General features: G+C 30.1%; 61 protein-coding genes and 2 pseudogenes (1 of these 63 cut by a window edge). 36 read left to right on the top strand and 27 right to left on the bottom strand.

What is annotated here, in order from left to right; all coding sequences use genetic code 11:
- Together L8X50_RS06095 and L8X50_RS06100 are read right to left on the bottom strand one after the other, a co-directional pair.
- Positions 1–2,095, bottom strand: a 2,095-nt coding sequence (locus L8X50_RS06095) for a S8 family serine peptidase (protein WP_263660677.1), incomplete at its 3' end; no start/stop codon positions are given.
- A 91-nt stretch (positions 2,096–2,186) separates the two neighbouring features.
- Positions 2,187–3,407 carry a metal-dependent hydrolase gene (locus tag L8X50_RS06100; RefSeq protein WP_263660678.1) on the bottom strand — a complete coding sequence of 407 codons (1,221 nt, stop codon included), beginning with the start codon at positions 3,405–3,407 and terminating at the stop codon, positions 2,187–2,189.
- 88 nt (positions 3,408–3,495) lie between these two features.
- Between L8X50_RS06100 and aroQ the strand changes: the two genes are divergently transcribed.
- Genes aroQ through fliY form a run of 9 tightly spaced genes read left to right on the top strand, consistent with a single transcriptional unit; the run spans position 3,496 to position 10,686 of the window.
- A complete protein-coding gene (gene aroQ / locus L8X50_RS06105) occupies positions 3,496–3,978 on the top strand; it encodes a type II 3-dehydroquinate dehydratase (protein ID WP_133319632.1) in 483 nt (160 codons plus the stop codon).
- A complete protein-coding gene (locus tag L8X50_RS06110; protein ID WP_263660679.1) occupies positions 3,975–5,000 on the top strand; it encodes a M24 family metallopeptidase in 1,026 nt (341 codons plus the stop codon). The genes aroQ and L8X50_RS06110 overlap by 4 nt, the downstream gene beginning before the upstream one ends.
- Before the next feature lies 1 nt (position 5,001).
- The gene (gene folK, locus L8X50_RS06115) at positions 5,002–5,475 is read left to right on the top strand and encodes a 2-amino-4-hydroxy-6-hydroxymethyldihydropteridine diphosphokinase (RefSeq protein WP_220566782.1); all 474 of its coding nucleotides are present in this window, start codon (positions 5,002–5,004) and stop codon (positions 5,473–5,475) included.
- Positions 5,476–5,483: 8 nt separating this feature from the next.
- Positions 5,484–6,866 (top strand): flagellar biosynthesis protein FlhF, encoded by a 1,383-nt coding sequence (gene flhF, locus L8X50_RS06120; protein WP_039667960.1) that lies wholly within the window; start codon positions 5,484–5,486, stop codon positions 6,864–6,866.
- On the top strand, positions 6,859–7,722 hold the full coding sequence (flhG, locus tag L8X50_RS06125; protein ID WP_133319628.1) for a flagella biosynthesis ATPase FlhG: 864 nt from the start codon (positions 6,859–6,861) through the stop codon (positions 7,720–7,722). The genes flhF and flhG overlap by 8 nt, the downstream gene beginning before the upstream one ends.
- Before the next feature lie 14 nt (positions 7,723–7,736).
- Positions 7,737–8,093: a hypothetical protein gene (locus L8X50_RS06130; RefSeq protein WP_133319627.1), complete on the top strand. Its 357-nt coding sequence runs from the start codon at positions 7,737–7,739 to the stop codon at positions 8,091–8,093.
- Positions 8,080–8,766 carry an RNA polymerase sigma factor FliA gene (locus tag L8X50_RS06135; RefSeq protein ID WP_133319626.1) on the top strand — a complete coding sequence of 229 codons (687 nt, stop codon included), beginning with the start codon at positions 8,080–8,082 and terminating at the stop codon, positions 8,764–8,766. The genes L8X50_RS06130 and L8X50_RS06135 overlap by 14 nt, the downstream gene beginning before the upstream one ends.
- Positions 8,766–9,857 carry a flagellar motor switch protein FliM gene (gene fliM / locus L8X50_RS06140; RefSeq protein ID WP_133319625.1) on the top strand — a complete coding sequence of 364 codons (1,092 nt, stop codon included), beginning with the start codon at positions 8,766–8,768 and terminating at the stop codon, positions 9,855–9,857. The genes L8X50_RS06135 and fliM overlap by 1 nt, the downstream gene beginning before the upstream one ends.
- Positions 9,847–10,686: a flagellar motor switch protein FliY gene (fliY, locus tag L8X50_RS06145; protein ID WP_133319624.1), complete on the top strand. Its 840-nt coding sequence runs from the start codon at positions 9,847–9,849 to the stop codon at positions 10,684–10,686. The genes fliM and fliY overlap by 11 nt, the downstream gene beginning before the upstream one ends.
- Positions 10,687–10,719: 33 nt before the next feature.
- Here fliY and L8X50_RS06150 read toward each other — a convergent pair whose 3' ends face one another.
- Together L8X50_RS06150 and L8X50_RS06155 are read right to left on the bottom strand one after the other, a co-directional pair.
- The gene (locus L8X50_RS06150; RefSeq protein ID WP_263660680.1) at positions 10,720–11,316 is read right to left on the bottom strand and encodes a C39 family peptidase; all 597 of its coding nucleotides are present in this window, start codon (positions 11,314–11,316) and stop codon (positions 10,720–10,722) included.
- Positions 11,301–12,154, bottom strand: a pseudogene (locus L8X50_RS06155) (hypothetical protein). The gene L8X50_RS06150 and the pseudogene L8X50_RS06155 overlap by 16 nt, the downstream one beginning before the upstream one ends.
- Before the next feature lie 128 nt (positions 12,155–12,282).
- Here L8X50_RS06155 and L8X50_RS06160 point away from each other — a divergent pair.
- From L8X50_RS06160 to mnmA, 5 genes and pseudogenes are all read left to right on the top strand, one after another.
- A pseudogene (locus L8X50_RS06160) lies at positions 12,283–12,919 on the top strand (hypothetical protein).
- Positions 12,920–12,932: 13 nt separating this feature from the next.
- On the top strand, positions 12,933–13,115 hold the full coding sequence (locus L8X50_RS06165) for a hypothetical protein (protein WP_052823866.1): 183 nt from the start codon (positions 12,933–12,935) through the stop codon (positions 13,113–13,115).
- Positions 13,112–13,639, top strand: a complete 528-nt coding sequence (locus tag L8X50_RS06170; protein WP_263660682.1) for a hypothetical protein — start codon at positions 13,112–13,114, stop codon at positions 13,637–13,639. Before L8X50_RS06165 ends, L8X50_RS06170 begins: the two co-directional genes overlap by 4 nt.
- A gap of 192 nt (positions 13,640–13,831) precedes the next feature.
- Positions 13,832–14,467, top strand: coding sequence for a TIGR00730 family Rossman fold protein (locus L8X50_RS06175; RefSeq protein ID WP_263659444.1), 636 nt, complete (start codon positions 13,832–13,834; stop codon positions 14,465–14,467).
- On the top strand, positions 14,430–15,446 hold the full coding sequence (mnmA, locus tag L8X50_RS06180; RefSeq protein WP_263660683.1) for a tRNA 2-thiouridine(34) synthase MnmA: 1,017 nt from the start codon (positions 14,430–14,432) through the stop codon (positions 15,444–15,446). The genes L8X50_RS06175 and mnmA overlap by 38 nt, the downstream gene beginning before the upstream one ends.
- Positions 15,447–15,481: 35 nt before the next feature.
- On the opposite strand, the gene L8X50_RS06185 is transcribed toward mnmA, so the two are convergent.
- A complete protein-coding gene (locus tag L8X50_RS06185) occupies positions 15,482–15,733 on the bottom strand; it encodes a helix-turn-helix domain-containing protein (RefSeq protein ID WP_039640720.1) in 252 nt (83 codons plus the stop codon).
- A 92-nt stretch (positions 15,734–15,825) separates the two neighbouring features.
- Between L8X50_RS06185 and L8X50_RS06190 the strand changes: the two genes are divergently transcribed.
- Both L8X50_RS06190 and L8X50_RS06195 read left to right on the top strand, forming a co-directional pair.
- The gene (locus L8X50_RS06190) at positions 15,826–16,107 is read left to right on the top strand and encodes a hypothetical protein (RefSeq protein ID WP_043019362.1); all 282 of its coding nucleotides are present in this window, start codon (positions 15,826–15,828) and stop codon (positions 16,105–16,107) included.
- The gene (locus L8X50_RS06195) at positions 16,104–16,352 is read left to right on the top strand and encodes a hypothetical protein (RefSeq protein WP_263659442.1); all 249 of its coding nucleotides are present in this window, start codon (positions 16,104–16,106) and stop codon (positions 16,350–16,352) included. The genes L8X50_RS06190 and L8X50_RS06195 overlap by 4 nt, the downstream gene beginning before the upstream one ends.
- Before the next feature lie 49 nt (positions 16,353–16,401).
- Here L8X50_RS06195 and L8X50_RS06200 read toward each other — a convergent pair whose 3' ends face one another.
- From L8X50_RS06200 to L8X50_RS06215, 4 genes are read right to left on the bottom strand one after another with little or no spacing between them, the layout of a single operon-like run.
- A complete protein-coding gene (locus L8X50_RS06200) occupies positions 16,402–16,893 on the bottom strand; it encodes a phosphatidylglycerophosphatase A (RefSeq protein WP_263660684.1) in 492 nt (163 codons plus the stop codon).
- A 2-nt stretch (positions 16,894–16,895) separates the two neighbouring features.
- On the bottom strand, positions 16,896–18,062 hold the full coding sequence (locus L8X50_RS06205; RefSeq protein WP_133319619.1) for a sulfate adenylyltransferase: 1,167 nt from the start codon (positions 18,060–18,062) through the stop codon (positions 16,896–16,898).
- On the bottom strand, positions 18,040–18,915 hold the full coding sequence (locus L8X50_RS06210; protein WP_220566787.1) for a hypothetical protein: 876 nt from the start codon (positions 18,913–18,915) through the stop codon (positions 18,040–18,042). The genes L8X50_RS06205 and L8X50_RS06210 overlap by 23 nt, the downstream gene beginning before the upstream one ends.
- Positions 18,912–20,027: a bifunctional 2-C-methyl-D-erythritol 4-phosphate cytidylyltransferase/2-C-methyl-D-erythritol 2,4-cyclodiphosphate synthase gene (locus tag L8X50_RS06215; RefSeq protein WP_263660685.1), complete on the bottom strand. Its 1,116-nt coding sequence runs from the start codon at positions 20,025–20,027 to the stop codon at positions 18,912–18,914. The genes L8X50_RS06210 and L8X50_RS06215 overlap by 4 nt, the downstream gene beginning before the upstream one ends.
- Positions 20,028–20,134: 107 nt before the next feature.
- On the opposite strand from L8X50_RS06215, the gene L8X50_RS06220 reads away from it, so the two are divergent.
- Entirely contained in the window at positions 20,135–21,238 is a 1,104-nt protein-coding gene (locus L8X50_RS06220) for an Mrp/NBP35 family ATP-binding protein (RefSeq protein WP_133319616.1), read from the top strand.
- Positions 21,239–21,248: 10 nt separating this feature from the next.
- Positions 21,249–22,412 (top strand): tetrahydrodipicolinate N-succinyltransferase N-terminal domain-containing protein, encoded by a 1,164-nt coding sequence (locus tag L8X50_RS06225; protein ID WP_133319615.1) that lies wholly within the window; start codon positions 21,249–21,251, stop codon positions 22,410–22,412.
- Positions 22,413–22,749: 337 nt separating this feature from the next.
- On the opposite strand, the gene L8X50_RS06230 is transcribed toward L8X50_RS06225, so the two are convergent.
- The 3 genes from L8X50_RS06230 to galU form a co-directional block, all read right to left on the bottom strand.
- The gene (locus tag L8X50_RS06230; RefSeq protein WP_133319614.1) at positions 22,750–23,205 is read right to left on the bottom strand and encodes a Dps family protein; all 456 of its coding nucleotides are present in this window, start codon (positions 23,203–23,205) and stop codon (positions 22,750–22,752) included.
- A gap of 129 nt (positions 23,206–23,334) precedes the next feature.
- On the bottom strand, positions 23,335–24,558 hold the full coding sequence (locus tag L8X50_RS06235; RefSeq protein WP_047208746.1) for a glucose-6-phosphate isomerase: 1,224 nt from the start codon (positions 24,556–24,558) through the stop codon (positions 23,335–23,337).
- Positions 24,548–25,378, bottom strand: a complete 831-nt coding sequence (gene galU, locus L8X50_RS06240; protein ID WP_039667975.1) for a UTP--glucose-1-phosphate uridylyltransferase GalU — start codon at positions 25,376–25,378, stop codon at positions 24,548–24,550. The genes L8X50_RS06235 and galU overlap by 11 nt, the downstream gene beginning before the upstream one ends.
- 74 nt (positions 25,379–25,452) lie before the next feature.
- Between galU and L8X50_RS06245 the strand changes: the two genes are divergently transcribed.
- A complete protein-coding gene (locus tag L8X50_RS06245) occupies positions 25,453–26,034 on the top strand; it encodes an IMPACT family protein (protein ID WP_133319612.1) in 582 nt (193 codons plus the stop codon).
- 19 nt (positions 26,035–26,053) lie between these two features.
- On the opposite strand, the gene L8X50_RS06250 is transcribed toward L8X50_RS06245, so the two are convergent.
- The 6 genes from L8X50_RS06250 to L8X50_RS06275 all read right to left on the bottom strand — a co-directional run bounded on the left by L8X50_RS06250 (position 26,054) and on the right by L8X50_RS06275 (position 29,798).
- Positions 26,054–26,386, bottom strand: coding sequence for a hypothetical protein (locus L8X50_RS06250; RefSeq protein WP_133319611.1), 333 nt, complete (start codon positions 26,384–26,386; stop codon positions 26,054–26,056).
- Between the two features lie 50 nt (positions 26,387–26,436).
- The gene (locus L8X50_RS06255) at positions 26,437–26,769 is read right to left on the bottom strand and encodes a hypothetical protein (RefSeq protein ID WP_039617462.1); all 333 of its coding nucleotides are present in this window, start codon (positions 26,767–26,769) and stop codon (positions 26,437–26,439) included.
- Positions 26,766–28,340: an ABC-F family ATP-binding cassette domain-containing protein gene (locus tag L8X50_RS06260; protein ID WP_133319610.1), complete on the bottom strand. Its 1,575-nt coding sequence runs from the start codon at positions 28,338–28,340 to the stop codon at positions 26,766–26,768. The genes L8X50_RS06255 and L8X50_RS06260 overlap by 4 nt, the downstream gene beginning before the upstream one ends.
- A gap of 120 nt (positions 28,341–28,460) precedes the next feature.
- Entirely contained in the window at positions 28,461–28,967 is a 507-nt protein-coding gene (locus L8X50_RS06265) for a hypothetical protein (RefSeq protein ID WP_263660686.1), read from the bottom strand.
- A 30-nt stretch (positions 28,968–28,997) separates the two neighbouring features.
- Positions 28,998–29,255: a hypothetical protein gene (locus tag L8X50_RS06270; RefSeq protein WP_263660687.1), complete on the bottom strand. Its 258-nt coding sequence runs from the start codon at positions 29,253–29,255 to the stop codon at positions 28,998–29,000.
- 51 nt (positions 29,256–29,306) lie between these two features.
- Entirely contained in the window at positions 29,307–29,798 is a 492-nt protein-coding gene (locus tag L8X50_RS06275) for an NINE protein (RefSeq protein WP_220566796.1), read from the bottom strand.
- Between the two features lie 168 nt (positions 29,799–29,966).
- On the opposite strand from L8X50_RS06275, the gene L8X50_RS06280 reads away from it, so the two are divergent.
- The 3 genes from L8X50_RS06280 (at position 29,967) to L8X50_RS06290 (ending at position 32,797) form a co-directional block, all read left to right on the top strand.
- Entirely contained in the window at positions 29,967–30,176 is a 210-nt protein-coding gene (locus tag L8X50_RS06280) for a hypothetical protein (protein ID WP_039662706.1), read from the top strand.
- A gap of 253 nt (positions 30,177–30,429) precedes the next feature.
- Positions 30,430–31,428, top strand: a complete 999-nt coding sequence (locus tag L8X50_RS06285; protein ID WP_263660688.1) for a GGDEF domain-containing protein — start codon at positions 30,430–30,432, stop codon at positions 31,426–31,428.
- Position 31,429: 1 nt separating this feature from the next.
- Positions 31,430–32,797, top strand: a complete 1,368-nt coding sequence (locus L8X50_RS06290) for a phosphomannomutase/phosphoglucomutase (protein WP_263660689.1) — start codon at positions 31,430–31,432, stop codon at positions 32,795–32,797.
- Here the strand turns inward: L8X50_RS06290 and tilS are convergent.
- Both tilS and rimO read right to left on the bottom strand, forming a co-directional pair.
- Positions 32,778–33,740: a tRNA lysidine(34) synthetase TilS gene (tilS, locus tag L8X50_RS06295; RefSeq protein ID WP_263660690.1), complete on the bottom strand. Its 963-nt coding sequence runs from the start codon at positions 33,738–33,740 to the stop codon at positions 32,778–32,780. The genes L8X50_RS06290 and tilS overlap by 20 nt on opposite strands.
- Positions 33,730–35,046, bottom strand: coding sequence for a 30S ribosomal protein S12 methylthiotransferase RimO (rimO, locus tag L8X50_RS06300; protein WP_263660691.1), 1,317 nt, complete (start codon positions 35,044–35,046; stop codon positions 33,730–33,732). The genes tilS and rimO overlap by 11 nt, the downstream gene beginning before the upstream one ends.
- Positions 35,047–35,122: 76 nt before the next feature.
- On the opposite strand from rimO, the gene prfB reads away from it, so the two are divergent.
- Together prfB and L8X50_RS06310 are read left to right on the top strand one after the other, a co-directional pair.
- Positions 35,123–36,223, top strand: a complete 1,101-nt coding sequence (gene prfB, locus L8X50_RS06305; protein ID WP_133319603.1) for a peptide chain release factor 2 — start codon at positions 35,123–35,125, stop codon at positions 36,221–36,223.
- A gap of 19 nt (positions 36,224–36,242) precedes the next feature.
- Positions 36,243–37,079, top strand: coding sequence for a universal stress protein (locus L8X50_RS06310; protein ID WP_133319602.1), 837 nt, complete (start codon positions 36,243–36,245; stop codon positions 37,077–37,079).
- A gap of 57 nt (positions 37,080–37,136) precedes the next feature.
- Here L8X50_RS06310 and L8X50_RS06315 read toward each other — a convergent pair whose 3' ends face one another.
- Entirely contained in the window at positions 37,137–38,174 is a 1,038-nt protein-coding gene (locus L8X50_RS06315; RefSeq protein WP_263660692.1) for a YeiH family protein, read from the bottom strand.
- A 105-nt stretch (positions 38,175–38,279) separates the two neighbouring features.
- Between L8X50_RS06315 and L8X50_RS06320 the strand changes: the two genes are divergently transcribed.
- Positions 38,280–39,143 carry a LysR family transcriptional regulator gene (locus tag L8X50_RS06320; RefSeq protein ID WP_133319600.1) on the top strand — a complete coding sequence of 288 codons (864 nt, stop codon included), beginning with the start codon at positions 38,280–38,282 and terminating at the stop codon, positions 39,141–39,143.
- Here L8X50_RS06320 and murD read toward each other — a convergent pair.
- Both murD and mraY read right to left on the bottom strand, forming a co-directional pair.
- On the bottom strand, positions 39,135–40,334 hold the full coding sequence (gene murD, locus L8X50_RS06325) for a UDP-N-acetylmuramoyl-L-alanine--D-glutamate ligase (RefSeq protein WP_263660694.1): 1,200 nt from the start codon (positions 40,332–40,334) through the stop codon (positions 39,135–39,137). The two genes, L8X50_RS06320 and murD, sit on opposite strands and share 9 nt — an antisense overlap.
- Entirely contained in the window at positions 40,334–41,392 is a 1,059-nt protein-coding gene (gene mraY / locus L8X50_RS06330) for a phospho-N-acetylmuramoyl-pentapeptide-transferase (protein WP_263660695.1), read from the bottom strand. The genes murD and mraY overlap by 1 nt, the downstream gene beginning before the upstream one ends.
- Positions 41,393–41,470: 78 nt before the next feature.
- Between mraY and gpmI the strand changes: the two genes are divergently transcribed.
- Both gpmI and fabG read left to right on the top strand, forming a co-directional pair.
- Positions 41,471–42,949, top strand: coding sequence for a 2,3-bisphosphoglycerate-independent phosphoglycerate mutase (gene gpmI, locus L8X50_RS06335; RefSeq protein WP_263660696.1), 1,479 nt, complete (start codon positions 41,471–41,473; stop codon positions 42,947–42,949).
- 14 nt (positions 42,950–42,963) lie between these two features.
- Entirely contained in the window at positions 42,964–43,707 is a 744-nt protein-coding gene (gene fabG / locus L8X50_RS06340; protein WP_133319596.1) for a 3-oxoacyl-ACP reductase FabG, read from the top strand.
- 8 nt (positions 43,708–43,715) lie between these two features.
- Here fabG and acpS read toward each other — a convergent pair whose 3' ends face one another.
- The 3 genes from acpS to L8X50_RS06355 all read right to left on the bottom strand — a co-directional run bounded on the left by acpS (position 43,716) and on the right by L8X50_RS06355 (position 45,321).
- Complete coding sequence (acpS, locus tag L8X50_RS06345) at positions 43,716–44,072, bottom strand: holo-ACP synthase (RefSeq protein ID WP_220566804.1); 357 nt, start codon at positions 44,070–44,072, stop codon at positions 43,716–43,718.
- Complete coding sequence (fliL, locus tag L8X50_RS06350; protein WP_263660697.1) at positions 44,072–44,617, bottom strand: flagellar basal body-associated protein FliL; 546 nt, start codon at positions 44,615–44,617, stop codon at positions 44,072–44,074. Before fliL ends, acpS begins: the two co-directional genes overlap by 1 nt.
- Before the next feature lie 65 nt (positions 44,618–44,682).
- Positions 44,683–45,321 carry a transcriptional regulator gene (locus L8X50_RS06355; RefSeq protein ID WP_220566805.1) on the bottom strand — a complete coding sequence of 213 codons (639 nt, stop codon included), beginning with the start codon at positions 45,319–45,321 and terminating at the stop codon, positions 44,683–44,685.
- A gap of 218 nt (positions 45,322–45,539) precedes the next feature.
- Here L8X50_RS06355 and L8X50_RS06360 point away from each other — a divergent pair, with 218 nt between their 5' ends.
- The 4 genes from L8X50_RS06360 to L8X50_RS06375 all read left to right on the top strand — a co-directional run bounded on the left by L8X50_RS06360 (position 45,540) and on the right by L8X50_RS06375 (position 50,399).
- Positions 45,540–46,964: a catalase gene (locus L8X50_RS06360; protein WP_263660698.1), complete on the top strand. Its 1,425-nt coding sequence runs from the start codon at positions 45,540–45,542 to the stop codon at positions 46,962–46,964.
- Between the two features lie 51 nt (positions 46,965–47,015).
- Positions 47,016–47,477, top strand: coding sequence for an ankyrin repeat domain-containing protein (locus tag L8X50_RS06365; RefSeq protein ID WP_263660699.1), 462 nt, complete (start codon positions 47,016–47,018; stop codon positions 47,475–47,477).
- A 172-nt stretch (positions 47,478–47,649) separates the two neighbouring features.
- The gene (gene argH / locus L8X50_RS06370) at positions 47,650–49,047 is read left to right on the top strand and encodes an argininosuccinate lyase (RefSeq protein WP_263660700.1); all 1,398 of its coding nucleotides are present in this window, start codon (positions 47,650–47,652) and stop codon (positions 49,045–49,047) included.
- A 20-nt stretch (positions 49,048–49,067) separates the two neighbouring features.
- On the top strand, positions 49,068–50,399 hold the full coding sequence (locus L8X50_RS06375; protein WP_263660701.1) for an anaerobic C4-dicarboxylate transporter family protein: 1,332 nt from the start codon (positions 49,068–49,070) through the stop codon (positions 50,397–50,399).
- A 3-nt stretch (positions 50,400–50,402) separates the two neighbouring features.
- Here the strand turns inward: L8X50_RS06375 and L8X50_RS06380 are convergent, their stop codons facing one another.
- On the bottom strand, positions 50,403–51,077 hold the full coding sequence (locus tag L8X50_RS06380) for a transcriptional regulator (protein ID WP_133319588.1): 675 nt from the start codon (positions 51,075–51,077) through the stop codon (positions 50,403–50,405).
- A 167-nt stretch (positions 51,078–51,244) separates the two neighbouring features.
- Here L8X50_RS06380 and L8X50_RS06385 point away from each other — a divergent pair, with 167 nt between their 5' ends.
- The 5 genes in view from L8X50_RS06385 to L8X50_RS06405 are tightly spaced (at most 12 nt apart) and all read left to right on the top strand, a layout consistent with a single transcriptional unit that may run on beyond the window.
- On the top strand, positions 51,245–51,607 hold the full coding sequence (locus L8X50_RS06385) for a Rid family detoxifying hydrolase (protein WP_044598311.1): 363 nt from the start codon (positions 51,245–51,247) through the stop codon (positions 51,605–51,607).
- Positions 51,608–51,610: 3 nt separating this feature from the next.
- Positions 51,611–53,050 carry a C4-dicarboxylate transporter DcuC gene (gene dcuC, locus L8X50_RS06390; protein WP_220566810.1) on the top strand — a complete coding sequence of 480 codons (1,440 nt, stop codon included), beginning with the start codon at positions 51,611–51,613 and terminating at the stop codon, positions 53,048–53,050.
- Between the two features lie 12 nt (positions 53,051–53,062).
- A complete protein-coding gene (locus L8X50_RS06395) occupies positions 53,063–54,232 on the top strand; it encodes a trans-sulfuration enzyme family protein (protein ID WP_263660702.1) in 1,170 nt (389 codons plus the stop codon).
- A 3-nt stretch (positions 54,233–54,235) separates the two neighbouring features.
- Positions 54,236–55,600 (top strand): adenylosuccinate lyase, encoded by a 1,365-nt coding sequence (gene purB / locus L8X50_RS06400; protein WP_263660703.1) that lies wholly within the window; start codon positions 54,236–54,238, stop codon positions 55,598–55,600.
- A 6-nt stretch (positions 55,601–55,606) separates the two neighbouring features.
- Positions 55,607–56,569, top strand: partial view of an MmgE/PrpD family protein gene (locus L8X50_RS06405; RefSeq protein ID WP_263660704.1) — the 5' portion only. Its footprint extends 378 nt past the window's final position; 963 of the gene's 1,341 nt are visible here — the first part of the coding sequence; the start codon lies at positions 55,607–55,609; its stop codon lies beyond the right edge, outside the window.

The raw sequence follows: 56,569 nt of genomic DNA on the forward strand, positions 1-56,569 counted from the left end.
CAGGTTTTGGTTCAGGTTTTGGTTCAGGTTTTGGTTCAGGTTTTGGTTCAGGTTTTGGTTCAGGCGCGGCCTTATTAATACTAACTTTATCTTCATCTAATACAGCAACAAAATCAATACTATTGTTTCCTGATATTTCAACTTTTTCAAAGTCATTTATATTATTTTTTAATCCAGCTAAATTTATAGTAATTATATTGCCACTAGTGTAAAACATAGGTAATGGTATGTATTGTAATTTACCACCTTCTATTTGATAAGAATTTGCTATAAGTTTAGAATTACCATTATTTCCAAAATCAAGCTGCAAAATAGCATTGTTTTTTTGGTTATATAGACCTTCTACAATTAAATCGCTTAAGTCTTGATTTCCAGGTCTCACAATTCCTTGATTGTATAAATTATTTTTTATTAAACCATTTCCGCTAAATTTACCATTAGTTAAAACTTTAACCTCCCCACTTATAATTCCTTTATTATTTTGTGTTTTTATTAGGGAAAGCTCACCTTCTTTTACTATAGTTTTACCAAGATAAGTATTTTCTCCACTTAAAATTAACCTCCCTTGACCATCTTTGATAAATCCAATATTTAAATTTTGTATTTCATCTTTTGGAGAATTTAAAGCATCGAGTCTATGTAAACTATCATCCCATTTTTTTTGAGATATGTCATTGCTAAAAGTCGCGTTATATCCTTGAGTATTTATAGTATAGTAAGCTTCTTTTTCGCCATAAGTATCGGTAATATCTTGTGAATTTAATCTATTTGCATCTAAAATTCCTATACCATTTACGGCTTTTTCAATGTCTAGAATGCCTTGTCCTAAGATTTGTTCTTTTTTGAGAGTTTGTATTCCTTTGTAGTCTTCATTGGCATTTTGCACAAGTGGATATTTGTCGATTAGATTGTTTAATATCTTATCTGCTTCAAAACTCCAATATCCAGCATCTATCAAATCTTGTTTTATTTTATTTTTATCATCAGGGATAGGCGTATCTATATAAATAATAGTATAATAGGATTGTTTTCTTCCATTGGAAGTATTAAGAAGTTGAGTTTCTTTTACTGTTAGTTTTGGAGTTTTGTAATTTTTATTTGCTGTACTTAATAAAACATCAGCTATTTGTTTTCCATTTAAAAAAGGGAATTTTTCTGACACTAAAGCAGCAGCTCCACTTACCATAGGAGTTGCCATAGAAGTACCACTCATTTTAACATATAAATTTTTATCAGGTCTTCCAAAAATGGGTTGTATATTATAAGCAGCATTAACTGAATTAACAAAACTTCCAGGTGCTACTAATGAAAAATTTTCAACTCCTTTTAATCCATTGCTATACGATGCTATAGCTTTAGAGGATAATATAAGTTTTCCATTTTCATCTTTTGTAATTTTAGAAGAATCAATGGCTCCAATGCTAAGCCATGATCTTAAATTTTCATCATAATAAGGAAGAGTAGCATTAAATCCAGGTGATACTATACCCTCATTTCCAGCTGCAAATAGTATTAGAATGTTTTTTTCTTTTGCTAACTTTATAATCCCATCAAGCGGTTTATTGTTGTTTGCTAAATTTAAAAAATAATTAGAATTTTGCTTTTTAAGATCTGATACATACCACCCGAGCTGACTCATTCCTACTATTGGATATAATTGCGTATTCCAACTATTATTGATTATTTTTATTTCTTTATCTTTAAAATAATCATAAATATTATAAGGAATTATTTTTTGACTTCCATTGTTATAGCCAAAAATTTGAATTCCATACATTTTCGCATTGTAAGCAATCCCATATGGTTCTTTAATGTTTTTAAAATTACCAAGTATAATTCCTGCTACATGTGATCCGTGAGTGTCTACTGTTAGATCAGGAGTATAAGGTTTATTATTTACTGTTGAGTATTGTTGCTCTATGATTTGTCCTTGCAAACTAGGATGATTTGCATTAAAAGCAGAATCTATAATACCTACATTTATATTTTTTCCTGTGATATTAAGATCGTGTGCTTTATGAACATTAATAACTTCAAAATCATTTAAAGCTAAAATTTGAGTTATAAAAATAAATATTATTAAATATTTTTTCATATGACTTTCTTAAATTTTATTAAAGATTCTTATAATTTTTAAGTATAACAGAAATATTTTAATTTTGATTAGAAACTCTTGTTTAAGATATTTATATTATTTCTTTTCCTTCTATAAAAAGTTTTAACACTTCTTTGCTTTGTAAGATAAATTGCAAAGGAAGTTGTTTTAAATTTGCACTATTTGGTAAAGCAAAAAGACTAAAATCAGCTATTTTGCCTTTTTGAATTTGACCTAGGTTTAAATTTAAGGCTTTTGCGGCTTTATTTGTTGCCATTAAAAGTAACATTTTGGCAAAATTTTCTAACTCTAAATCATCATGTATAAGTAAATTTGCTCTCATTTCATCAAGCATGCTTAAAGAAGTATTTGAACTTAAGCCATCGGTTCCTAGATGGATATTAATACCATTTTTTAAAGCAGATTTTAATTTAAAAGTATTTTTACTCAAAAGCCTATTTGAAAAAGCACAATGCGTGATTGAGTGCAGATTTTTATCTAGCAAATTCCATTCTTTAAAATACACGCAATGTGTAAATAAAGTCCTTTGATCTTTAAAAAGTTCTAAAAAGCTTTGCGGAGTGTAAAGTGGCATAGGATTTTTGCTAAATTTAGCCAAGCTCTTTTTAAAACCACCTTTTTTAAATCTTAGCCAGTTGTTTTCATGATTACTTTCAAGAAAATGTGTGCTTAGTAAATGATCATTTTCTCTAGCAAGTTTTATAGCAAATTTAGCAAGCTCTGGGTGGGTTGAGTAGGGTGCATGCACTGAAATAGCAGGGATAAATTTAGAAGTTTTAAAGCTCATGCTTTTTTCATAACGAGTTAAAAATTCCTCTTTTTTTGCTTGGATAAAATTTTCATTTGAACCTAAAATTTCATTAAAAAATATCACTCTAGCTTGTGAATTTACACAAGGGTTTAAATCGCCCCCAAAGCTTGAAATTTCTCCTATAGTAGCAGTGCCACTTTTTAGCATTTTATGAATATTTTGTGAGATTAATTTTTCTTTGGCTTTTTCGTTTAATTGCTCGCGGTTATTAAAAACACTATCAAGCCATTTTAAAAAGTCTCCAAAGACTAAATTTCCATTATTTGCACTAAATTCTAAATGCGTGTGTGGATTGATAAAAGCAGGTAAAAGTAAGGTATCTTTTGGAGTTGGTATAAGCTTGGCTTTCGGATAGGATTTTTGTAAATTTTCTAAGCTATCAATTTCTAAAATATTATCATCAAAAAGAATAGCTTTTTTTTCTAAAATACTAAATTTATCATCACAAGTTAGGATGATTTTGGGTGCTATTATAAACATTTTCCATCCTTTAAAAAGGTAAATTGTAGCTAAAATTTAGCTTTAAAGTGTTATAATATAGTAAATTTTACTAAATAAAGGTTAGATTATGAAAGTTATGGTGATACAAGGACCAAACATTAATATGCTTGGTGTAAGAGAAACTCACATTTATGGTAATATGAAAATGGAAGATATCCACGAGCAAATGAAACAAGCCGCAAAACAAGCTAATGTGGAGATTGAGTTTTTTCAAAGTAATTTTGAAGGTGAGTTAGTTGATAAAATTCAAGAATGCTTAGGCAGTGTAGATGGAGTGATTATTAATCCAGCTGCTTATGCACACACTTCTATAGCAATCCGCGATGCGATCGCAGCGATTAATATGCCTGTGATTGAAGTGCATATTAGCAATACTTACAGAAGAGAAGAATTCAGACAAAAAAGCATGATAGCACCAGTTTGTGCAGGTAGCGTGGTAGGTTTTGGTCCTTTTGGTTATCATATGGCTTTAATGGGACTTTTCCAAATTTTTGATCAAATCAATGCATATAAAGCAGCTCAAGCAAAAGCACAACAAGCAAATCAATGAATTTTATCTTAAAAAACGAAAATGCACTTTTTTATGAGTGTGGCTATTCTTGCGATAATGCTTTGTTTTTAAAACTTGAAGATAAAGCTTTTTTCATCACTGATGCAAGATATAGCTTTGAAGCTAGCGAAATGATAAAAAATGCTAAGGTGGTTTTAGCACAAGATCTTTTTGCTAGTGCTAGAGAGCTTTTAGAAAAAGCAGGAATTGATAGGGTGTGTTTTGACCCAAAAGACTTTAGTTATTTTGAATTTAAAGAACTTAGTAAAAGTGCAAATATCGTTTTTGAAGAAAAATTAGACTTAAGTAAAAACAAACGCATTATAAAAAATGCCAAGGAATTACAGCTTTTGCAAAAGGCTGTAAATTTTGGTAAAGAATGTTTTGAAGAATTTGCTAAATTTATCAGCCAAGAAGGCCATGGAAAAAGCGAAAAAGAATTACATTTTAAAGCATGTGAAATTTTTCAAAAAAAAGGTGCTTTAGAACTTTCTTTTTCACCTATTGTAGCTATTAATGAAAATGCGGCTAAAGCACATGCTTTACCTAGTGATAAATGTTTAGAATATGGAGATTTGTTATTAGTTGATGCGGGTGTGGTTTATCAAAGGTATTGTTCTGATCGCACAAGAACGGCTTGTTTTGATGAGAATGGTATAGTTTTTGATAAAAATAAGCCAAATTTTAAAGATAAAGAAATTATGCAAATTTATGAAGTGGTTAAGCAAGCTCAACTTCAAGCTATAGAAAAAGCACGCGTTGGTATGAGATCAAGTGAGCTTGATTTTATCGCAAGAGAAGTGATTAAAAACGCAGGTTTTGAAAAAGAATTTATTCATAGCTTAGGGCATGGAGTGGGGCTTGATATACATGAGTTGCCAAATATTAGTCCAAGAAGTGATTATGAGCTAAAAGAAGGTATGGTATTTACCATTGAACCTGGAATTTATATCAAAGATAAACTTGGCATTAGGATAGAAGATATGGTCTATCTTGATAAAGAAAAGGCAGTGGTGTTATAACTTGCTGATTAAAGGGGCTAGAAGGTTAGAAAAAATTCGTTTTTTTCCTTTTTATTCAAAGGCTGATAAAAAAGGAAAATACATAGCCATTATAGGACTTGGAAGCAATATAGAAGATGAAAAAAAACGCTTTCGGAGTTTATTTAGGCTTTTAATGCAAGATAAACGCTTGCAAGTATTGCAAACATCGCCATTTTTGATTAATAAAGCTTTTGGCTTTGAAGAGCAAAAAGACTTTACTAATGCAGTGATGGTTGTAAGCACAAGTTTGCATGCAAGAGCACTTTTAAAAGTTTTGTTTTTTTATGAGTTTAAATTCAAAAGAAAAAGAACTTTTAAAAATGCTCCTAGAACGCTTGATTTGGATTTGTTGTATTTTTCAAAAAAAGCGCGTAAAGATGAGTATTGCATAGTGCCTCATGCGGGGGTAAATGATAGAATTAGCGTAACTTTGCCTTTGGGCTTGTTAAGATAAGGAAAAATATGGGACAATTGATTCATACTTTTACGGTTGAAAGCACAGATGAGATTATACCTAAGGTCAAGCAAGATTATGGCGATAAGGCTTTGATAGTAACTAATAAGCAAATTCGCCCAAAAACTATCAATCAAAAGCCTTTGTATGAGGTTATAGTGGCGATTGAAGAAGCTGATTATGAAGAGCATTTAAAACAAAATAATTTGCCTATGCCACCAAAGAAAAAACCAAACACAGCAAGTTTTCCTGAGGCTAAAATTCAAGCTCCAAAACTTGAAGATGAAAAAAAAGAAGAAGATGTGGTGCTTGATTTTTCTTCAAAAGCTAAGCAAAAACCTATTAATCCTTATTTAAATACAAGCAAAAAAGATGATAATTTTTTAAATTTAAAAAACAAACTTTCTCAAGTTAGTTCAGAAATTAGTAAGGTTTCAAACTATCAAGATTTTTCTATGCCAAATCCAAATTATGATAAAAAAATAGAAGCTTTTGAAAAACAAATGAACAAGCTTAATGATAAAATGAATTTACTTGTGGATATGATGTGGGATGATAAGGCAGATTTACGCAAAGAATTAGCTATACCACCTGAGTTTGCAAGTATTTATAAGCAAGCTAAAGCAAGTGGTATGCAAGAAGCGCATTTAGAAGCGATTATGAAAGCAACTATTGAAAATATGCCAAGCACTATGAAAGCAAATCAAGAAGCAGTGCAAAGGTATTTTTACTCACTTTTGCGTAATATGCTTCCATGCCGTTTAGAAAGTGAAATTAAAAAGCAAAAAATCATGATGTTAGTAGGTCCAACAGGAGTAGGTAAAACTACAACTTTAGCAAAGCTTGCTTTTCGCTATGCTTATGGAGATAGACGCTATAAAACCGGTATTATAACTCTTGATACTTATAGAATAGGCGCAGTAGAACAACTTTTTCAATATGCTAAGATGATGAAACTTCCTATTATTGATAGTATAGAGCCAAATGACTTAGATGATGCGATTAGAAGTTTAAATACTTGTGAGGTTATTTTAGTAGATACAACCGGAAATTCACAGTATGATAAGGCAAAACTTGAAAAAACAAAAGAATTTTTATCGCATTCTAATGCGCAAATTGATGTGAATTTAGTGCTTTCAGCAAATACAAAATATGAAGATTTATTAGAAACTTATAATAATTTTTCATTTTTAAATATAGACACTTTAATCATTACAAAATTTGATGAAACAAAAGTATTTGGAAATGTGTTTTCTTTGCTTTATGAAACTAGCACTCCGATGAGCTTTTTTTCCATAGGTCAAGAAGTACCTGATGATATAGAAGTAGCAAATAGCGACTTTTTGGTGCGTTGTGTGTTAGAAGGTTTTAGAAGGGATGAAAATGAGTAATCAAGCAGAAAAATTAAAAGATCTAGTAAAAAATGAAAACTCAAATGTAAAACATACCCATTTTATCGCAGTTACTAGCGGTAAAGGTGGAGTTGGAAAAAGTACTTTTAGTGCAAATTTGGGCAACATCCTAGCTAAAAATGGATATAAAGTAGGGCTTTTTGATGCAGATATAGGGCTTGCAAATTTAGATGTGATTTTAAATGTGCGTGTAGAAAAAAACCTTTTACATGTTTTAAAAGGTGAATGCTCACTAGAAGATATTCTAATAGAAGTCAAGCCAAATTTATGGCTTATCCCAGGTGAGAGTGGCGATGAAATTTTAAAATACAATGATAAAAATATTTATGAGAGATTTTTAAATCAAACAAGTATTTTAGATGATTTAGACTTTTTAATCATTGATACAGGAGCAGGTATTGGTGGCAATATAGGGAATTTCTTAGAAATGTCTGATGAGGTTATTGTCATAACTGTACCTGATCCTGCCGCAATTACCGATGCTTATGCTACTATAAAAACTACTTCAAAGACTAAAGAGAATTTATTAATGGTATTTAATGTAGTTAGAAATGAAAATGAGGCTTTAAGAATTTTTGATAATATTAAAAAAGTAGCAGATATTAACATTAAGCATAATTTAAATTTAGAATTTTTAGGATTTTTAGGTCAAAGTAAAGATATTAGTTCTAGTATTAAAAAAAGAACTTTATTTAGCGATGATGATACTAATGCAAGTGATGAGCTAAAAGCCATAGCTTCTAAGCTTTTATATAGGTTGGAACAAAAAGTGCTTAATAATGTGGGAGATAAAAGCATTATGAGTTTTTTCAAAAAGCTTTTGGATCGTTTTTAGATTGAAGGAAAAAGATGAGACCAGAAAATTTTGTTGCTTTTTTTACTGTTTGTGGTTTTTTTATAGGATTAATGTTCACCATAGTTAATATAGAAGATGCAGTAGAGATAGTTGTGTATACTTGTTTGATTACTTTTGTATTTTATGTGTTAATCCATATAGTAATTATGATTTTTGTAGATGCAAATAAAATTAGTGGTAGAAGCTTTAATAAAGAAAAATATGAAAATGAAAATAATAGCTTTATAGCAGAATTAGCTGCAAGAGAAAAGAAAATGGATTACTTGCTTGAAAAACTTCAAGAAGAGCGTGAAGACCTTAAAAAACTTGATAGCTCTTCAAAAAGAAAAGTAAAACATGCAGCCGCATAATGCTTATGCTTCTACGCTAAAAAAAGAACAAGATGACTTAGTCATCTCTTATATGCCCGCATTAAGAGCTATGGCTTTTAGACTTAAAGAGCGTTTGCCTGCAAGTATTGATGTAAATGATTTAATTAGTATTGGCGTAGAAGAGATGATTAAACTCTCGCGTCGCTATGATAAAGAACAAAATGACAATTTTTGGGGTTTTGCAAGAAAAAGAGTAAATGGAGCTATGCTTGATTATCTAAGAAGCCTTGATGTAATGAGTAGAAGCAATAGAAAAATCATCAAAGATATTGACGCTATTATAGATGAGTTTTATCAAGAAAATGAAAAAGAACCTGATGATGAGTATTTAGCACAAAGATTAAATTTAGAAGTAGAAAAGGTAAAAGAAGCAAGAGCAGCTCATGCTATATCGCTTGTTATGCCTTTAGATGAACAGCTAAATTGTTTTAATGATAGTAATATCATAGAACAAATAGAAAAAGAAGAATTAATAGAAAAAATCAACGCGGTTTTGGAAGAATTTAAAGAAAGAGAAAGGCTTGTGATACAGCTTTATTATTATGAAGAATTAAATTTAAAAGAAATTGCAGAGATTTTAGAGATTAGCGAGTCAAGAATTTCACAAATTCATAAGCGTTTGCTTAAGAAGATTAGAGAAAGGCTAGTTTAATGGCTGAAATACTTTCCCAAGAAGAAATTGATGCTCTTTTAGAAGTCGTTGATGATGATAGCGATGATAGTGCTGCTTCTTCAAAATTAGAAGAAATAGAAGATAAAAGAGATATTGTAGTATATGATTTTAAGCGTCCAAATAGGGTTTCAAAAGAACAACTTCGTTCTATTAAAGGAATTCATGATAAATTAGCTAGAAATCTTGCTTCGCAAATTTCATCTATGATGAGAAGTATAGTTGAGATTAAACTACACTCAGTTGATCAAATGACTTATGGTGAATTTTTGATGTCTTTACCTTCACCGACAAGCTTTAATGTTTTTTCTATTAAGCCTTTAGATGGAAATTGTGTTTTAGAGATTAATCCAAGTATTGCTTTCCCTATGATAGATAGGCTTTTGGGTGGTCAGGGTGAAAGTTTTGACACCTTAAGAGAGCTTACAGAAATAGAACTTAACTTGCTTGATTCTATTTTGCGTATTATTATGCAAAGGCTTAAAGAAAGTTGGATGAATGTTACGGAAATTTATCCAAGTGTTGAAGCAAAAGAATCAAGTCCAAATGTTGTGCAAATTGTTTCTCAAAATGAGATTGTTATCATGGTGGTAATGGAGATTATCATAGGAAATTCAAGTGGTATGGTAAATATATGCTATCCAGTTGTGCATTTGGAAAGTATTTTGAGCCGTTTAGCAAATCGTGATATTATGATGGGTGAAACTTCGGCTAAAAAGTCAAGAAATAAAGAACTTAAAACTTTGATCGGTCGTGCTGAAGTGATTTATGAAGCTATGCTTGGTAAAACTTTTATCAATGTAAATGAATTTTTAGATTTAAAACAAGGAGATATTTTAAAACTTGATAGAAGTGCAGATGATAAAGCTATAGTAGCCATAGATAAAAAAGAAGTATTTTTAGCTCAAGTAGGACTTCATAGATTTAGAAAGTCGATTAAAATCTTAGAACTTATTAAAACTGATAAAGATGAGATTAAAGAAATGCTTGAAAAATATGAAGATGAAAGAAGAGCAAAGGCAAATTCTTATGATGAAAATGAAGAGTTAGAAGAGGAAGAAGATGATCAATGATTTTTTAGGCATATTTGTCAACGAGTGCATAAGCACAATAGAAGGCTTAACAGGGAAAAGTGCTGAATTTAGCGAGTATTATGAGTATGATGTAAATTCTCAAGATTCTATGACTCCGCCATTAGTTAGTGCTACTTTTAGTGTCAATAATGAGATGAAAATCAAAATCTTAGCAAGTGCGGTTTTAATGAGTGCAATTGGTGAGTGGATGATGGGAGAAGAAGAAATCTCTAAAAATAGTGAGCTAAATGAAGATGAAATGGACGCGGCTAAAGAAGCTATACAAAATATCATTTCAGCATTTTCTACAACCTTAGGTGCACAAAAAGAAATTCCAAAAATGGAATTTAGTTTAGAAAATTGTGAATTTGTTGCAGATAGTCTAGAACTTGGCGGCTTTCATAAAATATATTTATATAATGTAAAAATAGCTGATTTAGAAGAGAAAATTTCCTTAGTATTTGATGAGAAAATTTATAAAGTTTTAACTAAAACTGATTTAGAAGAAATTGTTACAACTCATGAAGAGCATACTCAAGACCATAAAACCTTAGCAAGCGTTGAAGAGTTAAGAAATATCGGCTTGATTATGGATGTGCGTTTGCCTATAAGAGTGCGTATTGGTAGTAAAAAAATGCTTTTAAAGGATGTTTTAACTATGGACATAGGTTCAGTTATCGAGCTTGATCAATTAGCTAATGATCCTTTAGAAATTTTAATAGGTGATAAAAAGATTGCCTATGGGGAAGTAGTTATCGTAGATGGAAATTTTGGAGTACAAATTACTGAGATTGGCTCTAAAAAAGAAAGATTAGAGCAATTAAGATGAAAAATTAGTTCTCTAATCAAAAAACAATAAAAATCAATATAAGCTAAAAGGCTTAAAATCAAAATGCAAAGATTTTGGAGTATTTAGCTTGAAAGGTTTTAACTCTTTTTTAGGAGCAACAATTAAAGCATAACCGCCTTTATTATATCTATCCCAAATGCTAAAAAATTGACTTTTAGAGCTTATGTATTCTCCATGGCTTGGATCAAGCACTTGTAAATAATTCCCCTTGTGATTAATAATTACCACAAAATGTGGGAAGCGTGGGTCATCTTCAATTTTTACAAGCATTGGAATATTTACAAGCTTGTCTAAGCTTTCTCTATTGATTTGGTATGAATTGCTTTCATAACCTAGCTTTTTAACTGCATCGCTTAAATCTGCAAAGCTTACCATATCCGTATAAAGCTTTTGTCCGCTCATGGTTTGTAAAAGTTTAAGCTCATCAAACTTTTTATCATCAAGTATATTGATTAAAGTTGCCAAAGATGAAGCCCCACAAGATTGCTCATAAGTTTGTCTTATTACTCTTTCGTTTTTAATTTCTTGATAAGACTTGATTACCCATTCTGCTTTTGCACTCAAAGCAAGAATGGATAAGAATAATAAAATTTTTAAAATTTTCTCCATAAGCTTATCCCAAATATACTATCAGGCGAAGCAGAACTTCCCCCAAAACTAGCATTAACAGAAACTGCGGTATCTGAATTAATGCTATAAGTAGAACCTAAACTTAAAGTTGGAATAGAACGCACTTCAGAATTTTGATAGCCATTGATTTTTTGCTCGGTTTGAAATCTTTGCTCTGCTCCTAAATCCAAAGTAATCTTAGGACTTAGTATGATAGATAAATCCCCACCCACATAAATACTATTTCCATACTCTATTTTAAGGGTTTTAAATTTTCTTGATTGATTATAACCAAAACCGGTATAAATGCTATATACAACAGGGTCGCTATATCCCCTTAAACTAGCTTGTAAGCTTTGTGATTTTAGATAAAAGTTTTTGGTTTGATTGATTGCTTTTTCTCTTTGAATGACTGCAGTTTGAAAGGTAATTTGTGGAATTAAATCTGCAATGCTATCTCCTGTATAAATAAAACCTAGCCATAAACATCAAAACATATTCTGTTTTTACTAGAATACTCATTTGTAAAAAAGTTTGTATATTCAGCTCTTGTATAACTTCCGCCCCCTGACACAAGTATATCGAACTTGGGTGTTAGGGTATAAATGAAAGTTTGAGTTAAAAACACTTGCTTTGTATCATTCCAAATTGTAGGATCTCCACCTACAATGATGTTGGGATAAAGTGCATAAGAATTTGCATTTCCTGTACTAAGCAAAGAAAAGCTTGTGATACTTCTTAAGCCTATTTGCTTTTTAAATAAACTGTCTATACTTAGTTCATCACTAGCAAAAATACAACTAAGTAAAACCATAAATGTTAAGAAAATCTTTTTCATTGTTACCTTTCTAAATATTTTTAGATTTTTTCCATTAAAACAATAAATGTTTCAAATAACAAATTGATTTTAATATGTAATTTATGATATTCTTTAAAAAAGAGTAAAAATAGCTAAAAAAGGAAGTTATGTTAAAGAAGTTAGCAAGTTCTTTAATTTTAGGTTCTTTGTTAGTAAGTTCTGCTTTTGCTGGGGATTTTTTAGCTAAAGTTAGTAATGGTGCTTTAAGTGATAATTCTCAAGGCGTAAAAGTTCTAAATGTAGATGAGATGAAACAAGTTAAGGGTGGGTATCAAACTAGCTTTAAGCTAGTTGGGAATAATGAGTTTTTAGCTTTTGCTAAGCCTAGTTGGACTTCAGAATTAACCTTATTTCAAGATAGTAACGGAGATCAATATTATTGGAATAGAGAAGGGCTTGTCCGATTTGGTGGAATGTGCGGTATAGATACCACAAATTGCTTAGTTAATGGAAAACATACATACACAAATCAACAAAGACTTTTGGAAACTATGAGTATAGTAGGAAATGATCCTTATCACAATTTTATTGGATATACTGTAAAAAGAAATATTGGTGTTTCTAATTTAGGAAAAAGATTTGTATATTTCTCCTATGGTGTAGCTGTTATTAACGAACAATTAGGTAGTTGGTATAGAGTAAAATCGAGCACTGTTTTAAACAATTACAAAGTAATTAAAGAAATAAGTTCAAAATATAAGAATGATCATGGAATTAGCTCTTGGTGGTTATTCTATAAAATAAAAAGGATAAGTTAATGATAAACGGTATAAATTTCAATTTAAATCATCATCACACTATCTTAAATTTAAATAATAAGAAAGAAGATGAAAAATTTTCAAATAATACAATGACTGAAAATTCTATTTATCGTGGGAAAAATTTGAATTTAATTCTAAAATATTCGGACTTGATAAAAGTATTAGCAAAAAAGATATGAAAAAATTTAATAACTTTATGAAGTCAAATGCTTTAAAAGATCCAAATAAAATAGAAAAATCTTCACTTAAAAATCTTGGTAAAGATTATAATAGTTGGGATATAAAAGATGAAGATATTAAATTGATGAACTTTTCCTCTTACTCTCAAATGTTTAATCTTGGATCTGATATTACTAAAAAAGCATCTAATTTTAGAAAAGAATTTAATAATCTTATGCAAGAAGATTTAACTCTAGAGGAATTTAAAACTAAATATCTTGATTTTAAACAAAGACACGATGAGTTTGTAAAAGAATTTGAAATAGCTATGGGCGATAAAATGTTACTTAATGATAATAATGATACTAGCATACAAGAAAACAAAGAAACTTTTAAACCTATACAAGCAGAAAGTAAAAACAAAGAAACTTACAAAGATGATAATATAAGAAACGAGCTTGTAAAAAAACTATTAGAAGGTAAATTTAGTACAAGCGATGAGTTGAAAATTCTTTTTGGTGTTAAAATAGATGTAAAGATTTAAATAATAACGAATTTACTAAAATCTTTTCATAATTAAGTGTGTATAATATATAAAAGTGTGAATTTGAAAGTTTAGAAATTTAAAAAAATCTAATTTAATGCAGTTTGCAAAAGAAAATTATTTAAAAATTACATAAAAGATTATTATAAAAATTTAGCTAGAATGGAATTTATTTTAACTAAAGGTTATAAAATGAATGAAAAAATAATCCAAGATTTAGAAAAATTTGCTAACATGCCAAACCTAAAAAATGCTATAACTTTTTTTGGTTCTGCAAGATTAAAAGAAGACAATGAGTATTGTATTTTGGCTTCAAAATTAGCTCAAAAGTTAGCTGATGAGGGTTATGGCATCATCAGTGGCGGTGGCGGTGGTATTATGCAAGCTGCAAATTACGGGGCTATGCAAAGTCAAGCTTCGCACTTGAAATCTTTTGGATTTAATATACATTTACCATTTGAGCAAAAAGCAAATGACTTTTTAGAGTATAATATCACTTTTAAGAGCTTAGCCATTCGCAAAATGGCTCTTATCCAAAAGAGTCTAGCTTTTGTGATTTTCCCAGGCGGCTTTGGAACATTAGATGAATTTTTTGAAATTCTTACTCTTAAGCAACTTAGTTTTAAAAAAGATGTTCCTATTATTTTAGTTGGGCAAAAATTTTGGCAACCTCTTGATGAATTTATCAAAACTTCTTTACTAGAACTTGGAACTATATCTAAAAATGATGAGTTAAAGTATAGTATAAGTGATGATTTAGATGAAATTATAAGAATGATAAAGGAAAAAGATGAAAATTCTTGTTGCAATGAGTGGGGGTGTAGATAGCACTGTAACTGCTTATAGGTTAAAGCAAGCAGGACATGAGATTATAGGTTGTTATATGAAGCTTCATGGAAAAGCTAATTATCATGAAGAAAATATACAAAAAGTTGAAAAAGTTGCTAAATTTTTAGACATCAAATATCATATTTTAGACTTACAAGAAGATTTTAAAAATCAAGTTTATATGCCTTTTGTTAATACCTACAAAGAAGGAAAGACGCCAAATCCTTGTGCTTTGTGTAATCGCTTTATTAAGCTTGGCAAGCTTTTAGAATTTGCTAAGAGTTTGGGTTGTGAGAAATTAGCCACAGGTCATTATGCAAGGATAGAAAATGGTTTGATTAAAATTGCAGTTGATGAGAGTAAGGATCAAAGCTATTTTTTAGCAAATGCAGAGAAAGAGGCTTTGGAATATTTGATTTTCCCTCTTGGAGAGATGAGAAAAGAAGATGTGAAAAAATTTGCTTCTACAATCGATGTTTTAAAATCTTTTGCAACACAAAAGGAAAGTTCTGAAATTTGTTTTGTGGAAGATACTTATGTGCAAGTTTTAGATCAGTTTATGGATACTAAAATTCCAGGTATTGTAAGAGATAGTAGTGGCAAAGAAGTAGGAAAACACGAAGGTTATATGCACTATACCATAGGTAAAAGAAGAGGTTTTGAAGTGCGTGGGGCTCATGAGCCACATTTTGTATTAAAAATTGATCCTAAAAAAAATGAAATCATAGTAGGTAAAAAAGAAGAACTTAAGATAAGTGAATTTAATCTTGATAATATTAATTTATTTGTTGATGCTAAAGAGCTAGATTGTGAAGTAAAAATACGCTATAGATCAAGATCGACCCCATGTAAAGTTTTGATTAATGAAGATAAAAGTGCAAAAATCATTTTACAAGAGCCTGTTTATGGGCTTGCTAGCGGACAAATGGCGGTATTTTACGATAAAGATTTGGTTCTTGCAAGCGGATTTATAAATTAACGCTAAAGGGTTGCACCCCTTTGGCGTTGTAGTGTTTATTCTAATAAATCTTTTAGTGGAATTTCTAAACTTTTAGAAATTTTATATAGGTGTTCCAAATTAAAATGTTTACCATATCGATTACACTCACAATTTGAATAAAACGCAACGGATTTTATACCTATATCTAAGGCTAGTTCAAGCTGAGAAATTCCTTTTTTCTCTCTAAAATTTCTTATATTTGATGATACTTTTTTATAAAAATTTAAAATTTCTTCTTCGCTAGAATTGCTAAAGTCCTCTTCCATTTTTTATCCTATAGGATTAATATGAAATTAAACTTTACAAAGATATAATTTTTTTAAATATATCCTATAGGATAAATTAAAGAGGTAATAATATGATAAAGAAAATTATCAGTAATAACAGAAAGAGAATTTTTGACACGATCAATACAAAAGAAGTGAAGATAAAATATCTTGAAAATAATGAAATTTGTATTACGCTAATAAATATAGAAGATAAGAAGTTTAATAATTTTAGATTTAATTGTTTGGAAAATTTTAAAGATGATATTTATAAATTTCTTACAGAAGAAACACAAGAAAACTTAATGGAAATAAAAAATTCTATTGCTCAATTTAGTTATCAAGAAAATTTAATGTTAGGAGTTGGTCAATGAAAAAAATTATAATATTATGCGTTTTAGCAAGTATGAGTTTTGGTTATTATTTAATTAATAACCCTGATGATTGTTATGTTGAAGAGCAAAATTATGAAAGTGCAATAAAGGACTATGAATATTATCAAAATAATTACAATTACAAAGCAGCTCAAGAAGCAAAAAGAAAATTGGAAAGATGTTATAGAGAAAAACAACTTAAACACATGAGAGACGTAAAAAGAAAACTTGATCAAAATTGGTAAATTAATAAAATTATAGTGATTTATTTAAAGAATAAATCACTTTATAGAGTTAAAATATCTCCATAATGCTTATATCAAACCATAAAAGATCAAATTTAAGTAAAATTCCATAAATTACTGCACTAAATAATCCTGCGAAAATTCCTGCTAAAACATCATCTAGCATTACACCCAAACCACCTTTTGTTTTTTTGTCAATTTTACCTATGATAGAAGGTTTTGTGATATCAAAAAATCTAAATAAAACAAAAGAAAGCAAAAAAGTAAAAACACTCTGTCCGCAAATTGCCAAGGCTAAAAATACCCCAACAACTTCATCTATTACAATATGCTTATCATCGTGTATGCCTGTTTGTTTTTCATATTGATCGATGATTTTTATAGAGATTAAAAAAAGTAAAATTGCAAGCAAGATCAAAGTTCCTATGCCCAAATACCTTAAAATAAAAAAAGCAGGGATTAGTGCTGCTATCGTGCCAAAAGTTCCTGGAGCTTTATTAATACTACCTGAATAAAAAAAAGTTAAAAATAATTTTTGCATGATTACACCATATATGACATTTGATGAAGTTTTATAAGTTGCTCATAAAATTCTTTATCGCTTCGATACTCTAAAATACCATGTGTAGGGAAAAGATTACTATAGATATTTTGTTTATTATGAAAGCGATTTGGGAAAAGCTCAGATAAAATCAAAGCTGAAATTTCTCTTCTTATAAAAACTGCTGGTGGAATGATACCAAGTCTAAGTAAATTTTTTAAAGAATCACCATGGTATTTCATATGATGATGAGCTCCATGGGGACATGATTTGGTACTTACTACCATTTTACATTCATCACAAAATACAAATTCAGGAAGTATGGTAACTTCTATATTATAATCTTTTGCAAAATCATCAAGCACGGTAAAGGTTCTGTTTTGATTAAAATACATTCCAAGTCCTGCATGATTTTGTCCTACAAAAAGTTTATTGCAATCAAAACTTTTAGCCAAAGCACACTCAAGCACAGGGTTTAAATGCGAGGCAAAAATTTTGATATTATGCAAAGGTATGAGTAAAACCCTAGAAGATGGTAAGTAATTTTGCGCAAAAACATCAAAACAACGCTTTTTGAGTTTTAAGCTCAATCCGTTGTTTTCATAGGATTCTATAAGGAAAATAATCACTAAATCAGATTGTTCTATAGCCCATCTTAAAATTCTCTCATGTGCTCTATGAAAAGGATCAAAACTTGAAACAATGGCTGTGATATTAGAAGGATTTAATCTTTTTTTGATTTTTTCAAAATCTTCTTTAATGGCTTTGATATTATTGTGATAAATTTCAAATTCGCCACTTATACAAATTTTTCCAAAATCTTGGATCAAGCAAGCATTAGGTCTAAAAATATCATTGCTATTTTTATCATTTTCAAATTTGCTTTCTAAAATGATATGTCCTATGGGTTTATCATTGCAAATAAAGTCTATTTTATCGCCAACTTTTGCATTTTCTAAAGCAGTATTATTTTCTTTTGTACTTGCAGGTGCAAAGGTAAGAGTATAAGGAATTTTTTGTTTATGTATCATTCCTGTGGCTATAACTTCATCTCTTTCTTTTTGATTCATTAATTTTGTAAAAGAACCAAAAACTCCTTCTTTGATAAAACATAAAACTTCGTATTCTTCTTCTGAGATTGTAATACTATTTTTTCTTTGTAATGCCATATTTTTTCCTTTTTTCCCATAAAGATTTTCTAGAAATTCCTAATTTTTTTGACAAATCTGTATCAGGAAAGACATTTTGATAACTAATGATAATATGTTTAACATAATCATCAATAGTTAAAATTCCATTACTTTCGAAGTTTTTCTCATCCTCACCCAGTTCTAAAATTTGAAAATCACTATGTTCAACATTTGTACTTGTATGTATAATAACAGCTTTTTTTAAAGCAAGGTTTAACACTTTTTCTTTGTCTGATGATTTTAGAGTTTGGAAATTTACAAGATAGTATAAACAATTATCTTTAAAGATTTTATCTAAATTTTGTTGATGTGAAAGATCTATGTAAATATTTGCGACATTATGCTCATTGGTATAGTTAAATACAAAATGATCTGCAAAATTTTGATTATTAGTTTTTAAAATCAAAGGCAATTTGAATTTTTTATAATCAAAAGTTGGTAATTTAGCTGTCTCAAATTTATGTTTTAAATAAGACTGATAAGTATGATTTAAAATATTTATTTTCTTAAATTCTTGAAAATGTTTGATTTTTCGCGTTAATTCTTCTATCATAAAAGGCTTTTGTATATAATCACTCGCACCGGCTTTTAGTGGCGCTAAAACTGTATCTGAGCTTATATAAGATATAAGTAAAATAATAATTTTATGCTTAAAAATTTCTACAATATGTTCAAAATTAGCCATACTAGTAGAAAGCAAAATGATTTCATAATCATGATGAGCAAGCTCATTAACATTTGCAATAATATCACAATCATAACCTATAGAATTAAGTTTTGAACCTATGCTTTGAGCTAAATAAAATTCATTTTCTACTATTAAAACTTTCATAATTTCATCCAATCAAAATATTTTAAATTCGCACTTACTAAAACAGCAATTCCTTCTTTTCTTCCTACAAAACCTAAATGCTCTGTGGTGGTGGCTTTGATATTGATTTTATTTGGTGTTACTTTTAATATTTTGGCTATATTAAAAGCAATATCTTCTTTAAAATCTTTCATCTTGGGCGTTTGTGCAATGATTGTAATATCAGCATTCACAAGCTCAAATCCATAATTTTGCACCAAAGTATAAGCATTTTGCAATAAAAGCATAGAATCTGCGTTTTTATATTGTATATCATTATCTGGAAAAAGTTCTCCAATATCTCCAAGTCCTGCTGCACCTAAAAGCGCATCAATTAGTGCATGAGCTAGCACATCTCCATCAGAATGAGCTTTCAAGCCCATATTTTCATGTACTTTTACTCCGCCTAAAAGTAAGGCCCTTTGCTCTCCAAATTCATGCACATCAAAGCCATTTCCATTAAAAATTTCCCAAGATGGTTTTGGTAAATTTAAGCTTTTTAAATCTTCTTTAAAGGTAATTTTTTTAGCTAACTCATCACCTTGTACATACCAAATCTTACCACCAATAGCTTGTATTGCTGTACTATCATCGGTAAAATTTGCATTTTGCTCTAAAGCTTTTTTGAGCATACTTGTACGAGAAAGTTGAGGGGTTTGTATGAGTTTTATTTTATCTCTGTCGATAACTTCTTGAGCATAAATTGCTGTATCGCTTACTTTTAAAACAGGTGTAATACACTCTGCTTTATCGTAATTTTCTATAATATTATTAAAAAGGTTTTTAGAAATCAAAACCCTTGCGACATCGCTAACTAAAACATATTCACTTTGTACTAAATTTAAAGCATTAAGTAATGATTGTGCTCTTGTATTACCGCCTTTAACAAAATGATACTCAGGTGCAAATCTTTTCATATAAGAAATATTACCAGAAGTAACAATTACTTGTTTAAAAGGGTAAAAAGAACTTAAATTTTTAGTTGCATAAAGCCATAATGGATGTTCACCTAGTCTTAAAAACTGCTTTTTTACCGGAGCATTAAATCTTGATGACTCCCCTGCTGATAGCATAATCAAGGAAATATCTAACATTTGTTACACCTTAATTTTTTATTAATGTTACGATATTATACACCATAAAAGCCAAAATTTATATTTAAGTTAGTAGAATTAATCATTTTAAACAACAAGGAGAAAAATTGAAGGAAAAAATCGAAGAAAGACTAAAACAAGTTATATATCCGGGATTTAAAAAAGATATAGTAAGTTTTGGTTTTGTAAAAAAGATTGATTTGAATGAAAAACAAGCTCATATTGTAGTCGAAATCGTTTCGGCTAATGCTCAAATTGCACAAGAACTTAGACTAAACATTGCAAATGTTTTAAAAGATTTAAATTTAGAGCTTAATTTAGAAATCATACAGCCAAAAATTCCTGAAGAAAAAAGCAATTCAAGAAGTGGTAAAAATATCGCTCCACAAATTAAAAATTTCCTTATGATTTCAAGTGGAAAAGGTGGGGTAGGTAAAAGTACTACAACTTTAAATTTAGCGATTTCTTTGGCTAAAATGGGTAAAAGGGTAGGGCTTTTGGACGCAGATATTTATGGGCCAAATATACCAAGAATGCTAGGTGAGAGTAAAAGCAAACCTGAAATTGTAGGTCAAAAAATTCGTCCTATTTTATCTCATGGAGTTTATATGATGAGTATGGGTGTGTTGATAGAAGAAGGTAAGGGTTTAATGTGGCGTGGCTCTATGATCATGAAAGCGATTGAACAACTTTTAGCTGATGTGCTTTGGCCTGAACTTGATGTATTATTGCTTGATATGCCTCCAGGAACAGGTGATGCGCAAATTACCCTAGCTCAAAGCGTGCCAGTGAGTGCGGGTGTGTGTGTAAGTACTCCTCAAGTAGTGTCTTTAGATGATAGCAAAAGAGCGCTAGATATGTTTGAAAAATTGCACATTCCTGTTGCAGGTATTATAGAAAATATGAGTGGCTTTTTATGTCCTGATAATGGTAAAGAATATGATATCTTTGGTAAAGGCACCACAGAAGAAATGGCAAAAGCTTATAAGTGTGAAGTTTTAGCTCAAATTCCTATCGAAATGAGTGTAAGAGAAGGTGGAGATAGCGGTAAGCCTGTAAGTTTTTATATGCCTGAGAGTGTAAGTTCAAAAAGATATTTACAAGCTGCTGAAAAAATTTGGGAATTTATAGAAAAGGTTAATCAAGAAGGTAAAGTAGATAATTCAGCTATTCAACCTATAATGAATGGCAAAAGCGCGTGCTCGCAATAAGGAGGAAAATATGCCAATAGAAAGTAAAGAAGAATTTTTAAATTTAATCAAGCAAATCGAACAAAGGATTAATTATAAAAAGCCTAAAGCTTTTGCTATAGCAAGACTTGATCTAAGTCAAGTTGATCCTAATAAAAAACTTCAAGCTAATTTTGGTGTGATTAATTTTGAGCAAAATTATGCCGCTGCAGCTGTTATGTTTGAAGCTTTTTTTAGAAGAGGGGTTGATGTTGATTTTAATGAAAGTGAGTTTGTGGCTACTTTGATTAAAGAGGATTTGGACTTTGCACTTGAATGCTTTGCGCCATTTTTACAAGAGCAAGGTCATAAAAATATAGAAGCAATTAAAGCAGCAAAGGAAAATTTTAGAGAAAATGCTTTTTCTTTTGTTTGTATTTTTGAAGATGAAGCACCAAAAAGCTTAGAAAGTGTGTATTTAAAACTTTACTTACTTTCAAATAAAAAAGTACCTTTGAGGAGTTTAAATTTAACAGGTGCTTTTGGGATTTTACCAAATGTTGCATGGAGTGATAATAAGCCTATTGATTTGGACTTTTTAAGAGAAAATGAGATTGATTTAAAAATGAGTGGAAGGTATCCAAGGATTGATTATGTAGATAAATTTCCAAGATTTTTAGCTCATGTTATTCCTGAGGATAATACTAGAATTTTAGAAAGTTCTAAAGTAAGAATGGGGGCGGTTTTAGCTGCAGGTACTACTATCATGCCAGGGGCTGCTTATGTGAATTTTAATGCAGGTACAACTGGAGCTTGTATGGTAGAAGGGCGTATTAGTTCATCAGCTGTTGTGGGCGAAGGTAGCGATGTAGGAGGCGGTGCTTCTATACTTGGTGTTTTAAGTGGTACAAGTGGTAATGCTATTAGTATTGGTAAAGCTTGTCTTTTGGGCGCAAATTCGGTTACAGGAATTCCTTTAGGGGATAATTGTATCGTTGATGCAGGCATTGCTGTTTTAGAAGGGACTAAATTTGCTTTAAAAAATAAAGAAGAACTTCAAAAAATCAATCCTGATTTTAAATTTGACAAAGATATATACAAAGGTTTAGAATTGGCAGGGCTAAATGGCTTACATTTTAGACAAGACTCTCAAAGTGGAGTGATGATAGCAGCTTTAAACAAAAAAGCCGTAAAACTTAATGAAGATCTACATTAAATTCTTAGCCCTTATGGGTTAAGAATTTTAAAACTCATGTTGTAGATTTTAAATTAAACTATAGATATTGTAAAAATGATTTTTAGTATTTAGCTTTTTTAGTGAAAATTCCTACATAAAAGCTTGGGCTGAATACTTATCTAAATAATATTTTGTGATGATCATTTTTCAATGATATATTTTTGTTTAAAAATACATTGAGTTGCTATAAACTATAATTATAAAATAGTACTTAAGCGAACTTGGAATTTTATAAGAGTAGTTTCTCTTAGGAAGTTAAATTTGTTTTTTGACTTAAAGCAATAAAGCTTTGTAAGTCAAAAAACATTATAAATTCTTACATAGAGCAAGTATTTTGGATAGTTGAATTAAGCATCCAAAGAACTTTTTCGTATTTTGCGATATTTTCTTGAGCAAATGCTGCAGTTGTAGTATCGCTTGCTTTTTCAGCTTCTTCATTTAATTTTTTAAATTCAGCTAAAAGATATTTATAATCTTCTCTAATAAATTCTAAAACTTCTACAGGAGTAAAGCAATCTTTACCATTTTCTAGTTTTGGGCTTTTTGCATTTTCCATTAAAACTTTTTGGCAAGTAATAGCTTTTTCTCCAAGTTGTAAAACTCTTTCAGCGCAATCATCAAAAAGTTCTGCCATTTCTTCATAAGCTTTTTCTGTATATTCATGAATTGAAAAAAACTGTAAACCTTTTACATTCCAATGATAATTATGAAATTTAACCCATAAATGATGAGCATCTGCTTGTAATTGTAATAATTGTTTTGTTACTGACATGTTATCTCCTTTTTTTATTTTTAAAATTATAACATAAAATTCTTAAATAATAATTATTATTATCTAATAAATTTTAATGTTAATAATTATTATATTTTCATTATACTCTTTTTTTACAATAAAGCAAATTTATTTACTTAATATATTTTTGAGTATTAATTTTCCCACCTCTACGCCAGGTTGATCATAAGTGTTAATTCCAAGCATAATGCCACATGCAGAAGTAAATAACTCATAATAATACATCAAATACCCACAGTGATAAGCATCTAATTTCTCAAGTTCTATTACATCAACACTTAAATTTTCAGCAATTAATGCATGCATAGTTGCATCGCATTGCGCGTTTAAAAGATTATGTAAATTAACTTCATTAGTAAAATCACAATTTTGTAAATGATTAAAGCTTATATTTGGGATACTAGGAGATTTTTGACTATCTTTGATTTTTAAAAAAGTAACAGTTTTATCTTTGGGTCCATCCATGATAAGTTGTAAAAAGCTATGCTGATCTCTAGCACCAATTAAAGCAATAGGAGTTAAACCTATGCGTTTAAAGCCTTGTTTTTTACCTAGACTTTCAGCAATTAGTTGAATATACCATTCATTAAAACCTTTAAAAGCATCCCCATAAGAAAAAAGCACATTAATATGTGCACTTTTATGTGTGCAGTAATGATAAGCCTTTTGCAAAATTTGATCACATTTTTTCTCAAAAAAATCCACATAACAAGCTTTTGCACCTTCTAATAAGGCTTTAGTATCATAGCCACAAAAGCTCAAAGGAACAATACCAATAGCAGATAAAACACTAAATCTACCACCGACATTTTTAGGTATAAAAAAGCATTTTATGTTTAATTCTTCTCCTAGTTTGTGAAGTTTTGACTCAAAATCAGTAATAAACACAAAATTTTTGTGTAAATTTTCATTTTTAAAATCAAAATGAGCAATGATGAGTTTAAATAAAGAAATCACTTCTATAGTTGTACCTGATTTACTTGCTATGATGAAAAGTGTTTTTTGGGGATTTATTTTTTGCATAGTTTGGGTAAAAGTATGTGAGGAAGTATTATCTATAATGAAAAGTTTTTTTTCTTCTACTTGATCAAATAAAAGCTCTTTTAAAGCTTTAACCCCACAACTTGATCCACCCATGCCCACTAAAACGATATTTTCTATATGAGTTTTAGTTGCGATAAATTCTTTGCTTTCTTTGATTAAATCAAAGCTTGTATCTACTAAGTGATAATACCCTATATCGCCACTTTCTAACTCATCATTCATTCTATTTGCATAAGCGGTAATTTTTTTAAAATCTTGGGTTTTAAAAAATAAAGTATTATTTAGCATTTTTACTTTTCTCATAAAAATAATTTGTCGCCTCAACAAAGCCTTCTACGCTTCCACAATCAAACCTTTTTCCTTTAAATTTATAAGCTAAAACCATATTATTAGTTGCTTGTGAAAGTAATGCATCAGTTAGTTGAATTTCTCCGTTTTTACCTGCTTTGGTATTTTCTAAAATACCAAAAATATCAGGTGTTAGAATGTATCTTCCTATGATGGCTAAGTTACTCGGAGCATCTTTTGGATCAGGTTTTTCCACCATAGAATTTACCATGATTAAATCCTCTTCCACAGCATTTCCTGCTATAACCCCATAGTTTGAAACTTGATCAGCTTCAACTTCCATCACAGCTATAACAGAGCAGCGGTATTTTTCATAAATTTTTACCATTTGAGCTAAGACATTTACCCCATCTTCATTTACACATAAATCATCTGCTAAAATAACTCCAAAAGCTTCATCTTGCACTAAAGGCTTTGCTTTTAAAACCGCATCTCCTAAGCCTTTCATTTCATTTTGCCTTGTAAAAGTAAAAGTGCAGCGATCTATGAGTGTTCTTATTTCACTTAAAAGATATTCTTTTTTAGTACCTGCGATTTGGTGTTCAAGTTCATAAGAAATATCAAAATAATCCTCCAAAGCTCTTTTTCCACGCCCTGTAACAAAGCCCATAGTTTCCATACCAGCTTCTAAAGCCTCATCCACACCATAATGAATTAAAGGCTTAGTTAGTATAGGTAGCATTTCTTTAGGTAGGGTTTTTGTAGCAGGTAAAAATCTAGTACCATAACCTGCTGCAGGAAAAATACAAGTTTGAAGCATAGTTTATCCTTAAATTTTTATAAGTTGTTTTGATTATAATTTTATTTAAATATTATAACTAATTTAAGGAAAAAATGAAAACTATTGATCAAATTTATCAAGCAAAAATAGAAATCAAAAAATCAACTTTTTTGTCTTTTTTATGTCCTTTTGAAGATTTTCAAACTTTAATGCAAAAGCTAAGAAATGAGCATTTAAAAGCCGTGCATTTTGTATATGCTTATAGGTATTTAAATGAATTTGATCAAATCATAGAAGATAAAAGCGATGATGGTGAGCCAAAAGGAACTTCTGCTATGCCTTGTTTGAATGTATTAAGAGGGGCTTTGCTTGTTAATTGTGCGGTGATTGTGGTGCGTTATTTTGGAGGGATTAAACTTGGTACAGGTGGTCTTGTAAGAGCTTATAGTGAAGCTACAAATGAAGCTATTTTAAATGCAATGCTTTTAGAATTTGAAGCTAAAAATATTTTAAGTTTAAACATTCCTTTTTATCTTTATGCAAGATTTGAGCATTTTTTAAATAAAAATAACATTTCTTATGAAAAAAAATTTCAAGAAAATGTTGAATTGATTTTAAGTGTTAATGCAAAAGAAGAAGAGGAATTTAAAAAATTTGCAAAAGAGTTTGAATTTAGTGGACTTATTTGGAAGTAAGCGTTTGCTTACTTCATTTTCATAAAGAATTTAAAAGATCTTTTACCATATCTTTTTGTGGCTCTTGTTTTTCTTCTATATTAACTTGCATAGGAGTTTCGTTTTGTCCTCTAAAACGATAATTGTAAATATTTGACATATTTGAGCTAAAAATTCCTGTGCTAAATTGATCTTGACTCATGGCTTTTGAAAAAAGCTCATCAAGTTTTATACTTTGCTCGTTTAAATTTTCGCTATTGTTTTGACTAAGTAAAGACATAAAGTCTTCATTAGCTCCTTGAGTGCTTTTATAGGCACTACTTTGACCATATCCATACTCTTTAACCGATAAATTATCATGGTTAACTTGCATGTTTTCTCCTTTCAAAATATTACAAGGAAAAAACAAGCAAAAATCATTCCTTAATCACCATGAGTTGGGTAGTATTCAGCTTCTATTTCATTGTTTTTGATAAACTCTTCTCTAGCTTTATTACAGCGCTCATCTCTTAGTTTTCTATAAGCATTTCTACTTTCTAATTCTTGAGAAGTTAAAGGGCGATCTTCTAAAAATGAAATGTGAAAATAAGTATCATCTTCTTTGCTGAATTTTTCATAAAATTCAACATAGTCAAAATAATCTTTTTCACTTTGAAAATCAATACTTTCTTCTACATAAATAGTTGGGCCAAAACCTCTGTGATTTTGAGTAAAATGTCCAAAACCAGCTGCATATTTTATCTTAAACGAATTCATTCTAAACCTCCTAAAAATTCGTCATAATTTCCTTTAAAGTCTGTTAATTTCCCATCTTCTAAAAACCATATACGATTAGCAAAAGCACTAATTAGCTCTCTATCGTGACTTATGCATATCACACAACCTTTGAAATTATACAAGGCTTCACCTAATGCAATGATACTTTCAAGATCTAAATGATTATCCGGTTCATCTAAAAGCAAGAAATTTCCGCGTTCTAACATTAATCTTGAAAGCATTAAGCGGTGTTTTTCACCTCCACTTAAGCTAGAAGCCATTTTTTCTTGATCACTTCCGCTAAAGAGCATTCTACCAAGACATTTGCGAATTTCATCTAAATCTTTGAATTTTTCACTCATTAACCATTCATAAAGTTTCAAATTTTCATTGATTAAATTTGTCGTATCTTGTGAAAAATATCCCATTTCTATGGTAGCACCAAGGTGGATGTGGCCACTATCAGGTTCTAATTTTGATGCAATGATTTTAGCTAAAGTGCTTTTTCCAACACCATTTGCTCCGATTAAGGCTATTTTATCACCTTTTTCTAATTTTAATTCTAAATTCTCAAATAAAGTTTTATCATAAGCTTTGCTAATACCTTTTAATTCTAAAACTTCATTTCCTATTTCTCTATTTGTTCTAAAAACTATACTAGGATCACGCCTACTTGAAGTTTTAATCTCTTCAAGCTCAAGTTTTTCTAAAGCTTTAGCTCTACTTGTAGCTTGTTTGGCTTTTGAAGCATTAGCACTAAAACGGCGTATGAAATTTTCTAATTCTTCTCTTTCTTTTAAAGTTTTATCGCGTTTGAGTTCAGCTTGTTTAGCAAGTAAGGTTGAAGCCATATACCAATCATCATAATTTCCAGCAAAATCGCGTATTTGTTTAAAATCCACATCTAAAATTCTTGTACAAACTTTATTTAGAAAATGTCTATCATGGCTAATTACTACTAAAGTTCCCTCATGTCTTAAAAGTTCATTTTCAAGCCAAGAAATAGCTTCTAAGTCAAGGTTGTTTGTAGGTTCATCTAAAAATAATACATCAGCACCTAAAAATAATACTTGAGCTAATAAAACTTTAAATTTATCCGCACTTTGTAAAGTACTCATGAGAGCATTAAAATCTTTAATATTTAAAGAGCTAAGAATTTTTTCACATCTAAGCTCGCAATCATAGTTTGGATCTTCTTCTGCTGTTATGATTTCAAGCTCGCTTAATCTATCATTAATTTCATCGGTAAATTCTTCACTCATATAAAGTTTTTCTTTTTCTTTTAGTGCATCATATAATCTTTTATTTGCACACATTACCGCATCTTTGATAGTGTAGTTTTCAAAAGCAAATTGATCTTGTCCCAGTACTGCGATTTTTAAATTTGGATCTATGCAAATTTCTCCACTGCTTGATTCTATTTCACCTGAGAGAATTTTTAAAAAGGTTGATTTTCCTGCGCCATTTGCACCTATAAGTCCATATCTTTCACCACGGTTTAATTTTAAATTTACATCTTCAAATAAAAGTTGATTTGCAAAACGCATAGTGAGATTTTTTATTTCTACCATAATTTTCCTTAGAATTTTTACTTATAAAAATTTTTAAGAAATTGTAACAAAAAAAGACTTGAAATTAATTGAGTATAAATTTTGCTTGGCAATAAAATAAAATTTCATTGCCAAAATAAACTAATAATCCAAAAGTTCTACAAAAACTTGTTTTTTATCATCGCTAAATTGAGCACTATATGAAATTTGTACTTCATGCTCTCCCCCATCAAATATAATTCCTTTTAAAGTGCCTCTTGCATAATTTTCTCTCATATCATCTGGCATTTGTGGGTAAGTTAATTTCAAACTAGCTCTACAAAAACTTGTTTTTTTATCATTACTATCTTGAGTTATAAAACTACTAAAAGAAGTATAACCCACTTCATTAGCATAATCTTTTAAGTCAAATATAGGTTTTAAATGAGCTCTTAAAATTCCAATGGTATCGGTAGATAATATAGCCTCTAAATCCCTTATATCCATGCCATTTAAGCTTATTTTTAAGGCCTTTAAAGACTGCTCACTTAGCCCATACTCAATATAAACCCACTCATCATCATCTAAAATACTTTTTAATGTAAGCTGAACAACTTCATCATCGCATTTTGGCTTATTATTAAAACATCCTGTAAATAACAAAACCATTATGAAACTTAATAAAATATTTTTCATTGCTTATTTGGTTATTATTTTAATAAACTTGATAATTTCACTATTATTAGCCCCATCTTGACTTAAAAGATTTTTTAATAAATCTAAGCTAAGCTGTGGCGGAAATATAAGATAAGAATTTTTAGGAAAATCATTTGATTTTAAACCTATGCAAAATTTTTCATCTTTATTTGTATATGTTTTTCCAGCGACAATTTTAAAAGTATTTTTCTCATAAATCAAAGTGGGTTCTGTTTCAAAAGGTGCGTGTTTTTCATTCATTTTATCTCCTTAAATAAGTAAAAATTGAGAATATTTTCTTCCACAAATATACTAAGATTTTATATCGTCTATAATTAAGTTAATTTTTTCAAGATTTTGATTTCTAAGCAATACGCCAACTATAAACAAATCTATAAACCAAATACCAAAATTACCATAATTGATTATATTTGAAGTAGCTATCCAAAATGAATCATATGAGGAATCAGCAATAAAGCCAATTATCATAGCAAGCAAAGTTAAAACTAATCTAAAAATTCCCCATCCAATTTGACCTATATAAAATCTTGCAACACCAAAACCACCTAGTAAAAAATTGTAAACCCAAAAGACTAGAGTTGGGTTTTTGAGCTTGGTGTATTGAAGTCTTGTATATACTTTATCCAACTTATCAGAACTTAAAGTTTCAAATTTCTTTTTTAAATCTTCATTTGACATAATAGGATCAGAATATTTATATCCTCGACTTATTCTTTTTCTAAAAGACCCATATTCTTTTGGTAATTTATTTTTTATTGATAAAAATAAACTTGTAGCATCCATTCTTTCACTCCTTAACTTAAGATAACTTGAATTATTCCACAATTTAGCTTAATTAATATTGAAATAATCAATATTAATTAAATAAAACATAGAATATTTCAATTGTTTTTAATAAAGAATTTTTAATGTAAAATCAGCCCATAAGTATTTAAAAATTTAGGGTAGCTTATGGCAAAAAAGAGCAAACGCGATATGGCATATGAATTAGATATTGATGTTAGCACTTTGTATAATTGGAGAAAATACAAACCTAATTTATATCGCATCGTTATGCTTGGCTTTAAATTTGATGAACTTTTGGAAAAAAATAAAAAAAATTATGAAGAGCTACTTGAGATAAATCAAACCATACAAGATGAAATTGCAAAATTTAAATAAAAATAATTTAATGATTTTAATATATTTATTAGCTTTTTAATTTCGTAAAGTTTTATTTTAAAAGTTTTTTCGTGTTATCATTTGTTGCTTTGAAATTTAACTATCTAAGATAAATTACATTATTTTTTACTAAGCATATTTCAGGCATATTTATTTTAATTTCTATTTTTATTTTACTTATAATATGTATTAAAAAAATAATTCAAAATTGTTGTATAATTTTTAAAATTATTTTTAAATTAAGGTTATTTGATTGAGTTTAGTTTTATTATCTTTTTTACCTTCTTTTAGTTTTGTTTTGGAATTTTTAGCTTTATTTTTAGCTTATTTTTTTAAGCAAAATAAGATTTTTTTCTTGCTTTTGTTGATTTTATGTGCTAGGGCTTTATCTTTAGTGGCAAGTGAATATCAAGCGCATTTGTTTATCTCGGTATTTTTACCTTTTTCTTTTGTGCTTTTTGTGTTTTTGCAAGATAGTAAGCTTGTTTTTGAAAGAATTAATTTTATTAAATTTGCGTATTTAGCCTTTATGGGTTTTGTAGCGTTAATACTTAGCACAAGTACTAATTTTAATGCAAGCATTACAAGTGAAATTTTCGGCCTTTCAACGCAATTTTTTAAGCCTATTAGTGAGTTAAGCTTTTGTGTATTTTGTGTAGGAATGATATTTTTATTATTTTCATATTTTAAAAATAATGATTTTCATTTTTTGCTAGCTTATATGGGCTTGAGCGTGCAATTTTTATTTTACAATAGTGTTGATTTGGGTTATTATGAATTTGCTTCTTTGGTGTTGATAGGATTTTTAGTGTATAAAGCTTATAAAATAGCCTTTTTTGACACTTTAACCAATTTGCCAAATTTAAAGGCCTTAAGAAGATATGCCCAAGGACTTGAAAATTTTCATTTAGCCTTGATTGAAGTAAAAAATATCAATGAAATTTATCATCAAAAAGACTCAAAAATGGGCGAGTTTATAATGCATGAATTTGCTAGGATTTTAAAAAAAGCTTTACATGCTAGGGTTTTTAAAGATGATAAGGATTATTTTATTATTGTATTTGAAAATGAAAATATAGCCTTTGTGCAAAGCAAGCTTCAAATGCTTGAAAATTTTATGCAAAAATATTGTTTTGAATTTAAAGAACAAAATGTAAAGTTAGAAATTAAACTTTGTTTATCAAGTAAAAATGAAAACATAGAAGAAAGTTTAAAACAAGCAAAATTAGAACTTAGAAGACAAAAGGATTAAAATGTTAGATTTGATTTTTAGAGAGTATGATATAAGAGGGCTTTACCCAAGTGAGTTAAATGAAAAAAGTGTAAAAGCCATAGGCTATGCTTTGGGTTTAGAAATGAAATCAAGGGGTTGTGAGAAAGTAAGCGTAGGCTATGATGCAAGATATAGTGCAAATGAACTTTTTAACTATTTAATCAGCGGTTTAAATAAAGCTAATATGCAAGTTTTCAATATAGGCTTAGCACCAACTCCTATGGGGTATTTTAGCTTGTTTTTTGATGATATTTTTGATGCAAATATCATGATAACAGGTTCGCATAATCCAAAAGAATACAATGGCTTTAAAATAACGATTAATAAAGAAAGTTTTTTTGGTGCTGATTTGAAAAAGCTTTCTTTAAAAGTGCAAGAGTATTTAGAACTTGAAATCAATGATGATTTAAGATATGAAAATTATGATATTAAAAGCTTATACATAGACTTTTTAGCTAAACATTTTTCACATCTTAAGGGCTATAAAGAAAAAATCATTATTGATTGTGCAAATGGAGCTACTGGAGTGATTATAAAGCCTTTGGTGGAAAAATTAAATCTTAATGCACAAATTTTATTTGAAAATCCTGATGGAAATTTCCCAAATCACGCGCCCGATCCAACAGAGCTTGAAAATTTACACGCATTGCAAGTTGCGCTAAAAGAAAATGAAAATGCAAAAATGGGCTTTGCTTTTGACGGAGATGGGGATCGTTTAGTAGTAGCAAGTAAAGACTATGTATTTAAGGGCGATGAGCTTTGCTATTTATTTGCTAAAAATATAAAAAATCCTAGAGTTTTAGGTGAAGTAAAATGCTCTAAAAACCTTTTTGATGAGGTAGCTAAATTTGGTTTTATCATGATGGGTAAGACTGGACATTCTAATATTAAAAAAATGATGAAAGAGCAAAATATCGATATAGCAGCAGAGCTTAGTGGGCATATTTTCTTTAAAGATAGATATTTTGGTTATGATGATGGAATTTATGCATTTTTAAGAACTTTAGAGCTTTTAGTAAATGGTTTTGATATAGAAAAATTAGTTAAAGAATTACCAAAACTTTATGCAAGTGAAGAGATTAAGCTTAAGGTTAGTGAAGAAAATAAATTTCAAATCATAGAAAAATTTAAAGAAAAAGTAAAAGCAAATGCTTTTGAAAATGTGCTTGATTGTAATGAAATTGACGGAGTTAGAATTACCTTTAAAGAAGGCTGGGCGCTTTTGCGTGCTTCTAATACAAGTCCATATCTTATCATGCGTGCTGAAGCTACAAGTGCTGAATTTAAAGACTTTTTAGAAACAAGAGTAAAAGAACTTTTTGAAGAAATCATAAAAGAGCTTGCATAAGTTCTTTTACATCAATATTTTTTGTGTATAAATATGCTCTTAAGAGTTTAGGGATTTTTGCTTTTCTATAAATTTCTTTAAATTCTTTTGGCATTTTCTCACAACTTACAAAAGGAAAAATCAAAACTTTTTCTTGTATGTAAACAATGCCTATTTTATGCGAAATTACTCCATCGCCTTTTAAAGTTTCTTGTCTTTGTTTAGCACTTAAAAGTACTCCAAGTTTTTTAAAACATTTTGCGATTAAACTTTCATCTTTATGAGTAATGTAAATATTTTTAAATTCACAAATATTTTCTTCTTTTAAGTCTTTTTCTAGGTATTTAAAGCTCTTTTTTACTCCATTTGGATAAAGCTTTAAAAACTCATTAGCAAATTTTTTGCGTATGAAATTTCTAAAATATTTTTCATCATCATTACTCTCATCATGAAAATAAGTGATATTGTTTTCTTTTAGGTAGTTTGAAATTTCTTTTTTTGGAATTTCAAGCAAGGGTCTTATGATAGTAAAATATTTTCTTTTTTCAATATCTTTAAAACCAAGTAATTCTCTAAGCCCTGCGCCTTTGGAAAATTGCATTAAAAACCATTCTAGTTTATCATTTAAATGATGAGCTAGTAAAAGATTATCATAAGAGTGATTTTTGCAAAGTTCTTCAAAAAATTCATAACGCAAAGCTCTTGCACAAGCTTCGAAATTTTTTGTTATCTTGGGTGCGGTTTTGATGTAAATTTTTTTATGAAAACGCTTGGCTAATTCTTTAGCACTTTGCTCTTCTTTATCGCTATTTTTGCGAGTTTTGTAGTTTATAAAAGCAAGATCAAAATCTATATTTTTTTCTAAAAGCATGAAAAATAAAGCACTAGAATCACTCCCATGAGAAAATGCTAAAAGATTTTTCCCTTGCTTTAAATGATTTAAATATTTGCTATCAATCATCAAACTTTCTTAAGGCTTTTGCAATGAGTTTTTTATCTAAGCTCTGCGTGATTTCACACTCATAAAGCTCGCCCATTTCTAAATCTCCACAATCACTTTCATTGATGAGAATTTCTCCATCAATATTTCCATCCCAACGCAAATCTTTTGCACCGATGAAAAATTCTCCTTCAGAGCTTTGACCTTCACAAAATGCTAAGGTTTTTTTACCAACTTGTTGATTAAAGCTTTTTTCTATACACTCATCAACAATTTTTTCTATCACTTTTAATCTTGCATTGATGATTTTATTAGGAATTTGTTCCATTTCAAAAGCTGCGGTATCTTCTTCTTTAGAATAAGCAAAAACACTAATTCTATCAAAACCAAATTCTTTTATAAAAGCGCATAATTCTTCAAAGTCCTCATCACTCTCTCCTGGGTGTCCTACTATAAAACCTGTGCGTAAAAATGAATTTGGGGCTTGTTTCATTAAATTTAAAAGCTCGATTAATTTAGCTTTGTTAGCTCCGCGTTTCATGATTTTAAGCATATTATCACTGATGTGTTGTAAAGGCATATCAAAATAATTTACAAAAACTTTTGATTGAATGATTTTTTCTATCACTTCTTTGCTAATACTTGTTGGATATAGATATAAAATTCTAGCAGCCTTTACACCTTGGATATTTTCTATAGCTTCAATAAGCTTTAAAAGTCCATCTTTTTGACCTTGATCAAACAAATACGAACTTGTATCTTGAGCAATAAAAGAAAAGTCTTTATAGCCTTTTTTAACAAGCTCTTTTACTTCATTTATAATACTTTCTAAGCTTCTTGATTTAAGTTTGCCTTTAAAACTTGGTATAGCGCAAAATGAACATTTTTGATTGCACCCTTCAGCTATTTTGATAAAAGCATGATAGTTTGATCCTGTGATTACACGATTGGTATTTTTATCTTGCAAGTAAGTAGAATTTGAAAAAAGATTAGTTTTTTTAAGTATCATTTCATCAATTTTTTCATAATCTCCCACACCGGTAAAAAGATCAACTTCAGGTAGTTCTTTCATTAATTCCTCGCGGTAGCGTTGCATTAAACATCCTGTTACAACTAACAATGAATCTTTTTTTCTTTGCTCGTGTAAGTCTAAAATCGCATTTATGCTTTCTTTTTTAGCACTATCTATAAAGCCACAGGTATTTACAATCAAAACATCAGCTAAGCTTGGCTCATCACAAATTTCATAATCACTTAATCTTCCAAGCATGATTTCGCTATCAACTAAATTTTTATTACAACCTAAAGATATTAAAAAAAGTTTTGGCATATTTCTCACTTTAAATGTTTTATTTTTTGCTAAAATTATAAGATTAAATTATATCAAAATTAGAAAGAAAATTTTTATGGATAATTACGAATACAGCGAACTTTTAAAAAAATTAAAAAACAAAGTTGGAAATATCGCTTCTATTATTAAGCCTGAAGAGATAAAAACAAGATTAAAAGAAATAGAAAATTTAGAAAATTCCCCTTCTTTTTGGAGTGATGTAAAACAAGCAGGCGTTATAGGTAAAGAAAAAACTAAAATTTCAAATTTACTTAAAAATTATGAAAATGCAAATAATGCTTTAAATGATGCAAGCGAGCTTTTTGATCTTGCTAATAGTGAAAATGACTTAGATACTATAGAAGCTTTATTTGAAGATGCAAACAAGCTAGAAGATCTTATTGTAAATCTTGAAATTTCTATGCTTTTAAGTGGAGAAAATGATGGTAAAAATGCCATAGTTTCTATTCACCCAGGAGCAGGTGGAACGGAGAGTAATGACTGGGCTAGCATGCTTTATAGGATGTATTTGAGATTTTGTGAAAGAGAAGGTTTTAAAGTGGAAACACTTGACTTTCAAGAAGGCGAAGAAGCAGGGCTTAAAGATGTTAGCTTTTTAGTAAAAGGTGAAAATGCTTATGGGTATTTAAAAGCTGAAAATGGCATTCATCGTTTAGTAAGAACTTCTCCATTTGATAGTGCAGGGCGTCGCCATACGAGTTTTTCTAGTGTGATGGTTTCACCTGAACTTGATGATGATATTGAAATAGAAATTGAAGAAAAAGATATAAGGATTGATTATTATAGAGCAAGCGGAGCGGGTGGACAGCATGTTAATAAAACTGAATCAGCAGTGCGCATAACTCATATGCCAAGTGGTATAGTAGTGCAATGTCAAAACGATAGAAGCCAACACAAAAACAAAGCCACAGCCTTTAAAATGTTAAAATCACGCCTTTATGAGCTTGAGCTTATGAAACAACAAGATGAAGCAAATTCAAGCGAAAAAAGTGAGATAGGTTGGGGTCATCAAATCCGTTCTTATGTACTTTTTCCTTATCAACAAGTTAAAGATACACGCTCAAATGAAGCTTTTTCACAGGTTGATAATATCTTAGATGGAGATATTAAAAAAATCATAGAAGGTGTTTTAATAGCGCAAAAAGCGCAAGATTGATACTACAAAAGGATATTAAATGGAAAAAATTCTAGTTTGTGTAGATGTTTTAGAGCCTTGTAGGGAAAGTTTGCATTATGGGGTGTATTTAGCTAAAAAGCTAGATTTGCCTTTAATGTTTTTATATACTATAGAACCAAATTTTACTAATGCTGAATTAGCTTGTAGTTTTGGCATAGGCGCTAGTGGATGTGTGATTGAAGATTTAGTAGAAGAGCAAAGTCAAAAAAATGAAAATCTTTGCAAAAAAGGGCAAAGAATTTTAGAAGAATTTTGTGCTTACGCAAAAGAACAAGGCGTAAAAGAATGCTTTAGTGTGCAAAGAGATGGAGATTTAGAAGAGGTTTTAAAAGAATACAATGATCAAATAAGGTTAGCCATAGCAGGTTTAAAAGGCGGAGGTAAGAAAAATAAAATAGGCATTCATACAGAAGAATTAGTAAGAGCTTTAAATGTGCCTATTTTGCTTGTAAATTCTGCTTTTAAAGAGATTAAAAGTGTAATGATGGCTTATGATGGGAGTAATTTAGCTAAAAAGGCTATAGAACAAGCCATTAAAAGACCTATTTTTAAAGAAGCAAAGCGTTATGTAGTAAATGTATCTAAAGATGAAAAAGCTTCTTGTGAATTATTAGCTCAAGTAAGTCAAATTTTTAAAGAAGCAAATTTAAATGTGCAAACTCAATATTTAAATGGAGAGATTACTCAAGCTTTATTTGATTTTGGTGAGCAAAATGATATAGATTTATTGATCATGGGGGCTTACTCACATCACTGGGTAAAAAGTATTTTATTTGGTAGTTTGACAAATGATATTTTAACTAAGGCTAAAAAACCTTTATTGCTGATTCGCTAACATTAATTTATTTTGATTAAAGATTATAAAATAAATACATGAAGAATTTTCATGTATTTATAAATTTAATAATAAAATAAAACTAATTGATATAAAGATTAACCATATAAAAAGAAAAAATGCCATCAAAAATGGTTTAAAACCTGCATTTTTTAAAATATTTTTATGGATATTTACTCCTAAAGCTACCATAGCCATAGAAAGCAAAAGTGTATCTATAGTTTGTATGCTTGGTTTTATATAATTAAGCGCAAAATTGGTATTTAATATTTCAAGTGAGCTAATACCACAAGCAAATAAAAACCACAAAGCAAAATAAGGAATATTTGCTTTAATGGAGATTTTTTCATTATTTTTGCTTAGAAATTTCAATGAAAAAAGACTTAAAAAAATCAAAAAAGGTACTAGCATTAAAACACGCATCATTTTTTCTATGACAGCGCCATCTCCTGCTTGCACAGCTTCACCTGCTGCAACAGCATGTGCAACTTCATGCAAGCTTGCTCCCATGAAATACCCCATTTGCTTTAAACTAAAAAAATCAAACCAACCTAAATTCCAAGCCAAAGGATATAAAAACATCCCCAAAGTTCCAAACACAACCACAGTACAAACTGCTACGCCAACTTTAGCAGAGCCACCTTTAACAATGCTTTCACTTGCCATCACAGCAGCTGCTCCACAAATACTTGAGCCACTACTTATAAGTATGCTTTCTTTAAGATCAAGTTTAAATAATTTTCCTAGTAAAAGCCCTATAAAAAAGGTAGAAAACACTACTAAAAATGCTAATAAAATTCCATTTAATCCAACTTTTTCTAAATCATTAAAAGTAATTCTAAAACCATAAAGTATAATTCCAAATCTTAAAATTTCTTTTGTTGCTATGCCTAAAACTCCTGATTTTTTGAGTAAATTTGCATTTTGATGTGCTAAATTTCCTATTAAAGCTCCTAAAATCACGGCTATGATTAAAGCTGAAATTCCAAGATTTTTAAAAAAATTAAGCTCAGAAATAGCAAAAGCACAAAAAGCAAGAGTAAAAAGCAGTAAAAAAGCTTCAAATTTTCTATGTTTATATATATTTTTATGCATGAATTTTTCCTTTTTTTGTTTTTGTAATCTTAATGATTTTTTTATGATAAGTAAAATTAATTTTATTTGATATAATGATTAAAAATATTTATCAAAAGAGTGCTTATGACTTTTAAACAAATAAAATATTTTCAAGCCTTGTGTAGAAATTTAAATTTAAGAGCTTGTGCTAAAGAATTAAATATAACTCAATCTGCTTTGTCTTTAGCTATATTTGAACTTGAAAAAAGTTTAAACACCAAGCTTTTTGATAGAAATGCTAAATTTTTAAGTTTAAATGAAAAAGGAAAAGTGTTTTTAAAACAAATCACTCCTTTGATTTTAGAATTTGAACGCATAGAAAAAGCAATGCAAGATGATCAAAGCTATGAAATAAGTATGAAAGTTAGTCAAAATGTAGGTACTTATTTACTAGGAACTTTTTTGGATCAAAAGGCAGAAAATATCAAATTAAATTTGTCTTTGGATAATAGTCAAAATATTATCAAAGATATTTTAGATAAAGAAATCGATATAGGTTTGATTGAAGGGATTTGCAAAGATAAGGATATAAAAAAGATTAAAATTTGTGATGATGAGCTTATTGTGGTGAGTAAAAATGACTTCAAAAAAGAATTTTTCATAGATGAATTAAAGGATTTTAAATGGCTAAGTCGTGAGCAAGGTTCAGGTGCAAAAGAAGTGTTTTTAAATGCTTTGCCTAAAGATGTAAAGCTTAATTTGGTTTATGAGTTAAACTCAACTGCTATGATAAAAGAGTTGACTAAAAAAGGTAAATTTTTAGCAGTTTTACCTAAATTTAGTGTTAAAGAAGAGCTCGAAGCTAAAAGTTTATTTGAAGTAAGATTAAAAAATTTTAAAATTTCAAGAGAGCTTTGCTTGATTTATCATAAAAATAAAGAACCAAGCAATAAATTTATAAATTTATGTGAGTTTTTAAAATTTTGCATTCAAAAAGATTTAGCTTAATTCTTGAATACATTTTTTAAAAAGATCTCCTCTTTCTTCATAAGACTTAAACTGATCTAAGCTTGCACAAGCAGGGCTTAGTAGGGCTACTTCATCATTAGTTAAGTTTTGATTGATTTTTTCTACCGCTTTAGGTAAAAACTCACAAAAATGTGCTTTTAAATTAACATTTTTAGCATAATCAAGTATTTTATTGGTGCTTTTTCCTATGGCATAAAGCTCTATATCAAGCTCTTTCATAAAAACAAATAAAGCGCTTAAATCCACTCCCTTGTCATCCCCACCTATGATAAGATGAATTTTTTTATCCTTATAGCGTTTAAGAGCAGCTAAACTAGCATCAAGATTAGTTGCTTTAGTATCATTTACCCAAAGTCTATTTTTATGATCAAATATTTCTTCAAGTTTGTTTTTTTCTATCTTAAACTCGTTTAAAAGCTCATAAGAGCAACGATCTAGTATGATTTTTTCTATACTTAAGGCAATAAGAGCATCAAGCAAAAATGGGGTTTTAAAATGAATTTTTTCTAAATCAATTTGCATTTTTTTAGCTAAATCTTGCTCATCTTCATAGCTTATAACATAAGCATGAGTTGGATAAGCCTCGTATTTTTTAGGTAAAATTACCACATCATTTTCATTCATTCTTTCAAGCACACTAAGCTTTGCTCGCTCATAATTTTCAAAGCTTTTGTGCCAAGAAAGATGATCAGGTGTGATAGGTAAAAGTGCATAAATTTCAGGTTTAGCTACTTTGGTGTAAAAAAGCGAAAAAGATGAGCTTTCTAAAATCCATAATTTAGCACTAATATCCATTTGTGCTAAAGGAGTTCCTATGTTTGCTCCCATTTGTGCATTGATATGTTTTAAAAGATGATGTGTCATTTGGGTGGTGGTGGTTTTGCCATTTGTTCCGCTTATCCAAACACTTTTTGGCATGCCATCATAAAAAAAATCATATTCGCTACTTAAATTTCTTGCTTGCTGTATGAGAAGATGATCATTTGGAAAGCCAGGACTTGGAATTTCTAAGTCACTTTTTAAAGGATCAAATTCACAAGGCGGTAAAAGTGTATTGTTAAATTCATCTTTACTTATACTTGCAAAATGATCATCATAAATATCGCAATTTCCAAAACGATGCGCAAAAGCTTTAGTTGTTTTTCCGTATCCAAAAAGTGAAATTTTCATTATCTTAACTTTATACTAATTAATGCAATGATATTTGCAAGTAAGGCTATCATCCAAAAACGCACAATGATTTTATTTTCCACCCAACCTATTTTTTCAAAATGATGATGAATAGGTGCCATTTTAAATACTCTTTTGTTAAAGATTTTAAAACTTCCTACTTGTAAAATCACTGAAATAGTTTCTAAAACAAATACAAAGCCTATAAGCAAAAGCAAAATTTCATTTTTACTTACTATACCAAGATAGCCTAAAAACGCCCCTATGCTTAAACTCCCACTATCTCCCATAAAAACTTGTGCAGGATAGCAGTTATACCACAAAAATCCCATAAGCGCACCAACTAAAGCCGCGCTTAATACCACAAGTTCTCCTAGACCTTGAATTTTAGGTAAGAATAAATAAGAACTATAAATAGCATTTCCACTTAAATACAAAAAAGCACCAAGACTTAAAAGAGAAAATATAGAAGGCACGGTTGCAAGACCATCAAGCCCATCGGTTAAATTTACAGCATTGGAGCTTGATATAATAACTAAAATCCATAAAAACAACATAAACATACCGCCATCAAAAATAGCATGTTTGTAAAAAGGTAAATAAAATTCAGTATTTATATCAAATAAATATAATAATCCAACACAGATAAAAGCAGCGCTAAATTGCCCTAGTAGTTTCATTTTTGGGCTTAATCCTGCGTGATTGTCTTTTTTTAAAATTTTCCCCAAATCATCAACTAAGCCTATAGTACAAAATAATACTAAACATAATAATCCAACGATTACAAAACTATTATTTAAATCAGCGCTTAAAACACTTGCTATGATAGTAGCAAAGATAAAAACAAGCCCACCCATAGTAGGGGTATGAGATTTAGCTTGGTGTGATTGTGGAGCGTATTCATAAATAGGTTGATTTGCTTTTTTATTTTGAGCCCATTTGATAAATTTTGGCATTAAATACAAACTCAAAAATAAAGCAATAAAAAATGCAAAACCAGCACGCACGCTAATATAAGAAAAAAACATATAATTTGTATATTCTGTAAGATAAAGCAAAATTTTAACCTTGTATTTGTTTTTTAAAAGCATAATTTTAGTAAAATCACATAAATAAATTATAAAAAAGAGTAAAAAATGAGTCAAAAATGTATTTTGATAATCACAGATGGTATAGGACATAATACAAATTCAAACTATAATGCTTTTTTTCATGCTAAAAAGCCAACTTATGATAAGCTTTTTGAAAATACCCCTAATGTTTTGATAAAAACAAGTGGCTTGGCAGTTGGCTTACCTGAAGGTCAAATGGGTAATAGCGAAGTAGGGCATATGTGTATAGGTAGTGGACGCATAATCTATCAAAATTTAGTCAAGATAAATAAAGCCATAGAAAATGACACTTTAAAAGACAATAAGGCTTTAAAAGAATTGTTGCAAAAATGCAAAAGAGCGCATATTATAGGGCTTTATAGTGATGGCGGGGTGCATTCTATGCATACACATTTTAATGCACTTTTAAAAATTTGTAAGCAAGAAAATAAAGAAGTTTTTGCACATGCAATTAGTGATGGTAGGGATTGTCCTCCAAATTCGGGTTTAGAATTTATAAAATCTTTACAGGAATTTTGCGAAAAAGAAGGGGTTAATTTTGCTTCTTTATCGGGAAGATTTTATGCTATGGATAGAGATAAGCGCTATGATAGGGTTAAGTCTTATTATGATGCTTTATTTGCTAAGGCACCAAAGTGTGATGATTTTGCACAATTTATACAAAAAAGCTATGATGAAAATATCACGGATGAGTTTTTAACCCCAGTTATTAGTCAAAACTTTGATGGAATTAAGGCTGAAGATGGTGTGATTTTTATCAATTTTAGAAATGATAGAATGCGTCAATTAGTCGCTTCTTTAACCCAAGAAAGTTTTAATGAATTTCCAAAAGAAGTGCTTATAAAAAATGCCATTACTATGAGTTTGTATGATGAGAGTTTTAAACTACCTGTGATGTTTGAAAAAGAAGAGTTAAATAATACTTTAGCTTCTGTGATAGCTAATGCAAATTTAAGCCAACTTCACACAGCTGAAACAGAAAAATACGCTCATGTAACCTTTTTCTTTAATGGGGGAAAAGAAGAATTAGAATGCAATGAAACAAGAATTTTAATTCCAAGTCCTAAAGTAAAAACATACGATGAAAAACCTCAAATGAGTGCTAAAGAAGTCACAGATGAGGTGCTTAAGGGTATAGAAAGTGGTATGGATTTTATCGTAGTAAATTTTGCAAATGGTGATATGGTAGGACATACGGGTGATTTTGAAGCTGCGATTAGTGCGGTTGAATGTGTAGATGAGTGTTTAGGTAGGGTTATTGCTAAAGCAAGAGAGCATGATTATGCTTTTATTATTACTTCAGATCATGGAAACTGTGAAGCGATGAGGGATGAAAAAGAAAATATGCTCACTAATCACACAACCTTTGATGTTTTTGCTTTTGTCGAAGCTAAAGGAGTAGAAAAGCTTAAAGAAGGCATGGGGCTTAGTAATATAGCACCAAGTGTGCTTAAAATTTTAAACTTACCTATCCCAAAAGAAATGGATGAGGCTTTATTTTAATTTAAAGGAGAACAATGAAATTTAGTGGAAAAAATGTTTTAATAACAGGTGCAAGTAAAGGTATAGGTGCAGCAATAGCCAAAGAATTAGCAAGTTATGGCTTAAAAGTTTGGATTAATTATAGAAGTAAGCCTGAACTTGCTGATGCACTAAAAGAAGAGATAGAAAAAAGTGGTGGTTGTGCGGCTGTGATTAAATTTGATGCAAGTGTTGAAGAAGAATTTACAAGCGCTATTGCAACTATAGTAGAAAGCGATGGTGAGCTTAGTTATTTAGTTAATAATGCAGGTATTACTAATGATAAATTAGCACTTAGAATGAGTATGGATGATTTTTCTTCAGTGATTAATGCTAATCTAAATTCAAGTTTTTTAGGTTGTAGAGAGGCATTAAAAACTATGAGTAAAAAGCGTTTTGGTGCGGTTGTAAATATCGCTTCTATAGTTGGAGAAATGGGAAATGCAGGCCAAACTAATTATAGTGCTAGTAAAGGCGGTATGATAGCTCTAACAAAATCTTTTGCTAAAGAAGGCGCAGCAAGAAATATAAGATATAACTGTATTACTCCAGGTTTTATAAAAAGTGATATGACTGAAGTTTTAAGTGATGAGATTAAACAAAATTATATTAACAATATCCCTTTAAAGCGTTTTGCAGATACAAGCGAGGTAGCTCAAGCTGTGGCGTTTTTATTAAGTGATCATTCTTCTTATATCACAGGAGAAATTTTAAAAGTCAATGGCGGGCTTTATATGTAAGCAAGGTTTTAACCTTGCTTAGTTTCTATAGCTACTACTGCTATAGCAAAACCCCCATCATGCGCTACGCTTACACTTGCTGATTTAATTTTGAATTCTTGCATGACTTTTTGAGAAAAACTAATGTGTGGAGCATTTTTGTCATCTTTAGAGATGATGATGTCAAAAAAAGAACATTCTTTAGAAATTCCAACCCCCAAAGCCTTAGAGGCAGCTTCTTTAATAGCCCAAAATCCGGCTAGAGTGTTGGTATTTTTTATATAACTTTGCTCTTTCTTGGACAAAAATTTATCCAAGAAAAGTGTTTTATGTCTTTCATAAATTTTTTCTATGCGAGAGCATACGACTATGTCACAGCCTATCATTAAGATACTACAAAGTCGGTAAAATAAATATTTTTGATAAAACCATCAGTTAAAACTTCATTGATCTTACCGGTTAATTCATCTTTTAATCTTTCTTTACCCTTTGTAGTGCTTACTTCTTCAAAGGTTTTTGATGTTAAAGTTCTAATGATAATATCTCTAATAATAGCAACTTTTTTATCAAGTTCAGGAGTTAATGTTTCAACATTTTGTTCAAGTTGAATGGTGCATTTTACATATCTTGATCCACCATCACTTAATAAATTTAGCGTAAAAGGTGCTAAAGGATACATCACGCCAATATTTGCATAATCACTCCCTCTAGCTGCTACTGCATTTGTTTTTTTAGGAGCTTGTGCAACTTGTGCGCTTTCTTCGGTTTGCGGGGTAGGATTTTCTTCAGAGCCGCCACTAAACATTAGATAAGCAATTGCTCCTACAATAACAAGTAAAAATACAAATAAAAATACAACGATAATGATTACTAAAGTATTCCCGCCTTTTTTCTTTGATTCACCATGTTCATCCATCATATCATCAGCCATATTTTTCCTTTTATAAAATTTTAAAATGTTATTGTATCAAAAATTATATTTTTTTTAAATTATGATTATTTAATCTTTTGTAAATGTCTATAAACACTAGGTTCTGAAATATTTAAAAGCTCCGCAACTTTAGGAATAACACCTTTTACATTAAATACGCCTTTTTCATATAAGCTAGCTATCATTTTTTGTTTTTCCTTTGGTTTTAAACTTTTATTTTTAAAACTTTCAATATCTATCCCCGTAATATCTTCAACGATTTCTTCTAAATCAAGTTTTATGTATTCTTTATTTTCTTGTTCAGGACTTTCATAAGAATTATCATAAATATTTCCAAGATTTAAAATTTCATCAGAGATTTTTTTAAATGCTGAAGTATCATGATTAATACAAAGCAAACCTTCAAGTTTTTCATCTTTTTTAATAAAAAAAGTAGAGCCTGACATTACTTGTGAGCTTTTAGCTGAAGTTTTATAATGTGTTATATAATCACGCTCTAAATAGATTTTGTTTTTAATCATTTCAATAGCAAAGCCTGTTAGAGGCGAATTTATAGTTCTTTTGCTAATATGATTATTAGCTATTTCTGCTATATTAGTACCATCTTCACTTACATCATGCAAAACTATTTCATAATTTCTTCCCAAAGCATCAGCAAGAAATTTCACTAATTTAATATAGTAAGTTCTTGTTTCTTTATCCATTAAACTCTCCTTGTTTTATTAATTTTGTAGTAAAAATATTTAAAATAAGAGTACTTATTCTTATTTTTCAACAATTTTAATACAAAATAAAAATAATTATGCTTAAAAAAAGATTATTTTTTCAAAAATAATAATTTTTATTGTTTAATTTTATTTTAATAATATAGGGATATAATTTATCAAATAATAAAAATTATTATTTATAAAAAGGAGAAAAGATGAAAAAACTAACCAATGATTTCGGAAATATCATAGCCGATAATCAAAATTCATTAAGCGCAGGTGCTAAAGGTCCACTTTTAATGCAAGATTATATTTTGTTAGAAAAACTTGCCCATCAAAATAGAGAAAGAATTCCAGAAAGAACTGTTCATGCAAAAGGGAGCGGTGCTTATGGAGAGCTTAAAATCACTAAAGATATTTCTCAATACACCAAGGCAAAAGTTTTACAGCTTGGAGAAAATACACCTTTATTTATAAGATTTTCAACCGTTGCAGGCGAAGCAGGTGCAGCTGATGCAGAAAGAGATGTAAGAGGTTTTGCTATTAAATTTTATACTAAAGAAGGAAATTGGGATTTAGTAGGTAATAATACTCCGACATTTTTTATAAGAGATGCATATAAATTTCCTGATTTTATCCACACTCAAAAAAGAGATCCAAGAACTCATTTAAGAAGCAATAATGCTGCATGGGATTTTTGGAGCCTTTGTCCTGAAAGCTTACATCAAGTTACTATTTTAATGAGTGATAGAGGAATTCCTGCAAGCTATCGTCATATGCATGGTTTTGGAAGTCACACTTATAGTTTGATTAATGATAAAAACGAAAGATTTTGGGTGAAATTTCATTTTAAAACCAAGCAAGGTATTAAAAATTTAACCAACGAAGAAGCGGCAAATTTAATAGCAAATGATAGAGAAAGTCATCAAAGAGATTTATATGAAGCTATTGAAAAAGGAGATTTTCCAAAATGGACTTTCCAAATTCAAGTTTTAAAAGAAGATGAAGCAGAAAAATTAGGTTTTAATCCTTTTGATTTAACTAAAGTTTGGCCGCATAGTATTGTGCCTTTAATTGAAGTAGGCGAATTAGTACTTAATAAAAATGTACAAAATTACTTTAATGAAGTAGAACAAGCTGCATTTAGTCCAAGCAATATTGTTCCTGGTATTAGTTTTAGTCCTGATAAAATGTTGCAAGCTAGAATTTTTTCTTATCCTGATGCACACAGATACCGCATAGGAACAAATTATCATTTATTACCAGTTAATCGTGCAAAAAGTGAAGTAAATACTTATAATGTAGCAGGTGCTATGAATTTTGACACTTACAAAAATGGCCTTGCTTATTATGAACCAAATAGTTATGATGATAGTCCAAAAGAAGATAAAAATTACCTAGAGCCTGACTTAGTACTTGAAGGTAATGCGCAAAGATATGCTCCACTTGATAATGATTTTTACACCCAACCAAGAGCCTTGTTTGATATAATGAATCAAGATCAAAAAGAGCAATTATTTAAAAATATAGCAGCTTCTATGAGTGGGGTTGATGAAAAAATTATTGCTAGAGCATTAAGTCATTTTGAAAAAATTTCAAGTGAATATGCAAATGGCGTTAAAAAAGCTTTGAAAATGTAATTTTTACTTGCCACTTTAAAAGTGGCAAACTAAAGATTATAAAGGAAAAATATGTTTAGTAATGAAGAAGAAAAAAGAATTCAAGAGCTTTGCACTATGGCTTTTGATTACGCAAGACAAAATGATTTACAAAATTTAAAGACTATGATAGAAGCGGGTTTGAGTGTGAATTTAAAAAATCATAAAGGCGATAGTCTTTTAATGCTTGCAAGTTATCATAATGCTTATGAATGTGCTAAGTTTTTACTAGAAAATAATGCTAGGGTAGATGAGAAAAATGATAGAGGACAAACTCCATTAGCAGGGGTGTGTTTTAAAGGATATTTACCTATGTGTAAGCTTTTGGTAGAACATGGAGCAAATATTGATGAAAACAATGGTCTTGGTATGACACCTTTTACTTTCGCGTTGATGTTTGGGCATAGAGATATAGTAGAGTTTTTAACAAAGCATTCTAAAAAAAGTTTTCTTAAAAAAATAGCTTTTAGTGTATTAAAAATTTTCAAAAAATAGTTAAAAATTTATAATATATTAAAAATATATTTTATTTATTTAAAATTATCAAAAAATTCTATTATTAAATTATAAATTTTTAAAATTTTTTATTATAGAAATAAAAATTTTAAGCTAAATTAAAATAAATTCAAATAAAATTACCCCTAATTTTTTAATGAAAGGATAACAAATGTCTAACAAAGCAGAAAAATTATGGGGTGGGCGTTTTGATTTACCTACAAATAAATTAGTTGAAGAATATACTGCTTCACTACCAGTTGAGCCAAGACTTGCTCCTTTTGATATACAAGGTAGTATAATTCACTGCACCATGCTTGCAAAACAAGGTATTATAAAAGACGATGAAGCAAAAACTATCATTAAGGGCTTAGAACAAGTTAGAGAAGAAATTCAAAATGGAACCTTTGTTTTTGATATAGCTGATGAGGATATTCATATGGCTGTAGAAAAAAGAATGACACAAATCGTAGGTCCAGTAGGTGGAAAACTTCACACCGCAAGAAGTAGAAATGACCAAACTACACTTGATTCAAAAATGCATATGAGAGCTGTTATTAAAGAAGTATTAACTCAAATTACTACTTTGCAAGAAGAAATTATCCATCAAGCTCAAAAAAATATCAAAGCTATTATGCCAGGTTATACACATTTACAAACGGGCCAGCCAGTGCTTTTTTCACATTGGATTATGGCGTATTTTTGGATGTTAAGTAGGGATTATTCTCGTTTTGAGGATTTATATAAAAGAATGAATGAGTGTCCTTTAGGAGCAGCTGCACTTGGCGGAACTACATTTAATATAGACAGACATTTTTGTGCCAAAGAACTAGGCTTTACTAAACCAACAGAAAATAGCATTGATAGTGTAAGTGATAGAGACCACATGGTTGAATTTACTGCTATTGCTGCAATGTGTTTCATGCACCTTAGTCGTTTTTGTGAAGAGCTTATACTTTTTTCAAGTCAAGATTTTAAATTTATAGAATTAAGTGATGATTTTTGTACAGGTTCAAGCATAATGCCTCAAAAGAAAAATCCTGATGTAGCCGAAAAAATGCGTGGTAAGACAGGTAGAATGTATGGTAATGTTATGGCAATGCTAACTATTATGAAAGGTATTCCATTAGCTTATAATACTGATATGAGTGAAGATAAGGCTCAAGTTTATGATTCTATGGATACTTTAATGGCAAGTTTAAAAATTATAACTCCTATGATAGAAAAAATGCAAGTAAATGCTAATAATACAAGAGCAGCAGCTGCAAAAGGATTTTCAAATGCCACAGATATGGCTGATTATTTAGTAAGAAAAAATATACCATTTAGAGAAGCTCATAGTATAGTTGGTGGTGCTGTGAATTATTGTATTAAACACGGAAAAATGCTTGAAGAGCTTAGCATGGAAGAATTCCATCAATTTAATGAAAATATCCAAGAAGATATTTATGAAGCAATTGCTTTAGAAACTTGTATAGACGCAAGACTTTCTTATGGTGGTACAGGAACTAAAGTTGTATTAGAGCAAATTGAACATGCAAAAGAATTGTTGGATAAATGTAAAAAATAAACAATAAGGGCGAAGATTAGATGGATATTATTTTTATACTTCAACTTTTTATTATTTTTTCTATGATAGCCATAGGTGGTAGATATGGTGGTATAGGACTTGGGGTTGCAGGTGGGCTTGGTATGTGTATTTTGGTGTTAGTTTTTGGTATGCAACCAGCTTCACTTCCTGTGAGTGTTGTGTTTATTATACTTGCTGTGATTACTTGCGTGAGTGTTTTGCAAAGCGCAGGCGGGCTTGATTTGCTAGTAAAAATAGCTGAAAAAGCATTAAAGAAAAAACCTCAAGCTATTGTTTTTATGGGCCCATTAATCACATCCACATTTACAATATTTTGTGGTACTACTTATGTAGCTTTTTCTGTTTATCCAGTGATTGCTGAAGTAGCTGCTCAAGCTAAAATTCGCCCTGAAAGACCACTTTCGGTTTCAGTTATAGCAGCAGGTATTGCAGTGGTGGCTTCTCCTATGAGTGCAGCCACTGCAGGTATGGTAGCCATTTTAGCCATTAGTGGTGTAGGGCTTGTTCAAATATTAGCCGTGGTAATGCCAGCATTTTTAATTGGTGTTATATGTGCTTGTTTGAGCGTTTTTAAAAGAGGAAAAGAGCTTGAGCAAGATGAGGAATTTCAAAGAAGAGTAAGAGCAGGGGAATATCAGTTTTTAACTCAAGATAAACAAGAAGATAAACAAGAAACAGATCCTAAAGTAAAAAGAGCTTTATTAATATTTGCTTTGGGGATTTTAACCATTATTTTCTTTGGGACTTTTACAAATTTGTTACCTCACTATGAGCTTGCAAATGGTAAAATAGAAAGACTTTCTACCCCAAATTTAATTCAAATGATCATGCTTGCAACAGCTTGTTTAATTATGCTTTTTGCTAAAGTTCCTGCTAATAAACTTGGTGAAGCTTCTGTATTTAAATCAGGACTTATAGGCGTTGTAGGGGTTTTTGGTATAGCTTGGATGACAGGGACATTTTTTGAAGCTTACAAGCCTTTATTTAGTGATTCTTTATCACATATTGTAGAAGATTATCCGTATTTATTTGGCGTGGCTTTATTTGCCTTTTCTATGGTGATTTTTTCTCCAGCTGCAACAGTAGCTGCTTTGATGCCTTTGGGTGTGAGTTTGGGAATTCCTCCTCAAATTCTTATCGTGCTTTATCCTTGCGTGAGTGGAGATTTTATAGTTCCAGGAGCTAATCAAATAGCTTGTGTGGCTTTTGATAGAACAGGCACAACAAAAATAGGAAAATTTGTGATCAATCACTCTTATTTAAGACCAGGTTTTGCTTTAATCATTGGTGCTGTTGTGAGTGCTTATTTTATATCGCAAATAGTTTTTTAGCTATTAAAGGCTATTTTTAAATTTTTGCAAATATCTATAGACGCTAGGTTCTGATATATTAAGTGACTTAGCAACTATAGGTATACTTCCTTTTATATTAAAAATTCCTTTTGAATGAAGCTTTTTAATAATCTCATCTTTTTGCTCAGTGCTTAAGCTATATCCTGAATTTAAATATTTTAAGTCTATGTTTTCAGCTAGAATATCTTCTATAGAATGACTAAGTGTTTCTATATTACTCACATTGTGTAAATTTACATTGTTTTGATTGTGAATATCTAATAAATCACTAAAATCATTAATTTTTTCTAGTTCTATGATTTTACTAATAGCATTTCTAAGTTCTGTGGTGTCGTGATTTATACATAAAATTCCTACAATTTTATTTTGGTTTTTTATAAAAAAGGTTGATCCAGTAACGATCTTAGACTTTCCAACCTTTGCTTTGTAATCACATAAAAAATCTTTGTTTAAATACTCTTTTTCTTGTACAAGCTCACTCGCAAAAGAGGTTAATGGAGAATTGATTGTCCTTCCGCTAATATGATTATTTGCAATGGCTGCTATATATGAACCCTCAGGTGAAATCACATGAAAAACTATTTCATACTGATCTCCAAGAACTTGCCCTAAAAATTGAGTGAGTTTGATAAATAATTCTTTTTGTTGTTCATCCATGATCTAGACCTTTTTGTTGTTTTTTGTTATTTTACAAAATATTTTCATCAAAGTTGTTAATATTTACAACAATAAAAAAAATTATTATTATGATAAAAAAATATTGACAATTTATTATTATGATGATAATATTATATTATGATTTCATTTAAACACAAGGAGTATACATGGCAAATTATCCAAAGGCTATAGGACCATATTCAGCTTATAGAGAAGCTAATGGTTTGTTATTTATTTCAGGACAACTTCCTATTAATCCACAAAGTGGAAACATAGAAAGTGAAGATGTAAAAGAACAAACAAGACAATCATTGTTAAATATCAAGGCTATATTAGAAGAAAATAATCTTTATTTTAATAATGTAGTTAAAACGACTTGCTTTTTAGCAAATATTGATGATTTTTTGGCTTTCAATGAGGTTTATTCTGAATTTTTCGCAGCTCCATATCCTGCAAGAAGTGCTTTTGCGGTAAAAGATCTTCCTAAAGGAGCAAAAGTGGAGATAGAGGTTATTGCTCATAAAGGATAGAGCATGTTGGGTTTATTTTTTGCAGGATGTTCTGTATTTTTACTTGTTTTTATGCTCTATAAAAAAATCAACGCCCACATGGCGTTGCTTTTAAGTGGTTTATTCTTGTTAGCTTTAGCAGGAATTTTTGGACTTTCTCCAATTATTAATGAAAAACAATCTTTACATTTAGGTCTTTTTGATATTTTTCAAGTAGTAAATACTAAAATGTCAAGTACTCTAGCAGGTCTTGGACTTACTTTAATGTGTATAGCAGGATTTTCTGCTTATATGGATCATGTAGGTGCAAGTTATGCTTTATTTAAAGTATTTGAAAGACCTTTAAAAGCTGTGAAATCACCTTATGTTTTATTGTTGGTTTCATATTTTGTGATCCAGTTTTTAGTGCTTTTTATACCTTCACATGCAGGTTTAGCACTTTTGCTTATGGTTACAATGTACCCTATTTTAGTGCGTTCAGGTGTTTCTAAGCTTTCTGCGCTTTCGATTATTGCTATTTGTCAATACATTGACCATGGCCCAGGAAGTGGTAATGTAATTTTAGCTGCAAAAACAGCTGAAATTGATCCTGCGGTGTATTTTGTGCATTATCAGCTTCCTACAACTGTGCCTATTATCATAGCAGTAGGTATTGCGATTTATTTTTGCTCAAAATATTTTGATAAAAAAGAAAATTTCACATTTAACCGTGATGATGTTGAAAAAGAATTAGCAGAACATGATGGCAAAAGTGAAGAGCTTAAAAAACCACCTAGAATTTATGCGATTTTACCTATTATACCTTTAGTGTTAATTTTGGGCTTTAGTAGTGTTTTAGATAGCATAATGGTGTTAATGGGATTTACTACCATGGAAGAAGTTAAAGCAGCTTCATCTACTGCAATTAGGATGAATGTGCCAGTTGCTATGATGATTTCAACTTTTATAGCAATTATTTTTGAAATCATTCGTTATAAAAGTTTAATTGATACTTTAAATTCTATCATGGTATTTTTCAAAGGTATGGGACATTTGTTTGTAATCACAGTTTCTTTGATCGTTTGTGGCCAAGTTTTTGCAAGTGGCCTTTTATCGGTTGGTTTTGTAGATACTTTAATAGACTTTGCAAAAGATGCAGGTTTTGGAGTACTTGCTATCATCATAGCAGTTTCTATTTTACTTGCTGTGTGCGCATTTTTAATGGGTTCAGGAAATGCAGCATTTTTTTCTTTTGCACCACTCATTCCAAATATAGCAAAATCTTTTGGAGTTGAAACTATAACTATGATAGCACCTATCCAAATCATGACAGGTTTTGGTAGATGTGTTTCACCTATTGCACCAGCTATTTTGGCAATTTCAGCTATGGCTAAAGTAAATCCATTACAAGTTGTAAAAAGAACAGCTATTCCTATGCTTGTAGCTGCTATTGTTAATGTGATTATGACTTATGTTTATTTGTAAAAAGGACTTAAAATGAATAATAAAACTAAATTAATCCACCTAGGAAGAGGCGATCAAAACGCTGAAGCAAGATCAGTTAATCCAACCTTAATGCGTGCATCAACCATACTTTTTAAAGATCATGCTACTTGGCAAAAATACCGCGAACTAAGAAAAAATGAGCGTGTTTTAAGTTATGGTGCTAGAGGAACAGCTACAAATTTTGAACTTGAAAAACTTATTTGTGAGCTTGAGGGTGGTTATAGAGCACAACTTTTCCCAACAGGGCTTGCAGCATTAGCTATGGTGCTTTTAAATTATGCTAGTAAAGATGCTCATTTTTTAATCACTGATGCTATTTATGGACCTGTTAGAACAATTTGTGATTTATTTTTAACTAAAATGGGTGTAGAAATTGACTTTTTAAAAGCTGATGCTTCTGATGTAGAGGAAAAAATCAAACCAAATACAAAATTAATCCTTTGTGAAAGCCCAGGTTCTATACTTTATGAAATCATAGACTTACCAAAACTTTGCGAAATTGCGCACAAACATAACATACCAGTAGCGATTGATAATACTTATTCAAGCGGGTATTTTTTAAATCCGCTTGAGCTTGGAGCAGATATTTCAGTAATTGCAGCGACTAAATATCTAAGTGGGCATTCAGATGTTACTATGGGTATAGTAGTGATTAATGAAAAAGAATGGAAAAATTTTGACAAATTGCCAGAAGCTTTAGGATTTACTACAAGTCCTGATGATGCTTATTTAGTGCTTCGTGGTATGAGAACTTTAGATGTAAGAATGAGGGCTCATGAAAAAAGTGCAGATGAGGTAGTAGAGTTTTTACAAAGTAGAAAAGAAGTTAAAACAATTTTTTATCCAAAATTAAAAACTCATCCAAACTATGAAGTTTTTATGCGCGATCATAAAGGTGCTAATGGTATGGTAACGATTGAATTTGCAGATGGTATTTCTAAAGAGCAAGCTATTTTGTTTGTAGATAGTTTAGAGTATTTTTCAATCGGTGCAAGTTGGGGTGGATATGAGAGTTTAGCTACTGTTACTACTCCGCCAAGAACGGCAACAGATTGGAGCGCTAGAGGTCCTTTTGTAAGATTTCATATAGGTCTTGAAGATAGTAAGGATTTGATTGCTGATTTAAAACAAGCATTTGAAAAAATAAATTTTAAAGGATAAAACATGGGTGTGAGTGTATTTGATATGAGGTTGCTTCAAGATTCTTGGAGCACCCCTGCAATGAGAGCTATTTTTAGTGAAGAAAATAGAATTCAAAAATGGCTTGATGTAGAAGCTGCTTTGGCAAAAGCTCAAGCAAAACTTGGCATTATCCCTAATGAGGCAGCTACAGAAATAGCTAAAAAAGCGCATTATAAATTTATGGATATGGATTTTATTTTTGCTGAGTTTAAAAAGACTAAACACCCTTTAGTGCCTACTGTTAGAGGTTTGGAAAAAGCTTGTGAAAATGGTCTTGGCGAATATGTGCATTTTGGTGTAACAACACAAGATATCATTGACACAGGCATAGTTTTACAATTTAAAGAAGCTATGGCTTTAATCAAACAAGATTTAAAAGATATAGCTAAAAATTTAGCAAAAATCGCAAAAGAGTATAAGAACACTGCAATGATGGGAAGAACCTTAGCTTTACAAGCTTTACCTATAACTTTTGGACACAAAGTTGCAATTTGGCTAAGTGAGCTTAATCGTCACTATGAAAGAATTATCGAACTTGAAAAAAGATTATATGTAGGATTAATCGTAGGTGCAGTGGGAACTAAAGCAAGCTTAAGTGACAAGGCTAATGAAGTAGAAAAACTTACTTTAGAAAGTTTAGGTTTAGAAGTTCCTGACATCTCATGGCAACCAGCAAGAGATCGTTTTATTGAGCTTGGTTATGTTTTAGGTAATATCAACGCAACCTTTAACAAAATAGCACATCAACTTTTAATCTTAGCTCATAATGAAATCGATGAAATTGCTGAGCCTTTTGGAAAAGGTCAAGTAGGAAGTTCTACTATGCCTCATAAAAGAAATCCTGCAGTAAGTGAAAACGCAGTGACTGTAAGTAATACCCTAAGAGCTAATATTGCAATTTTAAGCGATATAGAAAGACATGAGCATGAAAGAGATGGTCAAGTTTGGAAAATGGAATGGAAGCTTTTACCAGAAGCATTTTTAATGCTTTCAGTGGTATTAGCAAATATGAAATTTGTCTTTGATGATTTAGAAGTTAAAAAAGACAAAATGTTAAAAAATCTTGATACGCTTAATGGCTTTGTATTGGCAGAACGCGTGATGTTTGCTTTGAGTGATCATTATGGTAAGCAACATGCACATGAAATTGTTTATGAAAATGCTATGAGAGGTATAGAAAATCATAAAACTTTTAAAGTTGTTTTACTTGAAGATGAGCGTGTAAGTAAGGTTTTAAGTGAAAAAGACATTGATGTTTTAATGGATGCTACAACTTATGTAGGTTATGCACCAAAATTAGTTGATGAGTTCTTAGAAAAAATCGCTAATGCACAAATTCTAAAGTAGGAAAAAATGTATTTAAGTGAAAAACTAGCCGAATTTATCGTAAATTTAGACTATGAAGCTATTCCTAGTGAAGTAAAACAAAGAGCAAAAGAGCTTATGCTTGATGCACTAGGAACAGCCCTAGCTGCTAAAAATGAAGCTTGTGTTTTAAATGCAACTAAGGCTTTTGAAGCTTTAAGCGTAAATCCTAGTGAAAAAATTTGGAGCGGGGATAAAAAGCTTGATGTAATTTATGCTGCGATGGTAAATGCTATTGCAGCGCATGCCCTTGATTTTGATGATACTCATACTGAAGCTATTTTGCACGCTAGTGCTATTTTAACTCCACTTTGTTTAACTTATGGATTTAGCGTAAGTAAGGATGGAAAAAAAGTTTTAAAAGCCTTTATTGTTGGTTGGGAAATTGCTGCTAGAGTGGGTATAGCAAGCAAAGGAAGTTTTCATAAGCGTGGCTTTCATACTACAGCTATAGCAGGAATTTTTGGTAGTGTGGCTGCAAGTTGTGTTTTACTTGGTTTAAACAAAGAACAAATCATCAATGCATTAGGTTTAGCAGGAAGTTTTGCAAGTGGGGTAAATGAGTTTTTATCTAATGGATCTAATTCTAAAGTTTTACACATAGCTAATGCTTTGAAAAATGGAATTTTAGTAGCAAATTGCGCAAAAGCTAATATGAGCGGTCCTTTGAGTATATTTGAAGGAAGGGATAATGTCTTTAGAACTTTTGGCTTAGAAGATGAATGTGATAAAAATGAACTTTGTAAGGGGTTGAATGAAATTTGGCAAGTAATGCAAGTTTCGTTAAAACCTTATCCAAGTTGTCATTTTGCACATGGGCTTATTGATTGTGCTATGAGTTTAAGAAATGATGGCTTAAAAGCACAAGATATCAAAAGTTTGCATTGCTTTGTAGATGAAGTGCCAATTTCATTTATCTGTGATCCAATAGAAGTAAAATACACTCCACAA

It is taken from the genome of Campylobacter sp. CNRCH_2013_0898h, from assembly GCF_025772965.1.
Classification (GTDB): Bacteria; Campylobacterota; Campylobacteria; order Campylobacterales; family Campylobacteraceae; genus Campylobacter_D; species Campylobacter_D lari_D.

Excerpts from the sequence above, each read along its gene's own strand:
- L8X50_RS06100 (WP_263660678.1), bottom strand. The coding sequence starts at position 3,407 with ATGTTTATAATAGCACCCAAAATCATCCTAACTTGTGATGATAAATTT.
- aroQ (WP_133319632.1), top strand. The coding sequence starts at position 3,496 with ATGAAAGTTATGGTGATACAAGGACCAAACATTAATATGCTTGGTGTA.
- L8X50_RS06110 (WP_263660679.1), top strand. The coding sequence starts at position 3,975 with ATGAATTTTATCTTAAAAAACGAAAATGCACTTTTTTATGAGTGTGGC.
- flhF (WP_039667960.1), top strand. The coding sequence starts at position 5,484 with ATGGGACAATTGATTCATACTTTTACGGTTGAAAGCACAGATGAGATT.
- flhG (WP_133319628.1), top strand. The coding sequence starts at position 6,859 with ATGAGTAATCAAGCAGAAAAATTAAAAGATCTAGTAAAAAATGAAAAC.
- L8X50_RS06130 (WP_133319627.1), top strand. The coding sequence starts at position 7,737 with ATGAGACCAGAAAATTTTGTTGCTTTTTTTACTGTTTGTGGTTTTTTT.
- L8X50_RS06135 (WP_133319626.1), top strand. The coding sequence starts at position 8,080 with ATGCAGCCGCATAATGCTTATGCTTCTACGCTAAAAAAAGAACAAGAT.
- fliM (WP_133319625.1), top strand. The coding sequence starts at position 8,766 with ATGGCTGAAATACTTTCCCAAGAAGAAATTGATGCTCTTTTAGAAGTC.
- fliY (WP_133319624.1), top strand. The coding sequence starts at position 9,847 with ATGATCAATGATTTTTTAGGCATATTTGTCAACGAGTGCATAAGCACA.
- L8X50_RS06150 (WP_263660680.1), bottom strand. The coding sequence starts at position 11,316 with ATGGAGAAAATTTTAAAAATTTTATTATTCTTATCCATTCTTGCTTTG.
- L8X50_RS06165 (WP_052823866.1), top strand. The coding sequence starts at position 12,933 with ATGATAAACGGTATAAATTTCAATTTAAATCATCATCACACTATCTTA.
- L8X50_RS06170 (WP_263660682.1), top strand. The coding sequence starts at position 13,112 with ATGAAAAAATTTAATAACTTTATGAAGTCAAATGCTTTAAAAGATCCA.
- L8X50_RS06175 (WP_263659444.1), top strand. The coding sequence starts at position 13,832 with ATGAATGAAAAAATAATCCAAGATTTAGAAAAATTTGCTAACATGCCA.
- mnmA (WP_263660683.1), top strand. The coding sequence starts at position 14,430 with ATGAAAATTCTTGTTGCAATGAGTGGGGGTGTAGATAGCACTGTAACT.
- L8X50_RS06185 (WP_039640720.1), bottom strand. The coding sequence starts at position 15,733 with ATGGAAGAGGACTTTAGCAATTCTAGCGAAGAAGAAATTTTAAATTTT.
- L8X50_RS06190 (WP_043019362.1), top strand. The coding sequence starts at position 15,826 with ATGATAAAGAAAATTATCAGTAATAACAGAAAGAGAATTTTTGACACG.
- L8X50_RS06195 (WP_263659442.1), top strand. The coding sequence starts at position 16,104 with ATGAAAAAAATTATAATATTATGCGTTTTAGCAAGTATGAGTTTTGGT.
- L8X50_RS06200 (WP_263660684.1), bottom strand. The coding sequence starts at position 16,893 with ATGCAAAAATTATTTTTAACTTTTTTTTATTCAGGTAGTATTAATAAA.
- L8X50_RS06205 (WP_133319619.1), bottom strand. The coding sequence starts at position 18,062 with ATGGCATTACAAAGAAAAAATAGTATTACAATCTCAGAAGAAGAATAC.
- L8X50_RS06210 (WP_220566787.1), bottom strand. The coding sequence starts at position 18,915 with ATGAAAGTTTTAATAGTAGAAAATGAATTTTATTTAGCTCAAAGCATA.
- L8X50_RS06215 (WP_263660685.1), bottom strand. The coding sequence starts at position 20,027 with ATGTTAGATATTTCCTTGATTATGCTATCAGCAGGGGAGTCATCAAGA.
- L8X50_RS06225 (WP_133319615.1), top strand. The coding sequence starts at position 21,249 with ATGCCAATAGAAAGTAAAGAAGAATTTTTAAATTTAATCAAGCAAATC.
- L8X50_RS06230 (WP_133319614.1), bottom strand. The coding sequence starts at position 23,205 with ATGTCAGTAACAAAACAATTATTACAATTACAAGCAGATGCTCATCAT.
- L8X50_RS06235 (WP_047208746.1), bottom strand. The coding sequence starts at position 24,558 with ATGCTAAATAATACTTTATTTTTTAAAACCCAAGATTTTAAAAAAATT.
- galU (WP_039667975.1), bottom strand. The coding sequence starts at position 25,378 with ATGCTTCAAACTTGTATTTTTCCTGCAGCAGGTTATGGTACTAGATTT.
- L8X50_RS06245 (WP_133319612.1), top strand. The coding sequence starts at position 25,453 with ATGAAAACTATTGATCAAATTTATCAAGCAAAAATAGAAATCAAAAAA.
- L8X50_RS06250 (WP_133319611.1), bottom strand. The coding sequence starts at position 26,386 with ATGCAAGTTAACCATGATAATTTATCGGTTAAAGAGTATGGATATGGT.
- L8X50_RS06255 (WP_039617462.1), bottom strand. The coding sequence starts at position 26,769 with ATGAATTCGTTTAAGATAAAATATGCAGCTGGTTTTGGACATTTTACT.
- L8X50_RS06260 (WP_133319610.1), bottom strand. The coding sequence starts at position 28,340 with ATGGTAGAAATAAAAAATCTCACTATGCGTTTTGCAAATCAACTTTTA.
- L8X50_RS06265 (WP_263660686.1), bottom strand. The coding sequence starts at position 28,967 with ATGGTTTTGTTATTTACAGGATGTTTTAATAATAAGCCAAAATGCGAT.
- L8X50_RS06270 (WP_263660687.1), bottom strand. The coding sequence starts at position 29,255 with ATGAATGAAAAACACGCACCTTTTGAAACAGAACCCACTTTGATTTAT.
- L8X50_RS06275 (WP_220566796.1), bottom strand. The coding sequence starts at position 29,798 with ATGGATGCTACAAGTTTATTTTTATCAATAAAAAATAAATTACCAAAA.
- L8X50_RS06280 (WP_039662706.1), top strand. The coding sequence starts at position 29,967 with ATGGCAAAAAAGAGCAAACGCGATATGGCATATGAATTAGATATTGAT.
- L8X50_RS06290 (WP_263660689.1), top strand. The coding sequence starts at position 31,430 with ATGTTAGATTTGATTTTTAGAGAGTATGATATAAGAGGGCTTTACCCA.
- rimO (WP_263660691.1), bottom strand. The coding sequence starts at position 35,046 with ATGCCAAAACTTTTTTTAATATCTTTAGGTTGTAATAAAAATTTAGTT.
- prfB (WP_133319603.1), top strand. The coding sequence starts at position 35,123 with ATGGATAATTACGAATACAGCGAACTTTTAAAAAAATTAAAAAACAAA.
- L8X50_RS06310 (WP_133319602.1), top strand. The coding sequence starts at position 36,243 with ATGGAAAAAATTCTAGTTTGTGTAGATGTTTTAGAGCCTTGTAGGGAA.
- L8X50_RS06315 (WP_263660692.1), bottom strand. The coding sequence starts at position 38,174 with ATGCATAAAAATATATATAAACATAGAAAATTTGAAGCTTTTTTACTG.
- L8X50_RS06320 (WP_133319600.1), top strand. The coding sequence starts at position 38,280 with ATGACTTTTAAACAAATAAAATATTTTCAAGCCTTGTGTAGAAATTTA.
- murD (WP_263660694.1), bottom strand. The coding sequence starts at position 40,334 with ATGAAAATTTCACTTTTTGGATACGGAAAAACAACTAAAGCTTTTGCG.
- gpmI (WP_263660696.1), top strand. The coding sequence starts at position 41,471 with ATGAGTCAAAAATGTATTTTGATAATCACAGATGGTATAGGACATAAT.
- fabG (WP_133319596.1), top strand. The coding sequence starts at position 42,964 with ATGAAATTTAGTGGAAAAAATGTTTTAATAACAGGTGCAAGTAAAGGT.
- acpS (WP_220566804.1), bottom strand. The coding sequence starts at position 44,072 with ATGATAGGCTGTGACATAGTCGTATGCTCTCGCATAGAAAAAATTTAT.
- fliL (WP_263660697.1), bottom strand. The coding sequence starts at position 44,617 with ATGGCTGATGATATGATGGATGAACATGGTGAATCAAAGAAAAAAGGC.
- L8X50_RS06355 (WP_220566805.1), bottom strand. The coding sequence starts at position 45,321 with ATGGATAAAGAAACAAGAACTTACTATATTAAATTAGTGAAATTTCTT.
- L8X50_RS06360 (WP_263660698.1), top strand. The coding sequence starts at position 45,540 with ATGAAAAAACTAACCAATGATTTCGGAAATATCATAGCCGATAATCAA.
- L8X50_RS06365 (WP_263660699.1), top strand. The coding sequence starts at position 47,016 with ATGTTTAGTAATGAAGAAGAAAAAAGAATTCAAGAGCTTTGCACTATG.
- argH (WP_263660700.1), top strand. The coding sequence starts at position 47,650 with ATGTCTAACAAAGCAGAAAAATTATGGGGTGGGCGTTTTGATTTACCT.
- L8X50_RS06375 (WP_263660701.1), top strand. The coding sequence starts at position 49,068 with ATGGATATTATTTTTATACTTCAACTTTTTATTATTTTTTCTATGATA.
- L8X50_RS06380 (WP_133319588.1), bottom strand. The coding sequence starts at position 51,077 with ATGGATGAACAACAAAAAGAATTATTTATCAAACTCACTCAATTTTTA.
- L8X50_RS06385 (WP_044598311.1), top strand. The coding sequence starts at position 51,245 with ATGGCAAATTATCCAAAGGCTATAGGACCATATTCAGCTTATAGAGAA.
- dcuC (WP_220566810.1), top strand. The coding sequence starts at position 51,611 with ATGTTGGGTTTATTTTTTGCAGGATGTTCTGTATTTTTACTTGTTTTT.
- L8X50_RS06395 (WP_263660702.1), top strand. The coding sequence starts at position 53,063 with ATGAATAATAAAACTAAATTAATCCACCTAGGAAGAGGCGATCAAAAC.
- purB (WP_263660703.1), top strand. The coding sequence starts at position 54,236 with ATGGGTGTGAGTGTATTTGATATGAGGTTGCTTCAAGATTCTTGGAGC.